Origin of the sequence: Arsukibacterium tuosuense, from assembly GCF_900215315.1 — a bacterium.
GTDB lineage: Bacteria > Pseudomonadota > Gammaproteobacteria > Enterobacterales > Alteromonadaceae > Alishewanella > Alishewanella tuosuense.
In genome coordinates this window covers 1-57,671 of sequence record NZ_OBEB01000010.1, presented here as the reverse complement: position 1 = coordinate 57,671, position 57,671 = coordinate 1, and the positions used below count along the sequence as shown (strand labels likewise).

The following is a 57,671-nucleotide window of genomic DNA, read 5'->3' as shown; positions in this document are numbered from 1 at the left end:
CTGGTTAACCGGGTACCACCGGGCGTTGATGAAGCGGCCTATGTTAAAGCCGGCTTTTTAGCGGCGCTGGCTAACGGCGAAGCCAGCAGCAGCCTGATCAGCGCAGAATATGCTACCGAGTTATTAGGCACTATGATGGGTGGCTACAATATTCAGCCGTTAATCAGCCTGCTGGATAACGAAAAGTTAGCGCCAATTGCCGCTAAAGCACTGTCGCACACCCTGCTGATATTCGATGCGTTTCATGATGTCACGGAAAAAGCCGACGCCGGCAATGCACATGCTAAGCAAATCGTACAAAGCTGGGCCGACGCTGAATGGTTTGAAAGCAAGCCAGCGCTGGCTGAGAAAATTACTGTTACGGTATTTAAAGTTTCTGGCGAAACCAACACGGATGACTTATCACCGGCACCAGATGCCTGGTCTCGGCCCGATATCCCGCTGCACGCGTTAGCTATGCTGAAAAATGCCCGTGAAGGCATTAACCCGGATCAGCCGGGCACCGTTGGTCCGATTAAGCAGTTAGACGAGCTGAATAAAAAAGGCTTCCCGCTGGCCTATGTTGGCGATGTGGTCGGTACCGGTTCATCACGTAAATCTGCCACTAACTCTGTACTGTGGTTTATGGGCGATGACATTCCTTACGTGCCGAACAAGCGCGGCGGTGGCTTCGTGTTAGGTGGTAAAATTGCGCCTATTTTCTTTAACACCATGGAAGATTCAGGTGCGCTGCCAATTGAAGTAGACGTATCCAAGCTGGAAATGGGCGATGTTATCGACATTCTGCCATTTGAAGGCAAAATTGTCCGTCACGGTAGCGATGAAGTACTGGCTGAATTCAGCCTGGCAACTGACGTGTTAATTGACGAAGTGCGCGCCGGTGGCCGGATTCCGCTGATTATCGGCCGTGGTTTAACTGATCGCGCCCGCGAATTCCTGGGCCATGGCCCGTCGGATAAGTTCCGCCGGCCACAAGCTAAAGTTGATTCTGGCAAAGGCTTCACCCTGGCGCAAAAAATGGTTGGTAAAGCCTGTGGTGTGCAGGGCGTTCGCCCGGGCACTTACTGCGAGCCGAAAATGACCACTGTGGGCTCGCAAGATACCACCGGTCCGATGACCCGCGATGAGTTAAAAGACTTGGCCTGTTTAGGCTTCTCAGCTGACTTAACCATGCAGTCGTTCTGTCACACCGCCGCTTATCCGAAGCCGGTTGACGTAGATACCCACCACACCCTGCCGGACTTTATTATGAACCGTGGCGGTGTAGCACTGCGTCCTGGCGATGGTATTATCCACAGCTGGTTAAACCGGATGTTACTGCCTGATACCGTCGGTACCGGTGGCGACTCACACACCCGTTTCCCGATTGGTATTTCTTTCCCGGCCGGTTCTGGTCTGGTTGCTTTTGCTGCCGCTACCGGTGTTATGCCATTGGATATGCCAGAGTCAGTATTAGTGCGCTTTAAAGGCGAAATGCAGCCAGGTATTACCCTGCGCGACTTAGTGCATGCCATTCCATACGTTGCCATTCAGAAAGGTTTGTTAACGGTTGATAAGAAAGGCAAGAAGAACATTTTCTCCGGCCGTATTCTGGAAATCGAAGGCTTACCAAACTTAACGGTAGAGCAGGCATTTGAACTGTCTGATGCTTCTGCCGAGCGCTCAGCCGCCGGCTGTACGATCAAGCTGTCTGACTCATCTATTGCCGAGTATCTGGAATCAAACATCGTTATGCTCAAATGGATGATTTCAGAAGGTTACGGCGATGTGCGCACTATTGAGCGTCGTATTCAGGCGATGCAAGCCTGGCTGAAAGATCCACAGCTAATGGCTGCTGATGCCGATGCTGAGTACAGTGAAATTATCGAAATTGATCTGGCTGACATTAAAGAGCCGGTGCTGTGTGCACCAAACGATCCGGATGATGCACGCTTACTGTCTGAAGTAGCTGGCGACAAGATTGATGAAGTGTTTATCGGTTCTTGTATGACCAACATTGGCCACTTCCGGGCGGCCGGTAAGCTGCTGGATAAGTATAAAGGCCAGTTGCCAACCCGGTTATGGATTGCCCCGCCAACCAAGATGGACCAGGCGCAGTTAACCGAAGAAGGTTACTACAGCATTTTTGGTAAAGTCGGTGCCCGCACTGAAATGCCAGGCTGTTCACTGTGTATGGGTAACCAGGCACGGGTAGCGGAAAACTCTACGGTAGTGTCTACCTCTACCCGGAATTTCCCGAACCGCTTGGGTCAGGGTGCTAACGTCTACTTAGCCTCAGCTGAGCTGGCGGCAGTGGCTTCTATTATTGGTAAGCTGCCAACAGTAGCGGAGTATCTGGAATACGCTAAGCAAATCGACGCGACCGCGGCTGATACTTATCGTTATCTGAACTTCCATCAGATGCCACAGTACACCAAAAAAGCGGATAACGTGATTATCCAGCAAGCGGTGTAATTGCCGCTGTTGTGCAAAAGGCCTGCAATCGCAGGCCTTTTTTCTGCTCGCTAATATACGGCGAGCAGCTACAATTTTATGACCATCAAACAGATAAACGTTCGGTTGTCGCAACTTTGCGCAACCTTAGCGGGCCTGAATACTCTGCCAGGGCGACACAGAGTGTCTGAGCGCCGCAAGCCTTAGGGCGACAAATTCGTCAGGAACGAATTTGAACAGCTTTGCTGGCTTGCTAAGGGTAGGATATCCGCAGTAGTTGCTGTGGCGAGCCTGGCAGAGTATGCAGGCGTGCTCGCGCAAAGTTCCATCTACTGCTTAAACATGGAACAGAAGTATGGAATACGACTTTATTTACGATCGCAATACACTGCAGTTCAGCATCAGGCTGGCGGCAGAACATGAGGTATTAGGCCGCTTTTTACTGGACGAATTTGGCCAGCAGGCCGAAACCTATTTGCCGCTGCTGCAGCAACTAAGCGCGCTTAAGCCGCACCAGAGTATGCAATATCAAGGCAAGGAGTTTTTGCTGGAGGTAGAAAATAGCGAAGTGACGCTAAGCCACAACACCCTTTTTAACCAAAATAATGAGCAGCCAACCGAACAGCAGCAAGCCCTGATTGAGGAAGGGTTAGAACTTGAGCAGCAGGGTATGAGCTGTCAGTGCGGGCTGGAAGATTTACTAAAACTGCTGCGGGAATGGCAGCAGTTTCTGGCGGATTAATCTGCTTTTACATTTAAAGGTAACAATAAGGTAAAACGGGTGCCTTCGCCCGGTGTGCTGCTGACTTTAACACTGCCACCCAACTTCTGGGTAATAAGGTTAAATACAATATGCAAGCCCAGGCCGGTGCCGCCCTGATGGCGGTTGGTGGTAAAAAACGGGTCAAATATCCGCTCAATGTGCTCATTACTGATACCCGCACCATTGTCTGCAAATACAATTTCAACCTTTGCCTCTAGTTGTCTGCAGCGAATGGTGATCTCGCCACTGTTGCGGTCTTTAAAGCCATGAACCACGGCGTTTTGGGTGAAATTGGTTATGATCTGGCCAATAGTGCCCGGGTAGCTATCCATTTCAATATTATCAGGGCAGTGAACCAGCAAGCTGACTTTGCGGTTGCGCCACATTAAACTCAGGCTGTCGAGTAATTCATCAAGATACTTTGCCAGATTAAACCGACGCTGGTTGTCTGCAGTGAGATCCACCGACACCTGCTTGAAGTTGGCGACTAACTGCGCGGCCCGCTGCAAGTTATGATCAAGTAACAGACCGGCCTGGACTAATTTACTCAGATAGTTATCCATCTCCTGTCGCCGAATATTGCCGCTGGCCAGCTTCTGCTGCAACAATTGGCTCTCTTCTGTAACCACACTGTTAGCCGTTAACGCTATGCCCAGCGGGGTATTTACTTCATGTGCCACACCAGCAACCAACTGGCCAAGTGCGGCCATTTTTTCCGTACGAACCAGCTCTTTTACTGTCGACTCAAGCTGGACCAGGGTTTGTTCGGTTTTATTCTTTGACTCTTGCAATGCCCGGGTGCGCTCATTCAACGCCTCAGTGCGTTGCTCGACTAACCAGGCCATTTCTTCCTGTTGTTTACGCAGATTTTTTAACCGAAATAAATGGACTCCGAGCATTAAGGTTAGCAGCAAGCCGATAAGTAACACCCGTGCCAGCCACGTTTCCCACCACAACGGCAATACTTTAACATTCAGGGTAGTTTCGTCACTCCAGCCTGACTGGGCTATACCTGCACGCAACCGAAACTGGTAGTCGCCAGGGGGTAGTCTCTCAAAACTGGCGCTGCGCCCCGCGGCATTATGGGTGATCCAGTCAGCTGTCACCGGATCAAGCCGGTATTGAAACCGGACCTGGGCGGTTTCAATAAACTCCCTGGTGGAATAATTAACGCCGAAACCCCGGCTGCCGCTGGCGGGAATAGTCAGTTCAGCTGTTGGTAACGGGGTGTCTTCGCCGTTGACCTCTATAGCCAGAATAGCTGGTGTGGCTATAGGCCCTGCAGAATAGGCCAGCACTTGTTCCGGCTGAAACAGGGTAAAACCATCCATGCCGCCAAAAACAATAGTGCCATTAGCCATTACGTTGCTGGAGCCGTTAATATAGTCACGCCGCAGCGTGCCATGCTGATAGCCAAAGTTACGAAAGCGGTTGGTTTCAGGGTTGAATACCGAGATGCCAAAAGCACTGCTTAACCAGATATTACTGGCCTGATCAAGTTCTGCGGCTTTAAGCTGGCCACTGGCTAAGCCTTCGGCTTCAGCAAATTGCTTAAAGCGGAATTCAGCTGGTTCACTGCCTGTACCTGGCATAATAAGTTCAAGTAGACCGGTGCCGTTAGTTGCCAGCCAATGACGATTATCAGCGGTCATCACATAGGCCATCGGCGCAGAGGGCAGGGTATATTCTAACGTTGTCGCGTTGCTGGCCAGTTTGTGCTCAAATATTAAGCTGCCATCAGAGGCGTCAAACCATGCCAAACCACTGTACGACCCCACCAGAATATAATGTTGCCCCACTGGTTGAATAAAGGTAATGGCGCGACTAAAAGGATGTTTAGCAAGAGTGGTTTGGCTGGTTTCGTCCACAATAACCAGGCCGAATTGGTCAATTGCCAGCCACAAGTAACGGGCAGATGCCCAAAGCCGGCGCACAGGGCCTGGCGGTACTGACGCCGGCAGCGTAACGTTTCGGTAGTTGCCGTTCTCAGAGTTAACAGCAACAATGTCCTGACCATGTCCGAACCATATTTCATCTGCTCGTTGCAACGCGCAAAAAAAGGTAAAGCCATTGCTGTTACTGTCGGTCAGCCGGAAGTTGGCGTCGGTTAAATTCAGGCTGAACAAACCGTCTGCGGTTCCCGCCCATAAGGTATTATCATCGCTGGCCAGACTAATAGTTGCGGGGTTTCTTGCGATGTCCATTAAGGCTAGATCATGGGTGATACTGACAAACAGGTTATTTGCCTGATTGAGCCGGGATACGCCACCATTCCAGGTGCCGACCCAGATGCTACCATCCGTATCTTGCAGCAAAGCAGCAACTTTACCACTGCCGAGACTGGCCGGGTTATTTCGTTGGTGGTGATACGACACTTTTTGCTGCCAGTACCCGGATTCCAACGCTAAACGGCTTAACCCATGCTGGGTGCCAATCCAGATATCAGCATTACTATCCATTGTAATGCTACGAATTTCTTTACTGGCTAAGTTTTTGTCATAGCTTGTAATTTCAATCTCAGTCCAATTGTCGGATCCAGCTTCAAGCATCAGCAGACCTTCACGTTCCAGGCCAACCCACACTCTGTCAGCTTTATCATGATATAAGGCCATGACTGAGGCGTCGGAATATGGAAAATTGCTGGCTGCGGCGATGTGCTGACTACTGGGGTCAAAACGCAGCAAACCGCGTGGCGTACCCAGCCATAAATTGCCGGCGGCATCGGCCGATAAGGCGGTAATATTCAGATTAGAACCACCATACCATTGAATTTTCTGCGTTGAATTCTGCCACAATGCAAGGCCCTGATTGGTGCCAATCCATAGCCGCTGCTTTTGATCCAGATGCAGCGCCAGTACCAGCGGTTCTGTACCGTTAGCGGCCTGTTTCAGGTTGACATTTTCAAAGGTACCCAGTACCGGATTAAAATAATTCAGGCCGTTCAGGGTGCCTACCCAAAGCATGCCCTGCTTATCTACCAGCAAAGATGTCACAAAATTATCACTGAGTGACTGACTGAGTTGTTCTTCCGGAAGAAATACCTGGATAGAAAAACCATCGTAGCGGTTCAGGCCACTCTGGGTGCCGATCCAGATATTGCCAACATGGTCCTGCGCAAGAGAAGTAACAGTGGTCTGCGACAAACCTTGTTCAATATCAATTCTGGCAAAACGTGAAGCAGCCGGAAACTCTGCAATTTGTGATGAAAAAAGTGGCAGGGATAGCACAGCCAGCACAACAAACATCAATAAACAACATAGTCGGATGACCAGGTACATAATTAAACCTTGGGTGCTAAGGCAACGAATAACGTTCTTATCTAATGCTAAGCATAGCCGTAAATGTTATGGCTGCAATATTACAGTATCAGCATGTTGCTCTGCACAGCCAACGGGAAATACTGCACCATTGTGGGGCGCGGCAAGGTTACAAAGTAGATGAATATTATATAAATCACTGTAATTAATGGTGATTTTAAAAGTGGCACAAGGTTTTCTTGTATTTGATGCAATCGCAGAAGATTAGTACATAAGGAAACCAACATGAAGCTTGTTTGTGCCATCATCAAGCCGTTTAAACTGGACGATGTTCGCGAAGCTATTGCAGACATTGGGGTAGAAGGTTTAACGGTAACAGAAGTAAAAGGCTTTGGCCGTCAGAAAGGGCATACCGAATTATATCGCGGTGCCGAATATCAGGTCGACTTCCTGCCCAAAGTAAAACTGGAAATTGCTGTGCTGGACGATCAGGTTGATCGCTTGCTGGAAGCCATTCAGCAAGCTGCTCATACCGGCCGCATTGGCGACGGTAAAATTTTTGTTTACGAGCTGGAACGTGCGGTACGGATCCGTACCGGCGAAGCCGACGCTGAAGCGATATAAGGAGCCCTGTCATGCAAGAACAAATTTTTCACTTACAATATGCCATGGACACCTTCTACTTCCTGATTTGCGGAGTGCTGGTAATGTGGATGGCTGCTGGCTTTTCGATGCTGGAAGCCGGTCTGGTGCGTTCGAAAAACACCACGGAAATTCTGACCAAAAACGTCGCGCTGTACTCCATTGCCTGCATTATGTATCTGGTATGTGGTTACGCCATTATGTATGACGGCACCTGGTTCTTAAGCGGACTGACAACAGTGGATGTTGATGCCACCCTGACCAGCTTTGCTGAGCGGGAAGATGGCTTTACCGGCGGTGCGGTATACTCTGGCGCGTCTGACTTCTTCTTTCAGGTCGTGTTTGTTGCTACCGCCATGTCAATTGTCTCTGGTGCAGTGGCCGAGCGTATGAAGCTGTGGGCCTTCCTGGCCTTTGCCGTAGTATTAACTGGCTTTATTTATCCGATGGAGGGTAGCTGGACCTGGGGCGGCAATGCGGTATTTGGCTTATATACTCTGGGTGATTTAGGTTTCTCTGACTTTGCCGGCTCAGGCATTGTTCATATGGCCGGAGCGTCTGCTGCATTAGCGGGAGTTATTCTACTGGGCGCCCGTAAAGGCAAATACAGCAAGGACGGCAAAATTAATGCTATCCCAGGTGCCAATATGCCGCTGGCCACTTTAGGTACTCTGGTGCTGTGGATGGGTTGGTTTGGCTTTAATGGTGGCTCCGTGTTAAAGCTGGGTGATATCAGTAATGCCAATGCCGTAGCGGTAGTGTTTCTGAATACTAATGCCGCTGCTGCCGCTGGTGCTGTCGCTGCGTTAATCCTGTCAGTGGTACTGTTCCGCAAAGCGGATTTAACCATGGCGCTAAACGGTGCTTTAGCGGGCCTGGTTGCGATTACTGCTGAGCCGTCTACACCATCGCCATTGTTGGCAACATTATTTGGCGCTATTGGTGGTGTGCTGGTTGTGGTGTCAATTATCACTCTCGATAAACTTAAAATCGATGATCCGGTTGGTGCTATTTCTGTGCATGGCGTGGTGGGATTACTTGGTCTGTTGCTGGTACCGGTAACCAATAGCAACAGTACTTTCAGCGGACAGTTGATTGGTGCTGCCACTATCTTTGTCTGGGTATTTGTGACCAGCTTTATCGTCTGGTATGTGCTGAAACTGGTCATGGGGATCCGGGTTAGCGAGCAAGCAGAGTATGAAGGCGTTGATGCCTCGGAGTGTGGTATTGAAGCCTATCCTGAGTTTGTCTCGTCGGTAAAGTAAGCAGCCTGGGGAGGGCCGGTGGGACTTCCCGGGAGCGGGTTGGTGATGCAATACCGGTAATGTCAGGTAGCGCATCAGCCAGCTGAACCTAAACCACCAAACTACGTCTATCCTTGTCCTTTGTCTTAGAATCTGACGCCCTGCGGTAATTGCCGCGGGGTTTTTTTATATCCTTCGTATTTCACGCTGCAGCTTTGTTGACTTCCCTCGCTCGGCTCAATCGCATAGCAGCACTATGCTCATGAGCACTCACTTACTTGTCGCCTCACTGCAACGTTAATTACTTTGGATATTTGATTTATTAGTGATGAGTTATAAGGAGGGGAAATTTTCTTTAGGCCAGAAAAGCGAAAGGCCGCAAACTTCGCGGCCACTTTCGGTTCTGTTTCAGCTAATCCGTACTGTTACTCGTCCTGAGTAAATCATCCCTGGCTCCATCCCGGAGTGTCCAGCGGCATCTTGCCGGGTCCTGCTGTCCCTAACTATTACTACCTTGTAATAGTACACTCATCCTGAGTGGTCCTGCTGTCATCCTTGTCATTCTGCGCTTGTGAAGCTAACAAAACGGCCATCCTGGCGGCTTCCTGCAATATCATCCTGATATTATAGGCTCATCCCGGAGCGTGTCCTTTAACCTTCCTTGTGCTATCCTAGCTTTGATTTACTTCCTGTAAATCGTACTGACTTCCTGTCAGTTCTCATCCGTTGATGTGTTCATTATGCAACGAATGACGCTCGCAGGGATGCTGGTTTCAGAAATAAACCTGCTGTAATAATATTGTAAAATGTTAATATTTAATAATAAATCATATAAAACATGAGCTTAATAGAATGTGTTACTTTGAGCTTTGCAGAAAATAGCGTTTAAACTTACCTATTTGTGAGATATATCTCACACAGCAATCAGGTTTTTGTCTTCGATTGCAGCCAAAGAGCAAAAAATAGCAATAGAATTTGTATCAGTAATCGGAATTCAGGGAAGGTAATGGCAAGAGAACAACTGGGCATATGCGCTGAGGCTAACTTACATGCCAGCTATCTGCTATTTAACGCGCTGGAAGGGCAGGAGGCCGTAATGCGACAGAAGCTGGCGCGAGTGCCAATATTGCTGGCCCGGCTGGCAGAACACTTCTCTGAGGCGCAACTGACGGGTGTGGTTGCTATAGGTGCCAATTACTGGGATAGCCTTTACCCCGGAGCCCGGCCACAGGGGTTGCAAGCTTTTCCATTTGCTGACAATGACAACCTGGCGTTAGCTGAAGTCTGGGCAGACTTATTTGTCGTTGTGCGTTCTGACAGACTGGATGTCAACTTCATTGCTTGTCAGCAAATATGCCAGCTATTGAAACCCGATGTTGATTTACTGGAGCAATTGCAGGGCTTTCGCTATCTTGACGGCCGTGATCTAACTGGCTTTATCGACGCACCGCAAAATCCAAAAGGCAGCCGTAAGCGCCAACTGACGTTAGTTGACCCGATTACACAGCCCGTCTTTGCCGCCGGCAGCTATCTGTATTTACAACGTTGGCACTATGATTTGGTGCACTGGCAGCAGCTGGAGATCAGTCAGCAGGAAGAAATAATGGGAGTGAGTAAAATCGAGGGCACGTTGTTGCAGCCGCCGAGGTTGCACCCCAACAGCCATGCCTTAACCAGTCGGCTGGGAAAGGCAGAAAATTTACCGCCGCTGGTGACGCAAAACATGCCTTTTGCTGAGCAAAATAGTCAGGGCCTCATTAATTTAAGCTATGCCAGCGAGCCTGATAGTTTTAACCGGCAGTTTGGTTTTCAGTTAGGTTGCCAACCTAGCAGGCAGGGTGAGCCGGGCCACTCGGCAAATCAATACGATTTATTTTTCGATTATTGCCACGCCGATCTTTGTGCCGCGTTCTTTGCGCCGTCACTGAGCTTTCTGGAGATGGCGTGCCGACCAACCGGTAAATAGCGAACCTGTTATACTTTTTCAAACAGCTCAGTCACTTTACCCAGAGTAAAGTTGATATTTTTTACACTTATCGGCGCTATAAAGATAGTGTCGTCGCCGGCAATGGTGCCAAGTACACCCTCAGCTTTACCCACCGAGTCAAGCAACCGGGCAATCAGCTGAGCCGCGCCCGGGCTGGTGCGGATGATAATCATCACATCGTTGTGTTCTATATCTAACACCAGCTGTCGCAGTGGGCTTTTGGTAGTGGGTACACCCAATTCAGGGGGTAGCGTATACACCATTTCCTGGCGGGCATTGCGGGTGCGGACAGCGCCATATTTACTGAGCATGCGGGATACTTTTGACTGGCTGACATTGTCAAAGCCATCATTCTTAAGAGCGTCGACAATTTCACTTTGCGAGCCGAAACTTTCGGTTTTCAGTATTGCTTTAAACGCCTGAATTAAGGCTTCCTGCTTTGATTGTTTGGTCATGGTGGTTTTTCTTGTTGTTGAACGCCTGCTAATAGTAACAAATTCGGCCAATCAGTACAGTTTGTCAGGTAAACAAGACGAAAATTCGCTAAAATGCCAGGGTGTACCTTAGACTTTAGGCTTAAGCCGTTTGTAATTGTCGCGCCAGTTCAGTATTGTTGGCGCGTTTAATCTTACCCTGACATATGGAGAAAATCATGAAAGTTGCCGTATTAGGTGCTGCCGGCGGTATTGGCCAGGCATTGTCGCTATTATTGAAATTAGATTTACCTGCGGGTACCGATCTTGCCTTATACGATCTGGCGCCTGTTACTCCGGGTGTAGCAGTTGATTTAAGCCATATCCCAACAGCAGTAACGGTAACAGGTTTTGGCAAAGAAGATTTAAACAAAGCTTTAGCCGGCGCTGACATCGTGATGATCCCTGCTGGTATGCCGCGCAAGCCAGGTATGGATCGTTCTGACCTGTTTAACATTAATGCCGGTGTGGTAAAAAACCTGGCAGAAGCTATTGTCCAGCAGTGCCCGAAAGCGCTGGTGGGTATTATTACTAACCCGGTAAACACCACCGTCGCTATTGCCGCCGATGTCTTTAAAAAGGCCGGTACTTATGACGCCCGTCGTTTGTTTGGTGTTACCACATTGGACGTTATTCGCGCAGAGACTTTTGTTGGTGAGTTAAAAGGTAAGAACCCGCAGGATGTTACAGTTCCTGTAATTGGCGGCCACAGTGGTACCACTATATTACCTTTACTGTCGCAGGTTGATGGTGTCAGCTTTAGTGACGAGGAAGTGGCATCACTGACTCACCGTATTCAGAATGCAGGTACTGAAGTCGTTGAGGCAAAAGCGGGCGGCGGGTCAGCAACATTATCAATGGGTCAGGCTGCTGCCCGGTTCTGTATCTCTTTAGTCAAAGGTTTACAGGGCGAGTCAGTAACTGAATATGCTTATGTTGAAGGTAATGGCGAACATGCCCGTTTCTTTGCCCAGCCATTGGTGTTGGGTAAAAATGGCGTAGAGAAGCTACTGCCAATTGGCACGCTGAGCAGTTATGAACAAAAAGCGATGAGCGATATGTTAGGCACTTTACAAGCAGATATTACGCTTGGCGAAGAGTTTGTTAAAAATAACTAAGTGTTATTCATATAGCAAAAAGGCGCATTAAGCGCCTTTTTTTTGCCTTGAAAATACTGAATAAGCTAGTGACTGCGTGATACGGCCATATCGGCCAGCGCTATCAGAGCCTGCTTATAGTCTGATTCTGGAATATGATCAAGCGCCCGGCGGGCCTTTTCGGCTTCCTGCTCTGCAATGGCACGGGTGTAGCCAAAAGCGTCAGTTTGCTCCATTGCTGCCAGGATATCGTTAAGGTGGGCCATACCGTTGCCATCGATAATGGCGCTGCGAATCATGGCTTGCTGTGCGCTGTTACCATGCTTCAGAGCATGAATCAGTGGCAGGGTAGGTTTGCCCTCAGCCAGATCATCCCCGATATTTTTGCCCAGTTCAGCAGCGTCAGCTTGATAATCCAGAACATCGTCGATTAATTGAAAGGCTGTGCCTAAATGCATGCCGTATAGCTTCATACTGTTCACCACAGCTTCAGGTTGCTCAGCAATAATAGCGGCTAACTGAGTAGCAGCTTCAAACAGTTTAGCGGTTTTGCAGTAAATAACCTGCATGTAGTTTTGTTCGCTGGTGTCAGGATCGTTGACGTTCATCAGCTGCAGTACTTCGCCTTCAGCAATCACGTTAGTGGCATCAGCAAGTATTTGCATTATGCGCATATCATCCAGCGCTACCATCATCTGGAATGAACGGCTGTACAGGAAGTCACCAACCAATACACTGGCCTGATTACCAAACACCGCATTAGCGGTTTGTTTGCCGCGGCGCAGGGTTGACTCATCAACGACATCGTCGTGTAACAAGGTAGAGGTATGAATAAACTCTATTATTGCAGCCACACTCAGGTGCTTATTGCCCTGATAACCCAGTGCTCTGGCAGCCAATACCGCAAGTAGTGGCCGCAAGCGCTTACCACCACTGTTGACAATATATATACCGAGCTGATTGATCAGCGCGACGTCTGATGTCAGTTGGGAAAAGATATGCTGGTTTACTGCAGCCATATCAGCGTCGCTGAGCTGGCGTATATCGTCAAGCGTCATGAAAAAACAACTGCTAAACCCATAGAATGGCGGCAATTCTACACTATAGAAGCGGCTGGTATAAAGAGAATCTCGATCCTTTTAACCACTACATGATCTTTTTTATAATTGTGCTTGCGGCTATCTGGGAAATTGCGTACAATTCGCGCCCTGTGATTTGAATTAAACACGCCCCTGATGCCTCTAACATTGCAGAGCGTAGGCGTGGCTTGTACGGAGTTAACTATGTACGCGGTTTTCCAAAGTGGTGGCAAACAACACCGTGTGACGGAAGGTCAAACGCTTCGTCTAGAAAAACTAGACTTAGAAACCGGCGCAACGATTGAATTTACCCCGCTGATGATCGCCAATGGCGAAGAAATCAGCATCGGTGCCCCTTTAGTTGAAGGTGGCAAGGTAGTAGCGGAAGTGGTCAATCATGGCCGTGGCGATAAGCTTAAAATCGTTAAATTCCGTCGTCGTAAACATTCACGTAAACAGATGGGTCACCGTCAATGGTTTACTGAAGTTAAAATTACCAGCATCAGCGCGTAACAGGAGTATCGACACATGGCAAGTAAGAAAGGTGTAGGTAGCACTCGTAACGGTCGCGATTCAGAGTCTAAACGCTTAGGTGTTAAGCGTTTTGGTGGTGAGTCGGTATTAGCTGGTAGCATCATTGTGCGTCAACGTGGCACTCGTTTCCACGCCGGCAGCAATGTAGGCATCGGTAAAGACCACACTTTATTTGCTTTAACCGAAGGTAAAGTGAAGTTTGAAGTGAAAGGCGAGCACAACCGTAAATTCGTTAGCATCGTTAGCGAATAAGCAACATATATTGAAAAAACCCCGCCTGGTGCGGGGTTTTTTTATAAATTTTCTCCCCTCACAATGACATGGGTTATACTTAGCGGCTACGGCATGCGCCTATGTTTTTACAGTGGATCAGGACACAACACATGAAGTTTGTAGATGAAGCGATAATCCGGGTTGAAGCCGGCGATGGCGGCAACGGCATTATCAGTTTTTTACGCGAAAAATTTATCTCTAAAGGCGGCCCTAACGGCGGTGATGGCGGAGATGGCGGTGACGTGTACCTGGTTGCTGATGAGAACCTCAATACCCTGGTCGATTTTCAGTTTGAAAAATATCATAGCGCGCAACGTGGCCAGAATGGTGGCAGCGTTAACTGTACTGGTAAACGCGGCAGTGATCTTGAACTTCGGGTACCGGTAGGCACCCGCGCAGTCGATGTTGATACCGATGAAGTGATTGGTGATTTAACCACTAATGGTCAGAAACTGATGGTTGCTAAAGGCGGTTGGCATGGTCTGGGTAATGCCCGGTTCGCCAGTAGTACTAACCGTGCCCCCCGCAAGAAAACCAATGGTACCCCTGGTGAAATTCGTAATTTACGGCTTGAGTTATTGCTATTGGCTGATGTTGGCTTACTGGGCTTACCCAATGCCGGTAAGTCGACGTTGATTCGCTCAGTTTCAGCTGCCAAGCCTAAAGTAGCTGATTACCCGTTCACAACATTGGTACCCAACCTTGGCGTTGTCCGGGTTGAAGCGCACCGGTCTTTTGTGATTGCCGATATCCCCGGCCTGATTGAAGGCGCGGCGGAAGGTGCCGGCCTGGGCATTCAGTTTTTGAAGCACTTAGAGCGCTGCAGGCTGTTGTTGCATGTCATTGATGTACTGCCTGCTGACGGTTCTGATCCGGTTGAAAATGCCAGGACCATTATTCAGGAGTTGCATAAATACAGCAGTAAACTTGCTGCCAAACCACGTTGGCTGGTGTTTAATAAGCTGGACTTAGTGCTTGACGATGAGCTTGACCAAACTATTGATCAAGTGACTAAAGCGCTGGAGTGGCAAGGACCGGTGTTTAAAATCTCGGCTGCCGGTCGCACAAATACTGAACGGTTAGCTGCTGATATTTTGAGTTATATTGAAGAGCTACCAACTGAACAGGTTGATGCCGAAGTGGCAGATCCGGTTCATTTCAAATGGGATGATTATCATGACGACGCTGCCAGTGAACTGGTGGACGATCTGGATGATGACGATGACTTTGATGACGACGATTACGATGTCGAAGTGATTTATCAGCGCTAAGGTGTAGCATGAAAGTTGCGATGATAGCCGCCATGGCGAAAGGCCGGGTAATCGGTAAAAATAACCAGATGCCCTGGCATTTACCGGCCGATTTACAGCATTTCAAAGCCGTTACCCTGGGTAAGCCGGTTTTGATGGGACGGAAAACTTTCCAGTCTATCGGCCGGCCATTGCCAGGGCGGCGGAATATAGTTATCAGTCGGACTACGCCAGACAACAAACAAGGTGTTGAATGGTTTAGCACTGTAGAGCAGGCATTGGCAGCAGTAGCAGACAGCGCGGAAGTGATGATCATCGGTGGCGGAGAGATATACCGGCAGTGCTTGCCACTGGCTGATACCTTATATTTGACCGAAATTGAGCTGGCAACAGACGGTGATGCTCACTTCCCGGATTATCAGGCAGCTGGCAGCTGGCAACTGGTGACAGAGCAGCAATTTGAGGCTGATACAGTAAATCCTTACCCTTACCGCTTTATTACATTACAGCGTAATTAGAAGTCGTCTGGCATTTGCACAGGTTGTAACATGTTGCTAAGATGCTCGCTAACGATCCAGCTGAGGAGTAGTAAATGAGATTAGTACCCACCTTATTATGCACAGCCGCATTAAGCGCTGCTGTGATTGTGTCGCCGGTAGCTGTCGCCGATCAGCAGTTAGCGGCTTCTATGTGCGATTATGTGGCGGCTAACGATAGAAACCGTTTACGCAAAGTACTCAGTGACTACCGTCTGCGTCTGCGTAATATCTATGATGGCGTAGTTTGTAATGGCGAGCCGTTAATCCGGCATGCTTTCAGAAGCAATGCACCTGACGTAGGTGAGTTTATTGTCAGACAATTGCCTGGTTCGCAAGTAGCTGATTCAGGTGACATTGCCTGGGCAGAAAGCAATGGTTTTGCAGATTCACCATTATTAGCTGCGTTAAAAGACCGCGCTGGCCAATAATTTTTTCCAAAAAAAATCCGCTGATTCAGCGGATTTTTTTATTTCAGAAAATGACCCTTTAGCTTATACCCGGAATTGCTCAACCGATTGGCGCAGTTCCTCTGCCAATCTTGCAACTTCATGGCTGGAATCCGACGTCTGCTCTGCACCAGAAGCGGTTTCTTCGGCAATGGCAACGATAGACTCAAGCAACTGACTTATTTCATTCGATACCTGATTCTGCTCCTTGGCAGCACCAGAGATTTGCTCACTCATATCATGAGCCAGGTGCACTGCGTGGGTAATAGAATCCAGGGCAGAGGTTGCTACTTCAGTTTGTGTTACACAGTTTTCGGCTTGTTTCTTACCTTTATTCATTGCTTCAACTGCAGCTTGTGCACCGCTTTGCAGCACCTGAATCATTGCCTGAATTTCCTGTGTGGAGGCTTGAGTTTTACTGGCCAGAGACCGAACTTCGTCAGCTACAACAGCGAAGCCACGTCCTTGCTCACCCGCACGGGCGGCTTCAATTGCAGCATTAAGGGCCAGCAAATTGGTTTGTTCAGCAATGCCGCGGATTACATCGAGAATGCTACCTATAGAGGCGCTGTCTTTATGAAGTTTGTTAATTACTACAGATGCCTGGTCAACCTCTTTGGACAGTTGAATAATGGTGCTCTTATTGTCCAGTGAGATGCCTTTAACCCGTTCCGCTTCTTTATCGGCATTCTTAATTTCCGCAAGTGCGTCATTTGAGCTTTGTAACACGCCTTGTGATGTACTGCTCATTTCAGTTGTCGCTGTGGCTGCCTGAGTTACCTGAGATTTTTGTTCCCGGATTGCCTGAGTGGTCTGCACGGTAATGGCTGAAGTTTGCTCTGAGGCGGCGGCCAGCTGAGTAGAGCGGGAAATAATACCCTGAATAAGTTGCTGCAGGTTACTTACTACTTTATTAACGTTGCGTGCCAGTTCGCCAAACTCATCTTTTGCTGAGGCATCCAGCGTTTTGGTTAAATCGCCCGACGCAACTACACCCAGCATACTGTTAACTTCGGCAAGTGGCTTAACAATACGTCTGACCGTAACGGTTGCGATAACAATCGACAGCAGAATAGAAATTACTACCACGATAAAGATCCAGGTGATTGCGTTATCTACACCAGAGGTTGCATTTTGTTCAATTTCTTCGGCTGCAGTTCTGGTAAGTCTGAGTAAATTATCTAACCTTTGCATACCCGTTTGAGTAAGTTGATTGGCGGTTGTTAATTGCGCTTCTGCGTCTGCTGCACCAGCCAGCAATTGTACTTTTAAGGCCGGAATGCCATCACTACCCTCTAAAAACCCCGATATTTGTTGCACTTGCTCTGCGATATCGGCAGTCATCGTGACAGCGCTACCTGCTTCTTCCTGAATTATCGCAACTTGCTCCCTAAGCTCCTGTAACCGGAATGCAATTTCGTTGCTGACTGTAGCGACAGTGGTATCTGTTTCTGTGCGGTTTAAGTCAATGACATTATTAATCAGGGTATTGATACCTGTTTCAATCTGTGTGGCCGCCTGATAGGCGCGGGGGAAGCGGCGCTGCACATCGCGAACATCAGTAAAGTCGAGAATAAGCGATGCCATATCATCAGCGCTAAACTCCAGGTCATTAGTTTTGCTGGCAATAGTAGTACGCAGCTGGATATTAGCGTCCAGGCGACGTTGCAGGTTTGTGCTTGCCTCAATAAATGCTCGATAGGTTTCGCTTACTTGTTCAGAGCCTGCTTTTAAATCCGGATGTTGCTCAATAGCCTGACGTAATGCGTCTGCCGCTCTATCGTAAATTGACTTTTCTTCAGCGAAACGTTGATTCACTGAAGCCGTCCGCTCCAGACTATCGGCATAAAACCCCTGCAAGCTGGCGCGACTCATTGTCACAAACTCGGTTTTCATCGTAGCACTGTTTTCCAGGGCCGGGATGGAGACTTCATTCACTTCAGTGGTGGCGTTACTTATATTATTCAGACTGATATAAGCGGTAACACCAATAAACAGCAGTAACAGGGAAATGATGGCAAAACCACCCATTACCCGTAACGCTACGGTTAACTTCATAATAACTCCCACTTTAAGTGTTTTCTTTAAGCACCTTAGCTTAAGATTTCCTGCTTAACAAGACTGGAATGAGCAGTTTCGTTGCGCATGTTTCAAACCAATCATTTTATGCCGGTGACACAATAGCGTTGCTGGCGTTCGACGCAATAAGCGGTCAGGGTGTTACCCCAGACACACCCCGTATCCAGTGCATGAATATTCTGAACCGGGCTAAAACCATTTAGTGCTGCCCAATGCCCAAAAAAAAGCTCGGGGTGTGGTTTAGTCCGCCAGAATTCATACCAGGGCACCAGGTTACTTTGCTGCGCTGGGTTGCCTTTCTCTTGCAAGCTTAAGGCGCCATCTGGCGTACAAAAACGCATTCTGGTGCAGGCGTTAATAGTATAGCGCCACCGTTGTTGATCGGTATCAGCCTGCTGCCACATATCCGGCGTATCGCCGTACATAATAGCAAAAATTTGTTCCGGCTGATGTATTAATTGCTGGCTGACAGCCGAAGCCGCTGTTGCAGCTTCATCAAGCGTCCACTCCGGAGACAGGCCAGCGTGAACCATTAACTGTTGCTTATCAGTACTCTGATAAATCAGAGGCAGTTGTAATAACCAGTCGACAAGTTCCGGCAGGTTCGGTGCCTGTTGTAATTGCTGTAGGTTATCAGCAGGTTTTACGTTACCGAAGCCGAAATGGCTGGCAAGAAAATGTAAATCGTGATTTCCCAGTACGCATTTGGTACTGTTGCCGAGGGACTTAATAAAATTCAGCGTCGAAAGAGAGTCGGGACCGCGGGCGATTAAATCGCCACAAAACCAGAGCTGATCAGTTGAAGTGTTGAAGTCAATATGAACCAGCAGGCGCTGCAAGGCGTCATAGCATCCTTGTACATCGCCGATAACATAAGTTGCCATCAGTTAAGAATATTAGGCATAGCTAACCGGAATACCGGTATAGCGGCATTAAACGTCTGCTTATTACTGCTAACCATTTCATAGTGGCCCTGCATGGTGCCTACCGGCGTTTCCAGCACAGCACCGCTGGTATAACTGTAGCTGGAGCCCGGAGTAAGTTCAGGCTGCTCGCCAACTACGCCATCTCCGTACACTTCAGCTTGTTTGCCATTGGCATCGGTAATCAGCCAATATCGTTTCAGTAACTTGACCTGCTGCTCGCTGTGATTTTCGATAGTAATGGTATAAGCAAACACGTAACGGTTTTCTGCCGGATCCGATTGCGCGCCTAAATAAAAATTGTCTACGTTTACCTGAATATCGAACGGTTCACTCATCATGAATTTCCTGCTCTGCCAACCACTGCGCAACCTTAATAAAGCCACTGACGGGTAACTGCTCCGGTCTGATAGTCGGGTCGATACCCAAAGCGATTATCTGTTCTGCAGTAGCGAAATTACTAAAGCCATTGCGAAGTGTTTTACGGCGCTGATTAAAGGCCTCCAAACATACCCTGTTTAACACTGCCGGATCAACTTTTGCGCGCTCGGCAATCGGATAAGGCAGCAGTCTTACCACCGCTGAGTCAACTTTGGGCGCCGGTGTAAATGCACCCGGACCCACTTCAACTACCGGGATCGCCTGACAATAGTACTGCGTCATTACGCTCAGGCGGCCAAAAGTTTTGCTGCCGTGACTGGCTGTCATGCGCTGAACCACTTCTTTTTGCAACATAAAATGCATGTTGTTGATATGGTCAGCAAACTCAAACAAATGGAACAACAGAGGAGTGGAGATATTGTAAGGCAGATTACCGAATATTTTTAATTTCTGGCCAGGTTGCAGCAGGGCGGCGAAATCGAACTTCATCGCATCCGCCTGATACACTGTCAGTTTGTCAGCCAGGGTAGGGTGCTGGCGTAAACGTTCTGCTAAATCGCGATCCAGTTCAACGACGACCAATTTGCCGGCTGCCTCAGCAACGGGTTCAGTAAGTGCACCCAGGCCAGGACCAATTTCTACTAAAACGTCACTTGCTTTCGGGGCGATGGCTTGTACTATCCGGCCAATAACATGCTGGTCATGTAAAAAGTTCTGACCAAATCGCTTACGGGCGCGATGGCCCTGGTGAACATTATCTGTCATAAATTAATTCGCTTGTTGTGCCAGAGTAATGGCCTGATTTACAGCGTGAAATAAACTACCGGGGTCGGCTTTACCGCTGCCGGCGAGGTCCAGGGCGGTACCATGGTCAACTGAAGTGCGGATTAATGGCAGGCCAAGGCTGATATTGACTGAACGACCAAAGCCTTTGTATTTAAGCACTGGCAAGCCCTGATCGTGATACATAGCCAGCACGGCATCAGCATCATCCAGATACTTAGGCTGAAACAGTGTATCGGCAGGTAGCGGACCAACTAAATCAATGTCTTGTGCCCGCAGTTCATCAAGAGTTGGACTGATAATGTCCAGCTCTTCACGGCCCAGATGGCCATCCTCGCCAGCGTGTGGGTTCAAGCCGCAGACATAAATTCGCGGATTTTCAATCGCGAACTTGTGGCGTAAGTCATGGTGCAGGATAGTGATAACCTTCAGCAACCGGTCACGGGTAATGGCTTTTGCGACATAGGCCAAGGGGATGTGGGTAGTAGCAAGTGCAACCCTTAAGCCTTCAGTTGCCAACATCATTACCACATATGGGGTATTCGATTGGTGGGCAAAGAATTCGGTATGGCCGCTAAAAGGAATACCCGCTTTATTTATGATCCCTTTGTGTACCGGCCCTGTCACAATAGCGGCAAATTGACCACTGATCGCGTTTTCGCCGGCAAACTGCAAGGTATCAACCACATACTGACCATTCGCAACATTAAGTACGCCAGACTGCACAGTTTCTGCCAGGGGGAAATCGGCCACTGTCAGTGTTCCGGCCTGCTGAGCTTTGGCCGGCACCTTGTCGTTGTATGGCAATAGCGTTAACTCAATGCCCAGTGCAGTAGCACGATCAGTTAATAACGTTGAATTGCAGCATACCACAAGCTCTACCGGCCAGTCCTGACGGGCAAGTGCCACCACCAAATCAGGTCCGATACCCGCGGGCTCACCGGGCGTTATGGCAATACGCAGGGTCATTTAACTCTCCGGTAAGACGTCGATGAAGGCTTCATCACGAATTTCTTTCAGGAAATTGGCCGACTCTTCATTAAAACGTCTGTTGTATATCATCCGGTATACCTGATCGCGCTTTTTATCAGCAGTTGCATCAACGACTCTTTTATCAAGCACCTGAGCAATATGCCAACCATGTTCTGTACGGAATGGTTCGCTGATTTCATCAGGTTCTAAGCGTAGCAATGTGTCCCGGAATGCCGGTACAAAAACCTGAGGCTCATTCCAGCCTAGCTCGCCACCGTTCATCTTTGAACCCGGGTCTTCAGAATGGGCTTTAGCCAGCTCGGCAAAGTCAGCCTCACCGGCACGAAGTTTTGTAACAAACTCCTGCAGGGTGTTGCGGGCACGCTCCTCGCTAAGAATAATAGATGGCTTTATAAGAATATGACGAGAATTCACCTCTTGTAACTCGGCTACGTTTTCACCGCGGATATCAAAAATAGTCAAGATATGGAAACCAGCGCCAGAGCGCATAGGCCCGATTAAATCACCTTTTTTCTTTTCGCGAATGCTCTCAGAAAATAAGGTTGGCATCTCATTGATATTCATAAAACCCAGTTCACCACCTTCCAGCGCTTTACCACCTGAAGATGACGCGATAGCAATCCGCTTAAAGTCACTGCCGTTCTGTAACAACTCCATGACTTTATCCGCACGATCTTTAGCCGCACTGATATCGTCAGGGGTTGCCTGGCTGGGAATGGCAATAAGGATATGGCCCAAATTATATTCTTCACTGACGGCACCTTGTTCCTCCATCAGTTTAAGCAGACTGTCTACTTCTTGCGGGCTGATATAAATGCGCCGCTGCACGCTGCCGCGAACCACTTCATTGGTAATAATTTCCTCTCTGAGTTTTTCACGGAAACGTTCATAATTGCCCTCTTCTGTTTCGACCTGACGCCGAAACGCCTCAAGGCTGAGATTTTCATCCTGAGCAATAGTGCGAATAGTATCGTCAAGCTGAGCATCACTGATCTGCAGCCCCATTCGTTCTGCCAATTGCAATTGCAGACTGGTTAAAATCAGACGTTCCAGAGCCTGTGTGCGCAGCGCCTGATTTGAGGGTAGGGTTTGTCCCTGAGACTCGGCATTGCGTTTTACCCGGTTAACCACATCATCAATATCGCTTTGTAGTACGACGCTATTATCAACAATAGCGGCAATCCGATCGATCTCCTTTTCGGCTGCGAGATTTGAAAAACTTAAACAGCCAATAAAAGCCAGACAGATAACTTGCTGTAACTTCATAAATTCCTACACTAATTAGTTAGTAAATATGGCCTACGGTAGCCAAAAATGCCATTTGACAACATATCCGATACGCCAAACCCTGCTTTATCGCCGAAACCTTTCAATACAAACTGCAGACTGAGCCCACTGTCCAGCTCACCAAATTGTAAAGCATTGTCAATATTGGTATCGAGGTTTGCCACAATATAGCGCCTCGCAACCAGTCGGACCGCCCAGCAGCAAGATTCATATTGCACGCCAAAATTGGCGTCTATCATACGATGATTTGTGACATCACGATAGTAACTGGCGACAAGCTGCCAGTTTTTTGCCAGCGGTACAGTACCCAGTACCCCCAGCTGCTGAATTTCTAAACCTGAGACAGCACGACTATACCGATGGTTCAATTGCAGCAAGGTATTGTCACTGCCCCGATAATCCAGACTGGCATTACTTTTTATGATTTGCTCACCATCAATATCATATTGGGCTGCAGCGCTGAAGTACCATTTACGGTACCAATGCCAGATCATTTCAGAGGCCAGCACAGAGTCGGTAGCAGTTTGCTCTTCGGTCAGGTTATCAGAGCTTTCTACCGGATCTTCCAGAAAAAAGATTTGGCCCAGACTAAAACGAAACAGTTCGTTGTCTACATTGTCATAAAAGCGGGTAGTCCAGCCGACAGTTAACTGATTTGCCTCGTTAATTCTGTCGATACCTGAAAAACGATTCTGCCGGAACAAACCATAGTAGTCGTCCTGTAGCCGGGTGGTATCATACAGGCCGATATTATTCTGTTGTCTGTATGGGATGTACAAATACTGAATCTGAGGTTCAAACGTTTGCAGGGCGGGCTCACCGAACCAGTCATACTCACGTTCCATATTTAACCTGCTATACAGCCTTAACTTTGGCAACGTCCGTTGCACAGAGGTATCAATATCAGCACTCTGCAGGTTGCCGTCTTGCTGATAGTAGGTGTAAAGCATGCTGGCTTCAGCGGTAAACTCCAGTGCTGGAGTGATAAAAGGTAAACGCAGTGTGGGCTCCAGATGCAACCTGTTGGCTGAACTAATCAGCGCTGTATCATTTTTGAAATGAGCATAGCTGGCTTGCCAAACCAACTCTAACGGCCTGAAAACCGGCAATGGTTTGGCAGAACTCAGTTGTATCTCTGGCAAGGTTTTATAAGCATCGGAAAAGTTACCCAGTATTTCAAAACCCTGTAACCTGATCGTGCTATCAATATTATCACCATAATAAGCGAGGGTAGCTTCCCGGTATAACTGGGTATCACTCTGATTGGTATAATCTGAACCCAGCTCTGTCAGGTAGGCATCGTCACTAATGTCGGTAAAATCAATGTAGCCACGCCAGTTAGCAGTGAAATCGGAGCGATGGCTTAAATGACTAAGGTAGCGGCTGCCAAAATCTTCTGGTTTATCATTATCTGCATTGAGGTACTCGAGTTGCATAATGCCTTGATGAGTAGTGGTCAGGTACCGGAATTCTGATTTAAGCTGTGTGCCACGTTTACTCATATAACGCGGCGTCAGAGTCAGATCATAGTTTTCTGCTAAATTAATGTAGTAGGGTAACTCAACATCAAGCCCTAATAATTGAGAACTGCCAATTTTGGGCAATAGCAAGCCCGTTTTTCGCTGCTCATTTACAGGAAAAGTCAGGTAAGGCAGATATAATACCGGGATGTCTTTTACTTTAAAAACAGCGTTACTGGCTGCACCCCAACCTTCACCTTCGTTAATTTTAATATCGCTGGCATGTAAAGACCAACTATCGTCCTGCATTGGACAGGTGGTAAATAAAGCCTGGTCCAGCCTGATTTGTTCGGGACTGGCCTGCAGGCGTTCAGCATAGCCACGGCCTGCCTGTGCAAGAAACTGGTAGTGGGCATCACTGATGACGGCTTTATTAACTGCCGTATCGGCAATAAATGAACTGGCAGATACCTTCAGGCTACTGTCAAAATACTCTATTCCACCATCAGCAAATATACGTTGCTCATTACGGCTGAAGCGAGCACTTGGTGCGGTTAACAGGGTGTCACGATGAATAATTTCAACATTGCCATTAAAAAACGCTGTCTGATTGCCACGCAGGTCGGCGTCATCGGAGTTAATCCGCACGGCGTTGTCATCCGCATCCAGTTTACCCAATATAGCGGGCTGGGTCAGTGGCTGATAACACATCGGTATTACAGGTTCATTAGCTTGCAGCTGACTACAGAATAACCCTGTGACAGCTATTCCGGTAAACCATACTTTCATCCAGTATTCTCTGCCCCAGATTTTTGATGTTTTTTGATAAGATTAGCCCGCTATGATAAATCAATTTTAGAATTCCTGCTAATCCGATATAGTGCGGCTTTACCGCGGTTATAAACTTGTTTCCGTAGCTTAGAACAACATAAGTCGCGTAGTTCATTTAATGAGGAAAATACTTTGTGGGGTAAAATTCTCGGTGCGTTGTTTGGTCTGGCGTTACTCAGGCTGCCCGGGCTGTTTATCGGTCTGATACTGGGGCATTGGTTTGACGTTAAAATGGGCGCTAACCTGGCGCGGTTTCGCGGGTTGTTTAACGAGTCTGAAGAGCAGCAGGGCCTGTTTATGTACACCACGTTTGCCACGATGGGGCATATAGCCAAGGCGACAGGCGTGGTTACTCCGGCGCACATTCGGCAAGCGCGCCACTTTATGCAACAACTTGGCCTCAATGAAGCACAACAACAAGAAGCGCAAGCGGCTTTTCGTGATGGTAAAGCAAGTAACTTTCCGCTAGTGGCTCAGCTGCAAGCCTTTCATCAGCATTTTGGCCGGCAGAAGGATGTTACACACTACTTTGTTGAAATTCAGCTGGGTATTGCTAATGTTGACGGTGAAATGAGCCATGAGCAGTATCAATTGTTGCAACAGGTCGCACTGCAACTATCGGTATCTCGTTTACAACTGGAACAAATGCTTGCTGCATATCGGGCGCAGCAGCGGTTTAACCGGCATGACAGCAAGCGGCCTTCAGCCAACGCCATGCAGGATGCATATAAGGTGCTCGGTGTCAGCGATAACTGCACCGAAAAGGAGTTAAAACGGGCATACCGCAAACTAATGGCTCAGCACCATCCCGATAAATTGATGGCGAAAGGGGTGCCGGCAGCCATGCTGGATGTAGCAAAAAGACGCACGCAGGAAATTCAGGCAGCCTATGAGTTGTTGAAAAATCGTCATTAGGCTAGCAGATTTACAAACCTATACTGTGCAACCAGCCAGTGATCTCTTTCAGTACCCAGGCGTGAATATCTTCCTGATAAAATGTACCTGTTAACTGGCGCTGCCGGTATTGCGATTTCAGGTTCCGATTTACCAATTGTTGTCTTAGTCTCAGGTTGGCATTGGCAAAACGGTTGTCACGCTGATGGCTGATATCCAGGGTGGGTGTTGATTGCTCAGCGATATGGCTTGCCAACTCACGGTTTAACTGAACGTCAGCGAGATAAGCACCCAACATTATAAAGGCTGCAGGTGGAACCAGTTGTTCAGATGCATATAGCCGGTTTAGTAAAGCGGCATTACTGCCTTTGGCGATAACAATGATATTGCCACTTTGCAGTTCTGACTGGCGAATGGCCGCGACCATGTACTCAGCTAGCTGTTGCTGATAGTCGGTCGCATTTTGCTCAAGGTTAAAATCTGCTGGGGGCGGCGCCATGATAGCCAGTGTATGCCACCCAAATTCATTAAGTTGCTGGCGCAGAGGATTCATATAATCAGGACTGGCAGGATGTTCGGCCCAGTCAGGAACCAGAATGGCCGTGCCTTTGGTAAAACTGGTAAGGGCTTCGCGCTGTAATACCAGAAAATTATTGTTGCCGGCGCTAAGCTCAGTGAGCTCGCTGGCCAGTATCTGACGTTGTAAATCCTGTTGCCACAACTGCTCTCTGGTAGGCAACTGCTGAGCTATGGCAGCGGTTGCCGGCAGTAACAACGTGAGTACAATCCAGGTTATCCTCAAAAGCCACGAATAGTTCAATTTCCACCTGCGTAACTAAGCTCCTGTTATAGGGTGTTATCGGCTAAACCTGCCATAACATTAGCAGTATCGTCAGCATGGATATATTCCGGGAAGGTGTACATCACTTTGGAGTCATGACTGAACTTGACGTAAGTTTCACCTTTTTCAAGCACCAGCACCGCCAATGAAGGCTGCATAATAAAACAGAAAGTAGTGGGTTTAAATTCAGCCAGTGCTTTGGCCATCTCCCGCAGCTGATCATTAATTGCTAGGCGCTGAGTTTCACTTTCATCGGTGCAAACATGCGCGGACTGAACCAATGTTGCTGGCTGATCTGCATGTAAAGGGAAGGTAATACATGCTAATACTGTGGTAATAACCCAGTAACGGCGTATAGCGTGTATAGACATAATGTTTATCCTCGACTGGCTGTTTACCGGGTAAAACTAGCAGGAACAAACTGTCGCGGCAATAAAAAAACCGCCAAAATTGGCGGTTTTTTGTTAAGCGTAAGAAAATTAACGTAATACTGGTTCTTTAACTTTCGCTGTTACTTTTGCTTCAATACGCTGGTTAGCAGCATGAGCTTCAGGGGTATTACCTTCAACCCGTAACCGCGTAACACCGTAACCTACAGAAGTAATACGTGAAGACTCAACGCCTTCGCCGGTCAGAATGTCAGCAACCGATTGTGCACGACGTTTCGACAACAGCATATTGTATGACGGATTACCGATGTTAGAAGCATGACCTTCAATAACCACTTCTGATTCAGGGAAGCGCTTCATAAAGGCCGCTAACTGGATAACTTCTGAACGCTGGTCAGCAGATACTGACGCTGAGTCAAAGCCAAACTTAACTTCGATATCAACATCACCAACCCGCTGCATTTCCTCAGTAAAGACCGTGCAACCCTGTGGGTCGACCTGATGAGTTGCTGCAGTGTTAGGGCAGCGATCATTTGCATCTGTTACGCCGTCGTTATCGCTGTCTGCTGGCTTCGCAGGTTGTGCCGGTTGTGCCGGTTGTGCCGGAGCTGGAGCTGGGGCAGGAGCAGGTGTTGGTGCAGCTTTGGCTGCAGCAGACCCAAACAGATAAGTCATACCCAATTTAATTCCGGCGTCAGCATAGCTTTCGTCAATACCTTGGTAACGATTAGCTTCTGCAAATAAACCAAAATTCTGATTAAAGAAATGTTTGTAACCAACTCCAATGTTAAAAGCTGTTGAACTTTGAACAGCATCCATGCGCTTCAAACCACCGACCACGTAGGTTGAGGGCATGCTTGCCAAATGGTACATAACATCAATGCCTAAACGATTGCCATCGGAATCAGAGCCATCAAGTTTAGAACTCAGGTCAAGCTTCGCGAATTCAGCACGAAGAGCCCAGCTTTCATTCAGATAATAGCCTATCTCAATGCCGTAACCCCAGTCCTTCTCCATGAAGTTCCAGTTAGCTGATTCTGTTTTATCAGTATCTGGCATGTAATATTCACCAAAAACAGAACCAAATACTCTATTCTCCAAATCTGCGGCAGGAGTTGATTGTGCAAGGGCTTGTGTGCTGATAAACGGCAGGGCAGCCAGTACAGCAAGGGCAGTAATTTTAAGTTTCATCCATTTCTCCTTAGATTAATCCAGCATTTCGATAGTCAGATTGTTATCTCTGTTAACTACGAATCTGCTATCTATATTACAAGTCATTTGTATTTAAATTTGTTCTTTATTTAAAATAGTACAGCAATTTGTTATTTAGCAACCCGACATGCTGAGTATCATAAGCCAGTTATCTGAATATGGGGTTAATAATTGTAAAAAGAAGTCAAAAAGCACAATTTACTGAGAAAATACTTATTTTTCCGCTGGTGGGATGTTTTAACGATAATGTTTGTGCGTGTAATTGTAATCGGTCTGCGGCTGCAAATGTGGCCGCGTCGGCATAAAATTTATCACCGAGAATGGCGTGGCCAATCATTTGCATATGTACCCGCAGCTGATGTGAGCGACCGGTAACCGGTGTTAACAGCAGCCGGCTGAGATCTGCACCGCGTTCCAGCACCTTATAATGGGTAACAGACGCTTTTCCCCGCTGGAAGCATACCATTTGTCTGGGGCGGTTTGGCCAGTCACAAATTAATGGTAAACACACGGTACCCTGGTCAGCGGCTACCAGGCCCGTTACTCTGGCAATGTATTGTTTGTCAGTTTGGCGCAACTGAAACTGCCGGTTGAGATCACGCTGAGCGTCAGCATGTAACGCTAATACCATCACTCCCGAGGTCGCCATATCCAGCCGGTGAACAATTCGTGCTGTTGGCAGCACTAATTTAACCCGGTATTCCAGACAGTCCCAATGTTCAGCAGCTTTACCCGGCACTGACAACAAACCACTGGGCTTGTTCACCACCAGAATATCGTTATCCTGATAAATGATATCCAGATAAGGCGTTTGTGGTGGCAGGTACTGAAATAAACTCATACTAATCGTGACTTACTATAATAAGCCGGATTGCATCAAGTTTCAGACGCGCTTTCCCAATATAACCTGTCAGTTGTTGTTGTCTGTCACTGAGCATCTCAATTTCTTCCTGACGAACAAGTGGGTTAATTTGCTTTAAAGCAGTTAACCGTTGCTGTTCAGTTTGCAGGGCATGTTGCATTTTTGCCAGTGCGCTCTGACGCAATGTTGTCAGTTGTGCCATAGCGTTCGCTTCGCTATCACTTAATAAGGGGTGGACCAGACTTTGTAAGGCGTTAACCAGTTTGCTGGCTGTTTGCCTGCCAACCGGCTTTAATTGCCGGTTAAAATTATCAAACGGTACCTTCGCAGCTAAGTCTTTACCGGTTTTGTCCAGCAGTAACCGGATGGGTGTCCCGGGCAAATAACGGCCTATTTGCAGATTAGCAGGGGCGCTTGCTTCCACAATATAAATAAGTTCAACAAAATAGCTGCCAACTGGCAGCGCTTTGTTCGGCAGTAATGTCACAGCAGTGTTGCCCAGATTGTCATTTAGCAACAGGTCCAGGGTGCCGGTTACCATCGGATGATCCCAGTTTAAAAACTGAATGTCTTCCTGCGCCAGTGCAGTTTCCCGGTCAAATGTAACGGTCACGCCGTCGTCTTCAAGTCCGGGGTATGCACAACGTAAATGCTCGGCAGGCGTCAGGACAATGCTGGTGTCAGAACGGTCTTCCTGGTTCACGCCCAATAAATCCCAGGCCTGAAACATCAGCATTGGCAATTGAACATCGACATCTGTTTTTGCAATATCTGCCGCCAGTTGCCGTGCTTGTTGTCCGCCAGCTGAATTCAGCTCCAGCAGCTTATCGCGACCTTGTTCCAGTTGATCCCGCAAATGCTGATGTCGTTGCCGGCTCTGGGTTATCAGTTGTTCCACTTTTGCAGTGTCAGGTTGCATCGCTGCCAGCAGACTCAGCAGGGCCGCGCTATCCTGCTCATATATAATCCGGCCCGTCTGACAGGTTTTCGCAAAAGCATTCAGACCGTGTTGATACCAGTCCAGCAGCACTTGCTGAGCGCTGTCTTTAAAATAAGGTATATGCAGTTGAATATCACTTTGCTGGCCTATCCGATCCAACCGGCCAATCCGCTGCTCAAGTAAGTCAGGGTTCAGAGGTAAATCAAACAGCACCAGATGGTGAGCAAACTGGAAGTTACGTCCTTCACTGCCAATTTCGGAGCATACCAGGACCTGGGCGCTATAATCCTCCTGGGCAAAGTAGGCGGCAGCTTTGTCGCGTTCAACAATAGACATCCCTTCATGAAACACCGCTGCCCGTATACCTTCTTTCTGACGTAAGGCTTCTTCTACTGCCAGCGCCGTCTCGGCTGCGGCGCAAATTACCAGAAACTTTGCCGGTTTATGCTGTTTCAGTAATGTTGTCAGGTAGTCGATCCGTGGGTCAAATTGCCACCACTGACTACTACTGCCTTCAAATGCCTGAAAAACCTGCTCAGGGAACAGATTTGCCTTCGCCAGTTCTGTAGCCGGACTCTGCAGGTTAAGGCTATGAAATACTTTAAGCGCATTGTGGTATTGCTCTGGCAGCTCCAGTGCAACAGGCAGGGCCTGGCGAGCCGGAAAACCTTTGATGTTGGCCCGACTGTTCCGGAACAAAATCCGGCCGGTTCCGTGCCGGTCCAGTAATTTTGCAAGAATATGCTGCCGAGCTTGGGCAGTCGCTGCCGATTGGTCTGGCTGGCGTAATAAAATCAGCTCAGCACTTATATCCTCCTCACTGATAAGTTGCTGTAATGTGCTGGCCAGCTCATCGCTTAGCTGGCAGTCTTCCATGAGCCGGGCAGCGGTAGTGGCAATTTGTTGATATTGCTGCTGCTCGTTAGTAAAGGTCTGGTAGTCGTAAAAACGATTTGGGTCTAGCAAGCGCAAACGGGCAAAGTGGCTTTGCTGGCCTAGCTGATCCGGGGTGGCAGTGAGCAAAATAACACCGGCGGTGTCTTCTGCCAGGCTTTCAATGCAGCGGTATTCTTTACTGGCATGCTCTGGCGACCAGGCTAAGTGGTGAGCTTCGTCAACCACCAGCAAATCCCAGTCACTGCTTTGCGCCTGGTCCAGCCACTTTTTGTTGTTGCTGATAAACTCAAGACTGCAAAGCACCAACTGGGCAGTATCAAACGGGTTACTGACATCCAGCTGCGACTGTTGGCATCGCTCTTCATCAAATACTGAGAAATGCAGGTTAAACCGGCGCAGCATTTCAACCAGCCATTGATGCTGCAGGGATTCCGGCACGATAATCAATACTCTGTTGGCCAAACCGGATAACAGCTGCTGATGAATGATCAGGCCTGCTTCAATGGTCTTACCCAGGCCCACTTCATCGGCCAGCAGGACCCGCGGCGCATGCCGGCTGGCAACTTCTTCTGCGATATGCAGCTGGTGTGGAATAAGACTCATCCGGCCGCCCTGCAGACCCCGCAAAGGACTCTGTTGTATACGGCATTGCTGCTGCCGGGCCAGATAACGCAGGGTAAAATTATCAAAACGATCAATCTGACCGGCAAATAAACGGTCTTGCGGCTTATTAAAGCTGATAAAGTGATCGAGAAAGGTTTCTTTAAGCTCGGTCTGCTCGCCACTGTCGACGCGGGTACCACTGTAAATAAGGGTGTTATGTGACTCTTTTACTTCGCTGACAACTAAACTAAAACCCTCTGCACTTTTTATTTCATCCCCGATATTAAATATAACCCGGGTAAGTGGCGCTTCGGCCTGAGCATACTGCCGGGTTTCACCGGAGGCTGGGAACAACACCGTTAACATCCGACCCTCGATACCGACCAGAGTACCTAAACCCAGGTCAGATTCCGTATCGCTGATCCAGCGTTGTCCCAAAGCAAAATTCATATCATCGTTACCATCATAAAATCGGGGCGCCATGGTACTAGTAAATTAATAAAACTGCATCTGCCATCGCGGCTTTATTTTTGCCTTTGCATACTGTCATGCCTTTGTCACGATAGTGTCGCACAGTAATTTAACAGCAAATTACATATTTAATTCAAGAATTCAGCGCCAAGCGGCGCAGTTGCACTATGCTTAATTAAGCTACATTAAGCTGGCATCGACACCACGGATAACAGGTTAACTTTAGTCTCGTTTGAAGGAGCTGCGTATGGCGCGAAAAAAAAGCAAAGAAAAGAAAATCTATGTGTTAGACACCAATATTCTGCTGCATGAACCCTTCGCCTTTCTGAATTTTGAAGAACACGACGTCGTCATCCCGATGACGGTGCTTGAAGAACTGGACCACATCAAAGACCGCAATAAAGACGTAAGCAGAGATGCCAGAGTCGCTATCCGGGCGTTGGAAGACGTGCTGCGGGATGCATCACCTGAGCAAATGCTGCAAGGGGTTGCGTTGCCCCGCCAAAATGAACATTTGGGGGGCGGACATTTATTTATCATTAATGATCATCATATTAAAGATGAAATTCCTGGTTTGCCGGGTGGGGAAAATGACCATTTAATTATCAACACGGCGCTTTATCTGCAACGGGAAAAAGGACCGGTTAAGGTCATTCTGGTTACCAAAGACATTAATATGCGCCTGAAAGCAAAAGGTGCCGGGCTGAAACAGGTTGAAGACTATCGCACCGATCAGTTAATTGACGATGTGCGTTTTCTTTATAAGGGCTATTTTAAGTTCAGTAGTGAGTTCTGGAGCCAGGTCGGTGAGTGTCGCAGTGAAAACGAAGGCCGTGATACCGTGCACTACGTTAGCCGTAAAATACTGCCCAACGCTTATATTAATGAATATCTGATTGATGAGGCAGAAACATTCGCCGGGCGGGTGCTGGCTATCACCGAGCAGGAAATTAAGATCCTTGATTTTGGTTACGAGCGCCTGATGCATCGCCATGCCTGGGGCATTCATCCCAAAAATATTTATCAGGCGATGGCTATGCAGGCTTTACTGGATCCGCAAATGGATCTGGTGATCCTGACCGGGCCGGCTGGCTGTGGTAAAACCCTGATCGCGCTGGCCGCTGCGCTGGAGCTGGTTATTGAAAGAGGCCAGTATGATAAAGTCATTGTAACCCGCAATACTCCCGAAATTGCTGAATCAATAGGCTTTTTGCCAGGCACCGAAGAAGAAAAAATGGCCCCCTGGCTGGCTGCCATTACCGACTCATTAGAGGTGTTACACAAAACAGATGAACATCCTCACGCCAGTGTTAACTACATCATGGAGAAAGCGAATATTCAGTTTAAGTCAGTTAATTTTATGCGTGGCCGTAGTATCCAGAATGCCATAGTAATTCTGGATGAATGTCAGAACTTAAGTGCTGCACAGTTAAAAACGATTATTACCCGCTGTGGGGAAGGTACCAAACTGATTTGCTCAGGTAACTTGTCGCAAATTGACAGTAACTATCTGACAGCCGTGACGTCTGGTTTAACCTATATTGTTGAGCGCTTTAAAAACTTTGAAGGCAGCACCACTATTAACCTGAATGGTGTGGTACGCAGCCGGCTGGCGTCTTTTGCTGAGGCAAACCTGTAATTTTATAGTGGTGGCGGCCAAAAAAGCCGCCGTCACTGTTTGCTTATCAGCAGAAATGGTCTAGGATTTGCAAAACTTAAAAGTAACGCAATGCAAAGGAGTTGCATGTCCAGTCCCGCTTATACGGTATATAACAGAACCGTCAAATTTTCCTTACTGATAATATTATTACTCAGTTTTTTTGCCGCCTTTATCCAGTTTTTACTGCAATTCAGCACCAGTGTGAAGAGTAATCAGCAACAACTGGAAATGTTTTCTCAGCAAATGGATGCTCAGCTTACCCCGGTATTGCAATTTGCTGAGGCAGTTAAAAACCGGGCTCAGCTTGCTGTTCAACTGACGGCGCCAGCAGAAGATAAAATACCGGTATTGTCGCTAACTACTGGTGACCTGATATTGCACCAGCTTGCTGGCGATAGTGAGCCACTTAATCAGGAGCTGCAGATGCTGATGCAACTGCAGCCTTATTTCGATATTGCCCCGGCCAGTATCACATCGCTTAAAGACTTGTACTACGTATCAGAGCAAGGCTATGCCTACAATGGCCAGCATAAATGGTCTGACTATGTTGTCGAACAACTGATGGAATGGTTACAACGCAATCAACGCTCAGAAAATGGCTATGATCGCAATCCGGTTTTTTATAAAGATTTTATCCTTGAGCAGGCAGCGATGAGTGTGCCTTTTTACGTCAACGAACGCAAAACAGGTAGATTTGTATTAGCACTGGAGCTGGCTCCCTTGCTGGAAAGCCTGGAGAAAAACAACCCTGATCGATATTTCTTATTGCTGGATCAAGCCGGTAATGTCGTTGCCAGTTCTGAATTCATTAATGGTGATAACCTTGAGCAATACCAATTGCAAATTCAGCGGTTGGCTGGCTTGCCCTGGTCAATAGCCCTGATTGATAAACGTCGCTCCTTGTTCAGTGCTGGCCTGGGCAGTTTTATATTGCATTGGTTAAGTTACGCAGCTGTTTTACTGTTACTGGCCTGGTTGCTGGCCAAACGCTACAAACGGAAAATCATGGGCCCGTTACAGCGATTATCAATTCACATAGACAGACTGGCGAATGAGCAGGCCGGCGTGCGGCGTATTCCGGATGGCTGGCAGGATTTATTTGAAAGAGTTAGCCAACTCAGAGCAAGCGATAGTCAAAAAACCGATTAAGGATAAATACCTCCTGTATTTTTGCCACTTCGCCCAGAGATAGCGGCTGAAGGCCTGACGGGTCTGCTAGCAGATAATCGGTTTCTTGCAGCGTGACTGTTAGCTCGCCAGGTTCAGCAGGTATTGCCAGCGCTAACATCGTGCGTTCTGGCAAGTACAAGATAGCCTGTTTCATGGTTGGTAGAGTGCTACGTAGCAGGGTGGCTAATAATACTGTTTTACTGGCGCTGTCTCCCTGATGCTGCCGCAGCAACTGAAGTGGTGGTGTGAAACTATGGCCGTACTGTGCTTGTTCAGCCGGGTGGCCTGGGATCAACTGGACCCAGTTCAGTAAAAGTGCTGCCAACTGTCGTTGATTGGTTGGGTTTAGCTGGCTGACAATGGTTTGGGCTGCAGGGCTAATATCAGCCAGACTCTGTTCAATAATTTTACGGTGATCAACGGTAATCAATTGCCGGTTATCGGGCATAGTAAGCTGCTGATAACCGGCGTCACTCAGGTATTGTTGCTGAAATTGCCGGCTGAATTGGCGTAGTTGCTGCTGTAATTGCAGCCGCTCAGTATTAGCGCTTTGCGCCCGCAATGAACCGCTGGGGTAAAAGTACTTCACCTGAAAATTTTGCGGGTCTTGTCCTGTTACGGGTCCTGCTTCGGGGATAATCTGGTAAGGGCCGGCCTGTCGCGCTTTTTGCTGTAATTCCCGCCATAGTTGTTGTTGCATCACATCAGGCACATAAACCCGCACCAAATTCCCATTACGCTGAATACTTATTGGTTCCAGAGCGAACTGCAAACCGATGTCTTGTTCATCAGCGCGGAACTGATAGCTGAATAAACGCTGATTGTTTGCAACCTGCTGCTGCATTCGAAGTGGATTCGCCTGCAGCAGCGGTGCCAGCAACAACAATAACAAAAAAACGGTTCTCAATCACTTCTGCTCCCGGCGCCTGAATAGCAACAAGCATAACGTCAACAACGCCACCACGCCAGTTGTGCCGGCCGACACTTCGACACTGCTGCTGGACTGGATCTGATCGCGTTGGTAATCTTCCAGCGTCAAAGCATCCAGCGCGCTTAAATCATAACCTGACGCTTCAGCTAATAAGTAGCCTGTGTTGGCATCGAAGATCCGGATAGTCAGCAGATAAAAGTTGGCTGGATACCGGTGTTGTAAGTCGGTCTCTATGCCCAGCCAGTCGTTGCTGCTTTCGCCAAAGAGTTCAAACACTGAACTGGTGTAGTAAATCCGCTCACTGCCAAAATCAGGGGTCAGGCTTAATTCTGCAAACACCTGATGGTATGAGTATTCTGTATCGGCATCAAATTCAACATACAACTGATGAAAGTAGCCATTGTAGTTGTCATCCCGCGCCAGACTGATATCAATACTGTGAAACCAGACTTCGGACTGATAGCTCTGGGTTACTGCGGCACTTTGCACTTTATTGGTTTGCATCAGGTTTTGTTGCTGGCTTCTGCGCTCAGTACTAATGCTGTCTGCCCAGCTCAGCAGGGGTAAAACTACCAGTAAAGCTATGGCGGTTTGCAATAAGGTTTTCATAAGCAGATCTCCTGGATATTTGTTACTATTACAGGCTAAAGCGCTGAATTTCAGCTGAACTTGTTGGTAAAGGAATAGTAAAGGTATGAAGTTGTCTCGGCGGATTGAGGTTCAGGCTGCGGGCCAGGCTATTGCCATTTTAGCCGCTGCAATACCGGAACTGCCTAAAGGCCGGCTGAAAGACGCGATGAATAAAGGCGCTGTGCAGCTGCTGACCAAGCCGGTAAAACGATTGCGTCGGGCGCAATATGCGCTGCAGGCGGGGCAGGTGTTGCAACTACATTATGACACCGACATTCTGAGCCGTAGCTGTCCTGCAGCCAGTTTGATTGCCGACTATCGTGCCTACAGTATCTGGTTTAAACCAGCAGGTATGTTGTCACAAGGTAATGAATGGGGCGACCATCTGAGTATGCTGCGTTTTGCCGAGCAACACTTTGCTAACCGGCCGGTTTTTCTGCTACACCGGCTGGATCGCGAGGCCAGTGGCCTGGTGCTGATTGCTCATACCAAAGCGGCGGCGGCAGCCTTCAGTAAATTGATTGCCGCACATCAGTTGACGAAAACCTATCTGGTACAGGTTAAAGGCAAGTTAGCGGCAGATTTTATTGCCGCTGGTGAGATAGCTGTCCCTCTGGATGGCAAAGCGTGTCTGACCCGCTTTAAACAACTGGCATATGACGCTCTGACCGATACCAGTTGGTTAGAAATTGACTTAATCAGTGGTCGGAAGCATCAAATCCGGCGCCATTTCTCGGAAGTCGGCCATCCGGTCATGGGCGATCCACGATACGGCGAAGACAACAAGAACCAGAGCGGCCTGGCGTTACAGGCCTGTGCTGTTGCCTTTAAATGTCCGCTCCTGCACCATCAACGGGCAATTGCCCTGAACAACGAGCTAGTCCTCGCCGGTTTCAGCCTGGTCACCGGCCAGCCGCGCACTTAAATTTGTGGGCAGCAGTTCCTGATTCAATGTCAGCTTAAGTGCACCGAGTTGTAGCGCATTAAGCATATCCGACCGGATATTGCTGCTATGCCATTCACAAGGCCGTGGTTGCTCAGTCGTAAGTTGTAATTGCCAGCAACGCGCCGGGTCGTCCTGCAAACTGGCAAGTTTCCAGCATAGCCAGAATGCCTCACGCAAGGTCGTCAGATCCCGGGCCTGCCAGTGCGATCCCAGCAACTGAGTCACATCCAGTTGTAAACTGATTAGCCGGCCCTCACTTGCCAGTGGTGCTACGGCAAGTTGTATCTCATGCTCAAGTTGCCGGCTAAAGTGTGCCGCATCTTCAGCACTGGCCCGGTAACCCAGCCACAATACATCACTGTTAATACAACACCCTGCCAGTTGCACGTCAGTCAGGTTTTGTAATATCGCCTGCACCGGTTGGCGTAGTGTTTCTTCCCCCTGGTTAAGCTTCAGTTGCTGGCTATCCTGTAACGCTATAGCAAGCAAATGCAGTGGCTGTTTACTGCGGCTATCTTGCTGCAATCGTTCACAAAACCGGCTCCAACTGTGCGACAGCAAAAATGCCAATCGTAGCGATTGTGTCTGGCTATAACGTTTTTTCTGTCTCCAGGCCAGGTATCCAGCAAGGATAGCAAACATTCCCAGGACCAGCACAGTGACTCGCCAGCGCCAGAGTTCTCGTTGTTGAGCTTGCTGCTGTTTGATTAACTCTGCATGGCTTTGCTGTTGGGCGCTACTCTGGCTTAACTGGTCGTTCAGTTCGCTCAGTTTATCTGTGGTAGTTATGGTTAATTCGGCAAATTGCAACTTACTGGCTTGCTGCTGAAACTGATAAGCTTGTTGCCAATCTTGTTGCTGTTCTGCTAACTGAGCACGAAGATTGTAATAGCGGGCCTGCAGATAGTTTGCGGCGTTATCCATAGTCGGGCTGAGTTCGGTTATGATCTGCTGACCTTGCAAAAATTGCTGTTGTAAAATTAATAACTCGGCTAATGCCAGCGCGCTTTCCTGAACATAAGTTTGCGCACCAATTTGCCGGAATTGCTGCAGCGCCTCGTTATAGTAACGTGCTGCCTGCTGATTATCGCCCCGCAACATGCTGACCCGCGCCAGGCTTTGTTTAACGATAGCGGTGCGCATGACATTATTTATTTGTTCACTGATTGCCAGCGCTTCCAGTAAGTATTGCTCAGCCTGCGCGATACCTTCCGGATTCTCCAGATGGCTTTCAGCCATGTAAACCAGGGCATAGCTGTAGCTTGAAAGGTTCTTCTGGTTTTGATAAAGCCCGGCGGCCTGCTGCATATGCTCCAGCGCCAGTGCATGCTCGCCGATTTTTCTGAATGCCATACCTAAGCGGAAATGAATGGATGCCCGGGCGTCAGCGTCATTAAGTTTGTCGGCCAGCAGCAGCGCTTGTTGCAGCTGATGATGCGCCTGATCAAAGCGATTGTTTTGCAAAGCCAGCCTGCCCAGCATTATCCGGGCTGCCAGCTCTTTCTGCGGATCGTTAAGGCTTAGCGATAATGTCAGGCTTTGGCGGGCAAACTGTCCGGCCTTTGCTAAATCACCCAGTTGGTTGTGAGCCTGGGCAAAGTTAGTTAGCACTTCACTGTACAGTTGTTGTTCTGCGATGCTGTTACTGGCGTGCAATAAGGTGTCTGCTTGTTGTAAATAGCTGATAGCATTCTGGGTATCCCTGAATAAAATGCCGTACACCTTGGCCTGTAACAGCGCAACATGAGCTTGTTGCTGGTTACCGGTTGCCAGCTCGCCGGCTTGCTCCAGCGCTGCTAATGCCGCATCTTTATTATTGGCGGTTAAATACGCCTGAGCCAGTACCAGCCAGTCTGCGTAACTGCGTTGTCCATTGTGGGAAAGCTGTTCGGTGATAACCTGCTCGTAATTGTCAGAGGCAATGCGTAAGCGTTCAGCCAATTCTTCTGGTTGTGCCTTCTGGCTGACTAACAGGCTGCTGAGTAACAGGCCGCAGAGCAATATTTTGCTGCGAATTGACATAGTTTAGTAACGGCTCATTTTTTTCTGCCAGTGTAGCCGGAAAGCCGGAGCCGCGCTATAGCTGGCGCAGCGGTTTACCGGCTAAAAATGCCGTTATATTTTCGGCTAGCTGTGCCGTCATTCTGGCTCTGGCGGCAGGGCTGGCCCAGCCAATGTGCGGGGTAAGCAGCAGGTTAGGCAGCGGTTGCTGTAATAAAATATGGCTGGCAGCGGGCGGCTCGCTACTGAGCACATCCAGCCCGGCTGCCAGCCGGCCCGTTTTCAGTTCAGCCAGCAAGGCCGGCTCATCTATCAGATCGCCCCGGGCCGTATTAATTATAATGGCCCCGTCTGGCAGCAGTGCCAGCCGTTCGCTATTAAGCAGCTGGTACGTTGCCGCCGTCAACGGACAGTGTAAAGACAGCACATCAGCCTGGCGCAGGGCCTGCTCAAAGCTGACTCTGTCAGGCCGGCAATGCGGCTGGCCAGCATGCTCACTAATGATGACTTGCATGCCAAACGCCCTGGCAAGCCTGGCGGTTGCCTGACCCAGGGCGCCATAACCTACCACCACAAAATACTTTCCTGCCAGCTCGGTTAAACGGTGGCTATGCAGACAAAAATGTGGGCTGCGGCTCCATTCACCAGTGGCCAGCGTCTGATGATAATTACTGATCTGATTGGCCAGCCCAAGCAGTAACGCCATTGCATGCTGCGGCACAGCTGTATCGGCATAGCCCCTGACATTACAAACACGAATACCGCTGGCCGCTGCAGCAGGCAGGTCAATATTATTTACCCCGGTGGCGGCTACGCAAATAAGCTTCAGCTGGGGTAGGGCGTTAACTGTTTCTGCGCGCAGCGGTACTTTGTTGACGATAGCAATATCGGCTGACGCCAGGCGGGGTATTATCTGCTCAGCTGGGGTGTTGTCGAAGCATTGTAACTGACAGCCAGGTAAATGCAGCGGACTTAAATCCGTATCGCCCATCGAGCCGGCGTCCAGAAAAACGATTCGGGTCATGCAATCCTCATTTCATTTGGTTATGATATGCACCTGCAATGTGGAGGTGTTATGTTCCCAGCCAAATTTCAAGCTGTTATTTTTGCATTTATTATGTCGGGGTTTATGGCATTTCTGATGTCAGGTATTCTGACGTTCATTAACCTGGGCTGGTTCAGTGGCTTCGTCGTCGCCTGGTTAAATGCCTATTTGTATGCCCATGCCTGCGCGTTTCCATTGGTGTTTGTCTTTGCTCCGTTGAGCCGGCGCCTTACAGCGCGGCTAATAAAAGCTCCCGGGTTCAGCGGTAACTGATATCTTTATACATCGGTGCTAACAGTGCCAGTAACGCGTTTTGATCGGCAAGGCTGATTTGCTGGCGTTGCATAACCTTTATTAATCCTTCAACCAGGGCATCATAATCAGCCAGGGTGATATTGAAACCGGTATGGCTTTCCTGCATGGTACTGCCGCTATACTGGCAGGGACCTCCGGTCAAATCGCACAGCTGTTCAGCCAGCATGGCCCGGAAACGGCCAATATCACTGTCGGCAAAATGATGGACAATCCGTTCGTCATGTTCAATTTGATAAAGTAAGCCATCGACAATAGCATTAATGCCCTGTTCGGCCCCCAGGCGCTGGTATAGCGAAGTCTGAGCCGGATTGCTGCAGCCGAGCAGCATGAGCAGACAAGCAATAACTAACCCGCTGTGTTTTACCACGTTGCCTCCAGCGCCAGATAGTAACCGGTTTGCGACCGCTGACCAGCGATATTGCCAAGGTCAACGTAAGCGCCGGTTAAACTGACATTTTTATTTATAAACCAGGCGACAAACACATCGCGCCAGTGTTGTTCAGCAGCAAAGGCCAGGTTATCCGGTTTTTGTTTGAATTCAATACCAAGCGCCAGGTTGTAATTCAATAGCACAGCGGCAGAGCCTTCAAACAGGAGCTGATAGTTGTTATCACTGCTACTGCCAAAGCCCAGCAAGCCGGTCTGGTTTGCCTTGGTGGCCCGTACCGTGCCGTTAAGCAGCAGGTTACGGCCTGCTACCTGATTAAACAGGACCTTGCTGGCAGCCAGATAGAAATCAGTGCCATTAGCACTTTTCGCGCCTACTGCTTGTGGTAACGCAAAGTCTGCGTTACGTTTGTGCTGGACACCAACACTTATTTGCGGCATCGCGGTGTAAAGCAGTTCACCGGCCAGATGATACTTCACAGAAAAAATATCCTGCGATAAGCTGCCGCCAATCGACTCGAGCGCGAAACGCTGGCGGGCATAGGACAGCTCCCATTTATTATCGAGACTCAGCGCGACACCACCACTGTTCAGGCTAAAATCGTTAACGCCTACCCGGCCGGCGAATGTGGTCAGGGCCCACTCATCGCTGCTGGCATAACCGTTAATTACTGCCCAGGGCACAATTCCGCCACCGGCATTACCTTCAATTGTGGTTACGCCGCCGGTGGCAATAATTTTACTGCCGGCAGAGGCGATTGCCGGCAACCATAAAAGGCTGATAAGCAGCATCCGTAATGTCATTCAGAAAGCTCCGCTGTCTGTTTTGCTGTGGCGGCAAAGTTAGTGAGCCACTGGCTGAATTCAGCTGTTGCCAGGGGTTTACTGAAAAAATAACCCTGCACAGTGTCACAGCCCGACTCTTTCAAATAGCTTAAACCAGCCAGGTTCTCCAGGCCTTCTGCCGTCACTTTAAAGCCAAGGCCATGCGCCAGTTTGACGGTTGCATTAACAATAAGTGCATCATTACTGTTGGTTTCAATGTCTTTGACAAAGGCCCGGTCAATTTTAATTTCATTAACCGGCAGTTGTTTTAAATACGCCAGCGAAGACTGACCGGTTCCAAAATCGTCTATTGCCAGATTAATTGCCATCGCTTTTAAGGTATTCAAATTAGCAATCACTTTGCTGGTGTCCTGCATAACTGCACTCTCGGTAACTTCCAGCGCCAGGGCGGTAGCGGGAACCTGATACTGCTGCAGTAAAGTGCTGATTTGTTGCGGCAAATTCTGGTCAAGTAAATCGGCCGCCGATAAATTAACGGCTATCCGTAACGTCGGGTAGTCTGCTTGCCAGGCGGCAAGTTGCTTCACTACTGTTTTCAGCATCCACTGGGTGATCAGGCTGATGTTGCCCGAGTGCTCGGCTGTGGCAATAAACTCTACCGGCGAAATAAATCCCAGTTGCGGGTGTTGCCAGCGGATCAGGGCTTCTGCGCTGTGGCATTGTTCTGATGCCAGCTCAACTTTGGGTTGGTACACCACGTACAACTGACCGCTGTTCAGAGCCTCAGGTAAATCACGGATTATTGTCAGCTCACGCTGATGGGTTTCATCCTGGCCGCTCTGATAAAAGGCAATCCCGCCGCCGGCCTGGCTGGCATTTTCCTGCGCTAAATCTACCCGGCGCAACGCGTCACTGGCTGAAACCTGGCCGGGTTCAAATGGATAAATACCAATGGCAATTTTTAAATTTATCAATGAGTTCTGAATGTTATAAGCGGGTTGCAGGCTGTTGTAGAGGTCAACCAACTGTTGTTCGGTCAGGTTTTCGTTAAACAACATCAGAAATTCATCACCGTTTAAGCGGGCGCAAAATGCTGCGGCCGGCTGATGATGTCCCAAGCGCTGGGCTAACAGTTGCAACAAGGTGTCGCCATTGGCCAGGCCAAGGGTATCGTTGATGTGTTTAAACTGAATAATATTAAGCTGTAATAAGGTACCGCGTTGCGTTTTTAAAATAGCGGGTAGCCGTTGCTCTACTGCATGGCGGTTTAACAGGCCCGTCAGGGTGTCATGTTCGGCCTGCTGGCGCAGTTGCTGCTCGCGCGCTGCAATACTATGTTGCATATTGACCAGCGTGCTGGTCAGTACTCCAATTTCATCCTGACTGATAGTCGGGGGCACGGCCGCATTACCCTGGCCTATATCTCTGGCAAAATGACTGAGCTGACTTAACGGCCTGCTGATACTGCGGGCAAACAAGAAGGCGGCAATCAGCGCCAACACCAGACCAAAAGCAAAAATTTCGACCAGTTGCCGGCGCAGTTGCTGGTAACTGCTGAGCCAGCGATCATCCGGCATATGCAGTAACGCCCAAAGCCGCTGTTCGCTATCAAGCACTTTACCACGGGTAATAAAGCTGAAATCAGCAGCAAAATGGGTTGCATCGGGATAGCGCATAATATCGTCAAGTTTACTAATTAACTGGCTTTGTGTTTCAGCTGGCAGGGTAGTGGTCAGCTGCTGGTTAGCGCGGTTATCCAGTTGGGTAAAGCTGATATCAAGCCCGGTAATCCCTTTAATCTGTTCAGCCAGCGGCACATCGACTAAAAACCCCATGCCCACCCAGGCAATAATCACCGGTGCCCTGACCGGCACCAATACCAGCTGATAGGCCTTGCCATCAATCAGCAAAATATCAGTCGCAGCATCGGACCCCAGCGTAGCGGGCAACAGCTGGCGGATGTCGCTGGTATCTATCGACTCACTGCTGGCCAGCAATTCACCCTGTGGGTTTAATAATAAGGCCAGCTGCGCATTGATCCGGCTACCATGGTTTTGCAGCACGGATTCAATCGTAGCTTGTTCTGCAGTGGCAATAGCCTGGCGAAAGCCAAAGTCGGCTGCCAGCAGGCTGACGCTGTTAGTTAGCTGGGCAGCCCGGCTATCCAGTGCCTGCTGAAACACCTTGCTGGCAACGTCCAGAGACAGTTCAGCTTGTTGCAACGAATTGGCCCGCATTGATTTTAACGTCGCGTAGCCGGTAAGCAGCATCAGCAGGCTGAGTAACACAACCAGTAAGCTAATCCATTTACTACGCAGCGAATTAAACATTCAGTGGTTACCTGCTGCCGAAACCACGTTGCGGCGCCTGTGGTTTTTGCTGCGATAGATCCACCGCAAGGGTATACGCCGCCGTTTGCACTGGCATCACCACATCTAAAGCCGTCGGTTGGCGGTCAGCCAGCTGCCAGGGGTGCCAGATATAAAGCTGATACCCGCCGGGCGCGATATCAGGCCAGTTCAGCTGGCCAGCCCCGTCACTTACCGCAACCAGGTTACTTTCGCTGACATAAATGTAGGCCTGCATGTAATCATGGATATTGCAGCCAAGGGCAACAATACCCGGGGTATCGAAGGTGATCGGCGCTTCAGGTTTGTCAGCGTACAATTGAATTTCAAACTGTTTAGCCGGTGAGAAAGAGTAGACATGATGGCGGGTTTTATCGAGATTGGGAAACTCCACTACGCTGCCAGCGGGGATGGCGCTGACAAAAGGTACAAAGGTCAATGCTTGCTGAGCGACCTGAATGCGTTGTTGCTTAAGCTCGGGATTACTTAACGACCGTAACTCCACCACAGCATCAGCCAGCGGTTGCTGCTGCTGGTTGGTGAGATTGATAGTTAAACTGGCAGCGCTAAGCTGGCTGGCGTACGAAATTAAAGCTACAACGAGTCCGCTGGCGATTAAAGCTAACTTCATAATACCTGCAACTTTTCCGGGGATGTAAATAACCATAGCAAGGTCTGGGCTTAGCGACAAATAGATTCTGCGCTGGCGGCGGATATAGTTTGAGCTGGTGATAAAACTTCAACAACCTCTTACATATTTACTAACAATTTGTTGTTAGCTGGCGCTGCGCAACAATGCTAATTTAGCTGTATGACCATAAATATAATAGCGAGCGAAGTATGCAGTTAATTGTGACCGCGATCAGTAAGGATTACGGCCCGGTTGCCGCGGTGCGCCAGGTAAGCTTTCAGATAAATTCAGGGAATATTTTTGCCTTGCTCGGGCCTAATGGCGCAGGTAAATCCTCCATTATCAGGATGCTGGTGGGCATGACCCGGCCTGACAGCGGCAGCATTCTGGTAAGCCATCAGGACCAGCATTACGACCATGTACCAAGGCGATTGCTGGGGTATTTGCCGGAAGACCGTGGCTTGTATCCGGACAAGAGTATCGAGAAAAACCTGCTGTATCTGGCGCAGTTGCATGGTCTTAGCAAACAACAAGCGTTAAAGGAAATGGCGCACTGGCTGGACGTATTTGAGCTGACCGACCGTCGCCTGGAAGATTTAAAGCAGTTATCGAAGGGAAACCAGCAAAAAGTCCAGCTGATAGCTGCTGTGCTGCATCAGCCGGCGCTGGTTATTCTGGATGAGCCTTTCTCCGGCCTCGACCCCATAAATCAGGAAAAAGTGGTCACCTTTCTTAAAGCGTTAAAAGCCCGCGGCATGACAGTTATTCTAAGTGCCCATCAAATGGCAATGGTTGAGAAGTTAGCTGATCATATGCTGCTGATGGCGCAGGGTAAAGCGATCCTCAGTGGTACGCTGGCTGATATCCAGCAGCAGGCCGGGCCGCAACGCCAGATCCATATCAGTTGCGCCGGGCCGGTAACTGCTGAGCAATTACAACAGTGGCTGCCAGAGCTTGATATCGAACTTCTAACCGCCAACCGCTTTGTGCTGCGCCTGAGTGCCGGGCAAAGTGTTTCTGCCACGTTAAAACGACTGGTTAATGAGCTGGAGCTGACTCAGGTAGAAATGCAAAGCGCTGATTTGCATCAGTTATATTTAACGGCAATGGCAGAGCACCAGCGGAGGGAGCAGGCATGATTTCACGACAAAGCATGATCGTGGCGAAATGGGAATTTTTACGGTTCTTTAAATGGAAGCAACAGCTTATCTCGTATTTATTAATGATGGCTGTGATGGCAGCCGTCGCCCTGTGGAGCTACTTTACCGATGAAAGCCGCAAGGTATACCGGATAGCGGTGCCGGCACAGTTCAGTATCAGTAATACGGAGCAGTTTCAGTTTCAACGGCCGACCATCGCGCTGGATGAGCAACTGGCGCAGTTAAAAGATAGCGAAAGCTGGCACGGGGTGGTCACGGTCAGCCCGGCAACGGCTGCTGAGCCTGGCGTAGTGCTGCATACTCTGGCCGCAAAAAAGTGGCAACAGCAACTGGAGACCGAACTTAATAACTATTTTCGCCAGCAATACGCGACCGAGCTACAGTTAACACCGGCCCAGCTTACCCGCCTGCAACAGCCACTGGCGCTTGAATATGTTTATCTGGACGAAGACTTTAAGGGCAAAGACACCCCGGAGAAAATGATTGCGCTGGGGGTGCTGATTTTACTGTTTATTGGCCTTAGTACGGCGTTTGGGCAGGTGCTGCTCAGTATTACCGGCGAAAAGCAGCAGCGGGTTACGGAGCAACTTTATGCCATCGTTACGCCACAACAGTGGATGGACGGCAAGGTGCTGGGCCACAGTTTAAGTGCGATGAAAGCGATGGTGACTTCAGCGCTGGTGATGCTGCTGGTGTTTATTGTCGTCAGTGTGGTGGTGCGGGATAACGGAGTAAACCTCAGCTGGGTAAACTGGGGCGTGCTGGCCTGGCTGGTGCCGTTCGCATTACTGGGCGTATTGCTCAGCGCCTGTTTTATGGGAGCTATCGCTGCGTCAATTGACGACCCTAATACCAGTGGCAAGGGCGCGGTAATGATGATTACCTGGCTGCCAATGCTGTTTACCTATCTGGTGATTGACAGCCCAACCGGTACCGCCATGACCATTTTAAGCTGGCTGCCATTAACCTCATTTGCTGCTATGCCGGTTAAAATGGCCATGGTTGAGTTACCCTGGTGGCAGCCTGCGTTGTCGTTATTGTTATTAGTGGCAGCCTTATGGTGGATGCGCCGCCTCGCCGGCCGGATATTTCTGCGAGGTATGCAAATGTATGGCAAGGAACCGGGCTGGGGCCAGATTGTTGGCTGGGCGCTTAGTAACAAATCAGAGTAACCGGTACTGACACTGGCAACGCCAAGCAGCAGGTATTGAACCAAATAGCCTGGCCTGTGCCTAAAGGCGCAGCTGAGCAGAAAGCTGCCCGGCTGCTATTTGTTGGTACTGCGGGCGACAGCCCGGGCGATATGCTTTATTATGGTGCCGGTTTTTTTGGAGTGGTTATGTTTAATTCTTCGTTTCGTCAGCAGGCTGCAGCCTGGCAGCAACAGTTTTCCCAGCGCCAGCGTGGCAACATTTTGCAGCGCTTGCTGGCCTGGATAGTGTTAGGCTTTATGCTGGTGGTCGCAGCAGCCATATTGTTATTTATGTTGCTGCTTAGCTGGCTGGTTATCCCGATAGTGGTTTACCGTTACCGCAAAAAAATGCGCCGTTTTGCTGAAGCGGCACGCCAGCATGCCGGGCAGGCAGAGCAGCAACAAAACGGACAGCAGGGCGGGTACCGGCAGCAAGACCGTGATAGCCGGGTAATTGAAGGCGAGGTTATCCACAAGGACGAAAAATAATTGCGGTAAATCCTGCGGCGCTTTTGCCTAGTTCGCTGGCTGCACCGCTAACTTACTCTGAATGTAATCGCCGTGCCGGATAAACAATAAATCGGCAATTTTACGTAACATTGCCTCTTCATTGGGCTCCAACTCACCATCGGCAAAGGCAACTTTCCATAGTTGATCAAGCAATGCCAACCGCTCTGCATAGGGCAGATCTTTGAGTTTACTGGTAAAACCATGCAAACAGGTAGCATCGCCCGCCTGGGCCAGGGCTGCAGCGAAAACCGGTTCGGCTGTCGCCGCTGTTAAACCAAATTCGGTTTGCAGGTATTGCATTACCACATCATGTTCCTGTTGTTCAGAACTAAAGTCGGCATGTGACAACTGCAACATTAAAACCACGGCCAGATACTGTTGCTCAGTCAGCCCGGCATCACGCCATTGCTGATGAGTATTGCCACTGCCTTGCCAGTCAGAATTTGATTTTTCCAGTAAGTTTTTAAACAAATTAAACATAGATACTCCGGTTGGGCGGCCAGCGCCGCTTGAATTGGTTAAGACGCAGCCCCATTCAAACAGTTCCGTTATTCTGCCATAGTGGCTTAAGCATAAGCGAAGGATACCCCTCATTGCCAACCCTTATTGTGATACTGCTTGGCGGCCTGATTATCGGCGCTGTCCTGGGGCAGCAACCGTGGCGCCGTTACCGGCGCCGCCAGATAGCGGCCCAACCTTTCCCGGCGCGGTGGCGCAGCATTTTGCGACAACGAATGCCATATTTCCGGGCATTGCCTGTCGATTTGCAATTGCAACTGAAGAAGCATATTCAGGTGTTTATCGCCGAGAAAACCTTTGTTGGCTGTGACGGTGTTACGGTAACTGATGAAATGCGGGTCACTATTGCGGCCCAGGCCTGCTTGTTACTGCTAAACCGCCCTGATTATTACTACCCGAAGCTGCAGCAGATTTTAATTTATCCGGCTGCGTTTATTGTGCATGGCGCCGCCCCTGATGCGGCAGGGGTGGTAAATGAACACCGCCGGGTGCTCAGCGGTGAGTCCTGGGGCCAGGGTAAAGTGGTGCTAAGCTGGCAGGATGCCGTGCAGGGCGCGGCAAAGCCGCACGACGGCCGCAATGTGGTTATTCACGAATTCGCCCACCAGCTGGATCAGGAAAAAGGCCTGGCCACCGGTGCACCCCTGCTTAGCCGCAGCACTGACTATCAGCAATGGTCGGCAGTTATGCAACAAGCATTTGGCCAGCTGCAGCAGCAAACGGCCAGTGGGGTGCACGGTTTACTCGATGGCTATGGCGCAACCAACCCGGCCGAATTCTTTGCCGTTATTTCCGAAGTGTTCTTTGAGCAGCCTGCACAGTTACAGGCGCAATATCCGGATCTTTATCAGCAATTAAGCCTGTTTTACCGCTTAAACCCGCTTAGCTGGCAATAAAAAAGTGATCTGATGCCAGCTTTGCGCCATACTCTGTATCTTAACAAGAACAGTTCTTATTTAGCGAAGGATGCCTTATGCGAAATTGGATAGTCGCTTGCTGCCGCCGTATCCGGCTACCGTTTGTTACCCTCATCGTGCTTTCAACTGCGGCCTCATTGCCGGCGCAGGCTCAGGATAAAGAGCCGGTGCCAGTGCGGGTGGCTATGCCTGCAGCGCAAAGCGTTGGCCAGCAGCTTAGCCTGACAGGCACCCTTACTGCCCGTCAGCATGCCCGGTTGTCGGCCAGAACCGATGGCCTGGTATCCCGGGTGCTGGTCGATGCCGGCGACAAAGTCACCGCCGGTCAGGTGTTACTGGAGCTGGACCCGGCGCTGGCCAGCCAGCAACTGAAACAGTTACAGGCGGCCAGCCAGGTAACGGCGGCAGAGTTGGCAGAAAGCCAGCGACTGGTAACCGAGGCTGAGCAGTTAACCACTGAGCAATTATTCCCGCAAACTGAGCTGCAACTGCGCCAGGCTAATATGGCTCAGGCAGCAGCGCAACATCAGCAGGCTGAGGCTGCGCTGGCCCGGCAACAGGAAATACTGGCCCGGCACAAGCTGATTGCCCCCTTTGCCGGCGTTATTGCCGCTAAACTGACCGATGCTGGTGAATGGGTTAACCTGGCGACACCGGTGCTGGAGCTGGTGGCAATAAGCCCGCTGTATTTAGATATTCAGATGCCACAGGAGCATTTTCAGACCCTGAACCAATTACAGCAAATTAAGGTGCGCAGCGACATGCAGCCTGATACTGAACTCAGCGCTAAAATCATCGCTACTGTGCCGGTTATTGATGCAGCTGCCCGCAGTTTCCTGGTGCGACTGCAACTGCAGGATCATCAGCAACTGCAATTGCTGCCCGGTACATCAGCCAGGGCCACCTTTAATATGGCTACCCGGGGCGAGCGCAATGTGGTGGTACCGGCCGATGCCATTTTACGCCACCCGGATGGCACCTTCAGTGTATTTACCGTAAAGGATGACACCGCCTACCGCCGGTTAGTTAAGCTGGGCCGGCGCAGCGGCGAAGGTGTGGAAGTGCGCGATGGCCTGGCCGAGGACGAAGCGGTAGTTATCCGGGGCAATGAAACCCTGCGGGACGGCCAGCCGGTAAAAGTTACCCGGGATCAGGACTAAGGAGCAGCTATGCTGGCAGCAGGTATCCGTCGCGGCACCATTTTAGCCGTAGTGGTATTAATTATTGCGGTACTGGGCATTGCCGCCGCCATGCGCATTCCGGTGCAAATGATCCCGGATTTGGAAGTGCGCACCATCAGTGTGGTAACCGGCTGGCCGGGGGCCACCCCTCAGGATATTGAAAAAGAAATTCTGATAGAACAGGAGCGCTATCTGCGCAATCTGCCGAATCTGAAAAGGATGATATCGGTGGCAGAAACCGGCTCGGCAAACATCGAGCTGGAATTTCCATTTGGGGTTGATATCAACGAAGCACTGATCCGGGTCAGTAATGCACTGAGTCAGGTGAATGCCTATCCGGAAAATGTCGATCAACCCCGGCTGTTCAGCAGCTCCTTTTCCAGCAATGCTTTTATGTATTTCCGCTTGATGCCACTGCCCGGTAACCCGCTGGGGCTGGATATGGATATGGTGCGGGATTACGCTGAAGATTACGTGCGGCCGCGAATGGAGCGGGTGCAGGGCGTGTCAGAAATCGGGGTCAGTGGCGGTGCCGCCCGCCAGGTACAGATATTGGTCGACCCGGCGCGGCTGGCACAGCGCGGCATCAGCATGACCGATGTCCGGCAGGCGATTCGTAATCGCAATACTGATGCCTCTGCCGGCGATATTGATAGTGGCAAGCGACGTTATTTATTGCGGATGGTGGGGCGCTTTAACGATCTTAGCGAGCTGGAAAACCTGATAATACTGCAGCGTGGCGACAGCCAGGTGGTATTGAAAGATGTTGCCGAAATCAAACTGGATCATTTCGAAGTGCGCGATATGTCCTTTTCTGACGGTGAACGAACCCTCAGTTTGTCGGTACGCCGGGAGAGCGGGTCTAATGTTATTGACATCAAAAACGCTATGCTACCGGAAGTGGAGCGGATAAATCAGGACATGCTGGCAGCGAACGGCCTGCAGTTAAAACTGGTCAGCGATGATGTGCGTTATGTACAAAGCTCGATAAGCAATGTCTGGACTAATCTTGGCCTGGGCGCCATTCTGGCAACGATGGTCATGTATCTGTTTCTGCGCTCGACCCGCGCCACTCTGGTGGCCGTTATTGGCGTGCCTATCTGTACCATTGCCGCCTTTTTAGGCTTGCTGCTGTTTAACCGTACCATTAACGTCATATCCCTGGCGGGTATTGCCTTTGCCATCGGTATGACGGTCGACAACACCATAGTGGTATTGGAAAGCATTGAGCAGGCCAGGCGCAACGGCTTAAAACGGTTAGAAGCGGCGATTAGTGGCGTGCAGGAAGTGTGGCCGGCGGTACTTGCCTCGACCATGACCACAGTGCTGGTGTTTGCGCCAATATTATTTGTCGAACAGGAAGCCGGCCAGCTGTATTCCGATATTGCCATTGCCATCGCCTCGGCCATTATTGCCTCGATGCTGGTGGCCGTTTTTGTGGTACCAGCCGCCATTGCCCGGCTGGGTTTTGGCTCCGGGGTTGCACTTACTGAGCATGAAGATAAACCCGGCAGGTTGCTGCGCGGAGTTACCCGGCTGGTCAGCAGCGGCAAAAGCCGTTTGCTGACCTTGGTTATCACCCTGGCGTTAACCGTGGGTGCCGGCTGGATACTACTGCCACCCGCCGAATACCTGCCGGAAGGGGAAGAGCCGAAAGCGTTTTCCCAGATGATAGCGCCGCCCGGCTATAACTTGTCTGAAATGAGCGTTATTGCCGACGAGATTAAAGCCGTACTGAATGACGCGGTAGATGCCGATCCTGAGCTGTTTGCCCGCGGTGAAACAACGCTGCCGTCATTGCAGTATTATTCACTGAGTGTCTCAGTCGGGCGAATTTGGGTCCTGAGTGAACCGACCCGCGGTGAAGATATCGAGCCCATGATGAACGCCCTTACCAGCATGTTCCGGCAATACCCCGGTATGCGGGCGTTCTCGGCCCGGGGCTCAATTATTTCCAGTAACGATGGGGGTACCCGGGCGGTGGCGCTGGACATTTCCGGCCCTGAACTGGCCGATTTGTATCGCACAGCAGAAGCAGCATATCTGGCCGCAGAGCAGTTATTCGACAATCCGCAGTTAAATTCTGACCCATCATCGTTGTCGCTGGACCAGCCGTTAATTGAAATCCGGCCGCGCTGGTCCCGGCTGGCTGAATTGGGCTTTGACGCCAACGACTTTGGCTTTGCCGTGGCTGCACTGAGCGATGGAGCCTTTGTTGATGAGTTTTTTATGCTGGACGACAAGGTCGACATTTTTCTGTTCAGTGGTGCCGGTGCTAATCAGACACTGCAGCAACTGGCCCAGGCGCCGGTGCAAACACCCCAGGGGGCGGTGCTGCCGTTAAACGCTCTGGCTGATTTAGTCGAAGTAGCCGACAGCGCCAGTTTACGCCGGGTTGATGGCCGGCGAACCGTAACCTTATACATTATTCCGCCCCGGGAGGTTGCCCTAGAAACCGCAGTGGCCCGGGTGCAGGATGAGCTGGTGCCACAGTTACAACGGGCTGGCGATGTCGCCTCAGGCGTTAACCTGAGTATCACCGGCGCGGCGGATCAGTTAGATGCGACCAAAGCGGCCCTGGGGGGCAACTTTGCCATTGCCGTTATTCTGATTTATTTATTGCTGGTAGCCATTTTTACCCACTGGGGCTATCCGCTGTTTATTCTGGCGACGGTGCCGCTGGGCCTCGCCGGTGGTCTGGTAGGGTTGGCGCTGATAAATGGCCTGGGCGATCTGCTTAATCTGCTTGGCTTACCGGGTATTTCCCAGCCGTTCGATATGATTACCATGCTGGGCTTTTTAATTCTGCTGGGTACAGTAGTTAACAACCCGATTTTAATTGTCGATCAAAGCCGGAAAAACCTGCAGCAAGCCGATTGCAATGTTATTGAAGCGGTAACGGCGGCAGTTGCAACCCGTTTGCGGCCGATATTAATGTCGACCACCACCACCATTTTCGGCCTGGCGCCGCTGGTATTTATTCCGGGCGCTGGCACCGAGCTGTACCGTGGGGTAGGTATTATTGTGCTGACCGGCTTGCTGTGTTCCACCATTATTGCCCTGACCTTTTTACCGGCATTACTGGTAACGGTAATGCAGTGGCAACAGCGCCGGGCGGGGAATGCAAAGACAGCTGGCGTGGCTGAAGACGGCTGAAGTAACAACCGCTAAGACATAAAAAAGTATTTAATCAGGTAAGCGATCAGCATTAGCGCAATCAGCGGGTAAATCCAGCGGGCGTATTTGCTTAAGTCCTGTTCTTCGGTTTTTTTGCCAAACTTTTCCAGTAAGGTAACCAGCACAAACAGGCTGATAAATAATATAACCAGAATGGTCAGTAAATTACCCATGCTAAGGTGTTCCTTTTTTGTTTTGGCCCGGCTTGGCCTCGTATTAGCCGCAGCAGCTTACCATTGGCAGTAAGTGTTGGCCAACAGCGACTGCAACAGGCTAGAGTAGTCGCCTGAATTTAATCTGAGTAACAAGATGGCCCAACCTGAACTCGACAGCGGTTACTACCTGCAGCACTTTCATGAACTGCTGCAGTTTGTCAGCCTGCATTATCAGCCGGTGTTAACCCGCGACAGCCGCGCTTTTATAGACGATTTTACTGCGCTTAGCGAAAATGGCCAACAGTTGCTGGTGCGGATGCTTAACCGTAAAGGCCAGGTATTTAGCGATGCTGAACTAAACTACAGCGAGATTGGCACCGCCGGGCCGGTACTGGACCAGCTGGCCGCAGCGGGCTTTGTCGCAGAGCTAACCCAGCCTGATTTAGCAGATTTCTGGCTGCGATTAACCAAAGACACCCTGTGGCAGCTGCTGCAGCTGGCCAAAAACCAACTGCCAGCAGAACAATGGGCGCAGTATTCGGCAGATTCGGCAATTAAAAAAAGCCAGACCAAACCGCTGTTACTGGGCGCCGCATTAAAGCTGCCCGTAGACTGGCTGCTGCTTATTGATAAACTGCCGCAGCGCTATGTCGCACTGCAACGTCAGGACGCGCTGAATTATTTATATTTCCTCTATTTTGGCCGGATTGAAGCCAATTTATCATTATTTACCTTACGGGATTTAGGCATCAGGCAAAGTGGCCAGTTTAAGCAGCAGTTTCAGCCACGCTTTACCGAAGCCCCTCAGGCGCTATTGGCGTATCAGCTGGCTAAAGCTAAACCGGCGATTCTTGAGCTTAGCAAGCAGCTGAAAAAGCAGCCGGAAAGCGCCGAGCTGGCGCTAACGGAGTGGTTAGCGCTGGTAACGCAGTGGCCTGCAGCTGCTGATAGTGGCGGCGAAGATCAGGCGCTGCAACTAAAGCGCAGCGAGCGTTGTTATCAGCTGGGGAAACTGGCCGAGCACTATAAGCTGACCGATTTAGCGGTCAGTTTTTATCAGCAAAGTAATGGTTTTCCGGCCAGCGAGCGTCTGGTACGGCTTTATTATGCGCAAGGGGATCAACGGCAGTGCCAGCAGTATTTAAAGCAACTGCTGGCCGACCCCAGCTGCGATGAAGAATGGCTGTTTGCTGAAGACTTTTACCAGCGCAAGTTCAATGCCTCAGGTGGCATCCAGCGCTCACAACTAACCCGGTTATTGCACGACGCGCCCGTAGTCGGGGTAGACGAGTTATATCTGGGCCAGGCCGAACAGGGTTTAATGGCCCATTACCAGGCGCAGGGCTACAGGGTGTTTCACGGCGAAAACAACCTGTGGCTGGCGTTATTTGGCCTCTGGTTCTGGCATGAGCTGTTTGAGCATCAGCACAGCGCCCTGCATAACCCGTTTGAACGCCGGCCCCGCAACTTAACCAGCGGTGGTTTTTATCATCAATTCAGTACTGAAATAGAGCAGAAACTGCAGCAGCTTACTGCGGCCAATTTAGCCAGCACCTTACTGGCCGCTATTACCGCCCACTATGGTAAAGCCAATAACCTGTTTTACTGGCATACCGACTTAGCTGAGCAGCTGTTTCCGCTAATCCAGTTTGCACCGCGGGACAAAGATGGCAGCAGTGCACTGGCCCCCATATTGCGCGCCATGGCGCAGGATTTTAAGCGCCACTCTAGCGGCTACCCCGACTTAGTGCTGATTAAAGACCAGCAGCTGCAGTTTATTGAAGTAAAAGCCCCCGGCGATAAAATTCAGCGCCACCAGTTAGCCAGGCTATTAGCCCTTAGCAATGCCGGCTTTAACGCCCGGATAGAAAAATTGCAGTGGATAGTCGACCCAAACCGGGTTTATGTGGTGCTGGATGTCGAAACCACCGGCGGTAAAGCAGGTAGCGACCGGGTAATCGAAATTGGCGCGGTAAAAGTGCAGGCCGGCGAGGTGCTCGATACTTTTAGTACCCTGATCAACCCACAGCGCTATATCCCGTCATTTATTACCCGGCTAACCGGTATTAACAGCGCCATGGTAAGCGATGCCCCCAGTTTTGCTGAGATTGCGCCTGCGCTTAGCGAGTTTCTGCAAGGCGCAGTATTTGTTGCCCACAATAGTAAGTTCGATTATGGCTTTATCCGCAGCGAATTCACCCGGCTGGAAATACCGTTCGCCATGCCGCAGCTATGCACGGTAGTAAATATGCGCCGCTACTATCCGGGGCTGGAATCCTATAGCTTAGGCAAGCTCTGCCAGCACTTCGACATTAAACTCACCAACCACCACCGCGCCCTGGATGATGCAACGGCGACAGTGGAGTTGTTAAAGCTGATTAATGAAAGGCGCTAAGATAAATTGCTACTTATTTCTGCTTGCAATGACCATAAATGATAACTAATATTCACTCTTAATTAACAAATATTTTCAGGGATGAAGTATGTCATTAGAAATTTGCATTACCACCAACCCGGTAACCCGTGAGTTTATTCCTTGCCCGGCAGGGCATACCTTAGATGAGCAGTCAGTGCCTGCTGTGCCTTTGCTGGCTGCTGGTACACCTTATATCACCAAATCTGATAACGCCGCAGTTAATGACTCAGGCGCTTTACATTTTCTGGAAATGTTAAAGCAAATGCCTGCTAGCGACCGCAGAAACATCGCCCGCTTAAATAAGGATTTTGGCACCGAAGTGGTTGATGCCCTGGCTGAGTTTTATCAGTTGCAGTTAAAACCTGCGCTATTGTCGGTAAATAGTTTTACTCAAAATACCGCAATACCCTATGTGAAAAAGGAGATACCAGGATTTGCTGGCGCAGCGGCAACGGCCGTTGAATCACGTTTAAAAGACTTTGCAGCCTACGTAAGGGATTATCAGCACGCGCTGGAACAATACCGTGCAGCCTATATTAATAAAGTAAAAGCTGCAGAAAAGCGCGCGCTGGCGAAGAAAGTTGCGGTAGCTCAGGCAGAGGTGAATAGACATTTTCAGGGCGAGATTAAGCGTATTATGGCCACCAATGATGCTAAAACAGGCAATCGGGGCACGGTGTGGAGTAATCCGGAACGCGCAATGGGCTTAGCGCGAGGTAGTAAAACCGATGCAGCAATAAAATTGCAAAGCTACCATAACGTAAAACGCGTTCAGCAATTTCAGCGTGTTGCTAATATTGCGGGTAAAGCACTTGTTGTTCTGGATGCCGGGTTGCGAGTAAATAAAGTTCAGGATACGTATAATCAAGGTGGCGACTGGCAAAAAGAGTTTGCCAGAGAAATGACGGGGTTGGGACTTGGTGTGATTGCAGGATCTATTGTTGGTGGTCAGCTAACCACAACCTTAACATTAATACTTATCGCCACGCCGTATGGCTGGGTGATAGCTATTGGTGCTGGATTGATAGCAGGTTTAATATCAGCAAAATTTGTTGACGAAATTGGTAAAGACATTAGTGATGTTTTATGGCATTCCAGCACGGCGATAGGGCTTAACTAATGCCCAGTGAGTTATTTAATAATTTACTGCTAGTTATCATTGTTCTGATATTTAATTTTCTAGCTGCAACCATGTGGTTTGCACGTGTTTCGGTAAAACACATTGATAGAAAGCTAGAATTATCAGGTGTTGGTAAGCCGGAATGGGATGGTATTGGTATCAGAATCAGTATTTATGCGCTTGCGATACTCTCAGAATGGTTTGCCAAAACGCCTTTGATAGCTGGCGCTGAGGTAAGAGCAATTGCCCGCAGGAAAGATTATTACTTGGCACTGTGGTTTGAATTGTCTTTCTTACTCTTTCTTGTTGCAGTATTTGTTATTTATCCATTTATACGTGATTAGTTTTGGATTGATTGTGAATCAGATCAACATTGCGCTTGTCTACGATGCTTTGATATTTGTTTCCATGGCATCAATTATTAGTACTTTGATTTCCATGTGGTGCTTTATCAGGGTTACAGTGAAATATTTTGATAAAGAATTAGCGCGTATGGGCAGAGACTGTAATTATTTAGGGTCACCCATTAGCCTCTCGGAGTCAACAGCGTAACCAAACCCGCGCGCACGGTTAAGTGCGCGTCTCTTTTATTCCTTGTAAACCAATAACCT

Annotated in this window: 50 protein-coding genes (1 of these 50 running past the window's edge); 25 read left to right on the top strand and 25 right to left on the bottom strand. The window is 49.4% G+C overall.

Annotation, left to right across the window (positions count from 1 at the left end):
• Nucleotides 1-2,454: the 3' portion of a bifunctional aconitate hydratase 2/2-methylisocitrate dehydratase gene (acnB, locus tag CRO03_RS17410; RefSeq protein WP_097112947.1), read on the top strand. The gene continues 144 nt to the left of window position 1, outside the view; the window shows 2,454 of its 2,598 coding nt (coding positions 145-2,598); its start codon lies beyond the left edge, outside the window; it ends in the stop codon at nucleotides 2,452-2,454.
• 334 nt (nucleotides 2,455-2,788) lie between these two features.
• Entirely contained in the window at nucleotides 2,789-3,175 is a 387-nt protein-coding gene (locus CRO03_RS17405) for a YacL family protein (protein ID WP_097112946.1), read from the top strand.
• On the opposite strand, the gene CRO03_RS17400 is transcribed toward CRO03_RS17405, so the two are convergent.
• Complete coding sequence (locus tag CRO03_RS17400) at nucleotides 3,172-6,474, bottom strand: sensor histidine kinase (protein WP_097112945.1); 3,303 nt, start codon at nucleotides 6,472-6,474, stop codon at nucleotides 3,172-3,174. The two genes, CRO03_RS17405 and CRO03_RS17400, sit on opposite strands and share 4 nt — an antisense overlap.
• 264 nt (nucleotides 6,475-6,738) lie before the next feature.
• On the opposite strand from CRO03_RS17400, the gene glnK reads away from it, so the two are divergent.
• From glnK to CRO03_RS17385, 3 genes are all read left to right on the top strand, one after another.
• On the top strand, nucleotides 6,739-7,077 hold the full coding sequence (gene glnK / locus CRO03_RS17395) for a P-II family nitrogen regulator (protein ID WP_019675062.1): 339 nt from the start codon (nucleotides 6,739-6,741) through the stop codon (nucleotides 7,075-7,077).
• An 11-nt stretch (nucleotides 7,078-7,088) separates the two neighbouring features.
• Nucleotides 7,089-8,360 (top strand): ammonium transporter, encoded by a 1,272-nt coding sequence (locus CRO03_RS17390; protein WP_097112944.1) that lies wholly within the window; start codon nucleotides 7,089-7,091, stop codon nucleotides 8,358-8,360.
• Nucleotides 8,361-9,345: 985 nt separating this feature from the next.
• Nucleotides 9,346-10,305: a Dyp-type peroxidase gene (locus CRO03_RS17385; protein WP_097112943.1), complete on the top strand. Its 960-nt coding sequence runs from the start codon at nucleotides 9,346-9,348 to the stop codon at nucleotides 10,303-10,305.
• Between the two features lie 8 nt (nucleotides 10,306-10,313).
• On the opposite strand, the gene argR is transcribed toward CRO03_RS17385, so the two are convergent.
• Nucleotides 10,314-10,781 carry a transcriptional regulator ArgR gene (argR, locus tag CRO03_RS17380; RefSeq protein WP_097112942.1) on the bottom strand — a complete coding sequence of 156 codons (468 nt, stop codon included), beginning with the start codon at nucleotides 10,779-10,781 and terminating at the stop codon, nucleotides 10,314-10,316.
• Between the two features lie 197 nt (nucleotides 10,782-10,978).
• Here argR and mdh point away from each other — a divergent pair, with 197 nt between their 5' ends.
• On the top strand, nucleotides 10,979-11,917 hold the full coding sequence (gene mdh, locus CRO03_RS17375; protein ID WP_097112941.1) for a malate dehydrogenase: 939 nt from the start codon (nucleotides 10,979-10,981) through the stop codon (nucleotides 11,915-11,917).
• A gap of 65 nt (nucleotides 11,918-11,982) precedes the next feature.
• On the opposite strand, the gene ispB is transcribed toward mdh, so the two are convergent.
• On the bottom strand, nucleotides 11,983-12,954 hold the full coding sequence (ispB, locus tag CRO03_RS17370) for an octaprenyl diphosphate synthase (RefSeq protein WP_097112940.1): 972 nt from the start codon (nucleotides 12,952-12,954) through the stop codon (nucleotides 11,983-11,985).
• 225 nt (nucleotides 12,955-13,179) lie between these two features.
• Here ispB and rplU point away from each other — a divergent pair, with 225 nt between their 5' ends.
• The 5 genes from rplU (at nucleotide 13,180) to CRO03_RS17345 (ending at nucleotide 15,999) form a co-directional block, all read left to right on the top strand.
• The gene (gene rplU / locus CRO03_RS17365) at nucleotides 13,180-13,488 is read left to right on the top strand and encodes a 50S ribosomal protein L21 (RefSeq protein WP_019675068.1); all 309 of its coding nucleotides are present in this window, start codon (nucleotides 13,180-13,182) and stop codon (nucleotides 13,486-13,488) included.
• Nucleotides 13,489-13,503: 15 nt separating this feature from the next.
• On the top strand, nucleotides 13,504-13,761 hold the full coding sequence (gene rpmA, locus CRO03_RS17360; protein WP_097112939.1) for a 50S ribosomal protein L27: 258 nt from the start codon (nucleotides 13,504-13,506) through the stop codon (nucleotides 13,759-13,761).
• A 131-nt stretch (nucleotides 13,762-13,892) separates the two neighbouring features.
• Nucleotides 13,893-15,053: an Obg family GTPase CgtA gene (gene cgtA, locus CRO03_RS17355; RefSeq protein ID WP_097112938.1), complete on the top strand. Its 1,161-nt coding sequence runs from the start codon at nucleotides 13,893-13,895 to the stop codon at nucleotides 15,051-15,053.
• Nucleotides 15,054-15,061: 8 nt separating this feature from the next.
• Nucleotides 15,062-15,550 carry a type 3 dihydrofolate reductase gene (folA, locus tag CRO03_RS17350; protein WP_097112937.1) on the top strand — a complete coding sequence of 163 codons (489 nt, stop codon included), beginning with the start codon at nucleotides 15,062-15,064 and terminating at the stop codon, nucleotides 15,548-15,550.
• A 74-nt stretch (nucleotides 15,551-15,624) separates the two neighbouring features.
• Complete coding sequence (locus tag CRO03_RS17345; RefSeq protein ID WP_097112936.1) at nucleotides 15,625-15,999, top strand: DUF3718 domain-containing protein; 375 nt, start codon at nucleotides 15,625-15,627, stop codon at nucleotides 15,997-15,999.
• Between the two features lie 63 nt (nucleotides 16,000-16,062).
• Here the strand turns inward: CRO03_RS17345 and CRO03_RS17340 are convergent, their stop codons facing one another.
• The 7 genes from CRO03_RS17340 to CRO03_RS17310 all read right to left on the bottom strand — a co-directional run bounded on the left by CRO03_RS17340 (nucleotide 16,063) and on the right by CRO03_RS17310 (nucleotide 24,712).
• Nucleotides 16,063-18,075: a methyl-accepting chemotaxis protein gene (locus tag CRO03_RS17340; protein WP_097112935.1), complete on the bottom strand. Its 2,013-nt coding sequence runs from the start codon at nucleotides 18,073-18,075 to the stop codon at nucleotides 16,063-16,065.
• Between the two features lie 101 nt (nucleotides 18,076-18,176).
• Nucleotides 18,177-18,980 (bottom strand): symmetrical bis(5'-nucleosyl)-tetraphosphatase, encoded by an 804-nt coding sequence (locus CRO03_RS17335; RefSeq protein WP_097112934.1) that lies wholly within the window; start codon nucleotides 18,978-18,980, stop codon nucleotides 18,177-18,179.
• Entirely contained in the window at nucleotides 18,980-19,357 is a 378-nt protein-coding gene (gene apaG / locus CRO03_RS17330; protein WP_170949053.1) for a Co2+/Mg2+ efflux protein ApaG, read from the bottom strand. Before apaG ends, CRO03_RS17335 begins: the two co-directional genes overlap by 1 nt.
• Nucleotides 19,350-20,165 (bottom strand): 16S rRNA (adenine(1518)-N(6)/adenine(1519)-N(6))-dimethyltransferase RsmA, encoded by an 816-nt coding sequence (rsmA, locus tag CRO03_RS17325; RefSeq protein WP_097112932.1) that lies wholly within the window; start codon nucleotides 20,163-20,165, stop codon nucleotides 19,350-19,352. Before rsmA ends, apaG begins: the two co-directional genes overlap by 8 nt.
• 3 nt (nucleotides 20,166-20,168) lie before the next feature.
• Entirely contained in the window at nucleotides 20,169-21,152 is a 984-nt protein-coding gene (pdxA, locus tag CRO03_RS17320) for a 4-hydroxythreonine-4-phosphate dehydrogenase PdxA (protein WP_097112931.1), read from the bottom strand.
• Nucleotides 21,153-22,442: a peptidylprolyl isomerase SurA gene (surA, locus tag CRO03_RS17315; RefSeq protein ID WP_097112930.1), complete on the bottom strand. Its 1,290-nt coding sequence runs from the start codon at nucleotides 22,440-22,442 to the stop codon at nucleotides 21,153-21,155.
• A gap of 11 nt (nucleotides 22,443-22,453) precedes the next feature.
• The gene (locus CRO03_RS17310) at nucleotides 22,454-24,712 is read right to left on the bottom strand and encodes an LPS-assembly protein LptD (protein ID WP_097112929.1); all 2,259 of its coding nucleotides are present in this window, start codon (nucleotides 24,710-24,712) and stop codon (nucleotides 22,454-22,456) included.
• 174 nt (nucleotides 24,713-24,886) lie between these two features.
• Here CRO03_RS17310 and djlA point away from each other — a divergent pair, with 174 nt between their 5' ends.
• Complete coding sequence (gene djlA / locus CRO03_RS17305) at nucleotides 24,887-25,669, top strand: co-chaperone DjlA (protein ID WP_097112928.1); 783 nt, start codon at nucleotides 24,887-24,889, stop codon at nucleotides 25,667-25,669.
• Between the two features lie 10 nt (nucleotides 25,670-25,679).
• Here djlA and CRO03_RS17300 read toward each other — a convergent pair whose 3' ends face one another.
• From CRO03_RS17300 to rapA, 5 genes are all read right to left on the bottom strand, one after another.
• Nucleotides 25,680-26,423, bottom strand: a complete 744-nt coding sequence (locus CRO03_RS17300; protein ID WP_245861724.1) for a DUF3530 family protein — start codon at nucleotides 26,421-26,423, stop codon at nucleotides 25,680-25,682.
• Between the two features lie 71 nt (nucleotides 26,424-26,494).
• Nucleotides 26,495-26,860: a hypothetical protein gene (locus tag CRO03_RS17295; protein ID WP_245861722.1), complete on the bottom strand. Its 366-nt coding sequence runs from the start codon at nucleotides 26,858-26,860 to the stop codon at nucleotides 26,495-26,497.
• 108 nt (nucleotides 26,861-26,968) lie between these two features.
• Nucleotides 26,969-28,069 carry an OmpA family protein gene (locus CRO03_RS17290; protein WP_097112926.1) on the bottom strand — a complete coding sequence of 367 codons (1,101 nt, stop codon included), beginning with the start codon at nucleotides 28,067-28,069 and terminating at the stop codon, nucleotides 26,969-26,971.
• 205 nt (nucleotides 28,070-28,274) lie between these two features.
• Nucleotides 28,275-28,931 carry a pseudouridine synthase gene (locus CRO03_RS17285; protein WP_097112925.1) on the bottom strand — a complete coding sequence of 219 codons (657 nt, stop codon included), beginning with the start codon at nucleotides 28,929-28,931 and terminating at the stop codon, nucleotides 28,275-28,277.
• Nucleotide 28,932: 1 nt separating this feature from the next.
• A complete protein-coding gene (gene rapA / locus CRO03_RS17280) occupies nucleotides 28,933-31,842 on the bottom strand; it encodes an RNA polymerase-associated protein RapA (protein ID WP_097113006.1) in 2,910 nt (969 codons plus the stop codon).
• A gap of 268 nt (nucleotides 31,843-32,110) precedes the next feature.
• On the opposite strand from rapA, the gene CRO03_RS17275 reads away from it, so the two are divergent.
• On the top strand, nucleotides 32,111-33,502 hold the full coding sequence (locus CRO03_RS17275) for a PhoH family protein (protein WP_097112924.1): 1,392 nt from the start codon (nucleotides 32,111-32,113) through the stop codon (nucleotides 33,500-33,502).
• Between the two features lie 105 nt (nucleotides 33,503-33,607).
• Nucleotides 33,608-34,672, top strand: coding sequence for a hypothetical protein (locus tag CRO03_RS17270; protein WP_097112923.1), 1,065 nt, complete (start codon nucleotides 33,608-33,610; stop codon nucleotides 34,670-34,672).
• Here the strand turns inward: CRO03_RS17270 and CRO03_RS17265 are convergent.
• Nucleotides 34,641-35,600 carry a hypothetical protein gene (locus tag CRO03_RS17265; RefSeq protein WP_097112922.1) on the bottom strand — a complete coding sequence of 320 codons (960 nt, stop codon included), beginning with the start codon at nucleotides 35,598-35,600 and terminating at the stop codon, nucleotides 34,641-34,643. The two genes, CRO03_RS17270 and CRO03_RS17265, sit on opposite strands and share 32 nt — an antisense overlap.
• A complete protein-coding gene (locus CRO03_RS17260; protein WP_097112921.1) occupies nucleotides 35,601-36,233 on the bottom strand; it encodes a choice-of-anchor H family protein in 633 nt (210 codons plus the stop codon).
• Nucleotides 36,234-36,318: 85 nt separating this feature from the next.
• On the opposite strand from CRO03_RS17260, the gene CRO03_RS17255 reads away from it, so the two are divergent.
• A complete protein-coding gene (locus CRO03_RS17255) occupies nucleotides 36,319-37,179 on the top strand; it encodes an RluA family pseudouridine synthase (RefSeq protein ID WP_097112920.1) in 861 nt (286 codons plus the stop codon).
• On the opposite strand, the gene CRO03_RS17250 is transcribed toward CRO03_RS17255, so the two are convergent.
• Entirely contained in the window at nucleotides 37,132-39,222 is a 2,091-nt protein-coding gene (locus tag CRO03_RS17250) for a tetratricopeptide repeat protein (protein ID WP_097112919.1), read from the bottom strand. The genes CRO03_RS17255 and CRO03_RS17250 overlap by 48 nt on opposite strands.
• Nucleotides 39,223-39,277: 55 nt before the next feature.
• Entirely contained in the window at nucleotides 39,278-40,225 is a 948-nt protein-coding gene (locus tag CRO03_RS17245; RefSeq protein WP_097112918.1) for a D-2-hydroxyacid dehydrogenase, read from the bottom strand.
• A 51-nt stretch (nucleotides 40,226-40,276) separates the two neighbouring features.
• Between CRO03_RS17245 and CRO03_RS17240 the strand changes: the two genes are divergently transcribed.
• Nucleotides 40,277-40,519 (top strand): DUF2798 domain-containing protein, encoded by a 243-nt coding sequence (locus tag CRO03_RS17240; RefSeq protein WP_097112917.1) that lies wholly within the window; start codon nucleotides 40,277-40,279, stop codon nucleotides 40,517-40,519.
• Here the strand turns inward: CRO03_RS17240 and CRO03_RS17235 are convergent.
• Genes CRO03_RS17235 through CRO03_RS17220 form a run of 4 tightly spaced genes read right to left on the bottom strand, consistent with a single transcriptional unit; the run spans nucleotide 40,506 to nucleotide 44,713 of the window.
• Nucleotides 40,506-40,928, bottom strand: coding sequence for a group I truncated hemoglobin (locus CRO03_RS17235; protein WP_097112916.1), 423 nt, complete (start codon nucleotides 40,926-40,928; stop codon nucleotides 40,506-40,508). The two genes, CRO03_RS17240 and CRO03_RS17235, sit on opposite strands and share 14 nt — an antisense overlap.
• Nucleotides 40,922-41,752 carry a DUF3034 family protein gene (locus CRO03_RS17230; protein ID WP_097112915.1) on the bottom strand — a complete coding sequence of 277 codons (831 nt, stop codon included), beginning with the start codon at nucleotides 41,750-41,752 and terminating at the stop codon, nucleotides 40,922-40,924. The genes CRO03_RS17235 and CRO03_RS17230 overlap by 7 nt, the downstream gene beginning before the upstream one ends.
• Nucleotides 41,749-44,064 (bottom strand): putative bifunctional diguanylate cyclase/phosphodiesterase, encoded by a 2,316-nt coding sequence (locus CRO03_RS17225; protein ID WP_097112914.1) that lies wholly within the window; start codon nucleotides 44,062-44,064, stop codon nucleotides 41,749-41,751. Before CRO03_RS17225 ends, CRO03_RS17230 begins: the two co-directional genes overlap by 4 nt.
• Nucleotides 44,065-44,071: 7 nt before the next feature.
• On the bottom strand, nucleotides 44,072-44,713 hold the full coding sequence (locus tag CRO03_RS17220) for a methylamine utilization protein (RefSeq protein ID WP_097112913.1): 642 nt from the start codon (nucleotides 44,711-44,713) through the stop codon (nucleotides 44,072-44,074).
• A 221-nt stretch (nucleotides 44,714-44,934) separates the two neighbouring features.
• On the opposite strand from CRO03_RS17220, the gene CRO03_RS17215 reads away from it, so the two are divergent.
• From CRO03_RS17215 to CRO03_RS17205, 3 genes are read left to right on the top strand one after another with little or no spacing between them, the layout of a single operon-like run.
• Nucleotides 44,935-45,852: an ABC transporter ATP-binding protein gene (locus CRO03_RS17215; protein ID WP_245861720.1), complete on the top strand. Its 918-nt coding sequence runs from the start codon at nucleotides 44,935-44,937 to the stop codon at nucleotides 45,850-45,852.
• Nucleotides 45,849-47,045, top strand: a complete 1,197-nt coding sequence (locus CRO03_RS17210) for an ABC transporter permease (RefSeq protein ID WP_097112911.1) — start codon at nucleotides 45,849-45,851, stop codon at nucleotides 47,043-47,045. Before CRO03_RS17215 ends, CRO03_RS17210 begins: the two co-directional genes overlap by 4 nt.
• A gap of 35 nt (nucleotides 47,046-47,080) precedes the next feature.
• Nucleotides 47,081-47,554 (top strand): hypothetical protein, encoded by a 474-nt coding sequence (locus tag CRO03_RS17205; protein WP_245861719.1) that lies wholly within the window; start codon nucleotides 47,081-47,083, stop codon nucleotides 47,552-47,554.
• 27 nt (nucleotides 47,555-47,581) lie between these two features.
• Here CRO03_RS17205 and CRO03_RS17200 read toward each other — a convergent pair whose 3' ends face one another.
• Nucleotides 47,582-48,055, bottom strand: coding sequence for a tellurite resistance TerB family protein (locus CRO03_RS17200; RefSeq protein WP_097113004.1), 474 nt, complete (start codon nucleotides 48,053-48,055; stop codon nucleotides 47,582-47,584).
• 113 nt (nucleotides 48,056-48,168) lie between these two features.
• Here CRO03_RS17200 and CRO03_RS17195 point away from each other — a divergent pair, with 113 nt between their 5' ends.
• From CRO03_RS17195 to CRO03_RS17185, 3 genes are all read left to right on the top strand, one after another.
• Nucleotides 48,169-48,990, top strand: a complete 822-nt coding sequence (locus tag CRO03_RS17195) for a M90 family metallopeptidase (protein ID WP_097112910.1) — start codon at nucleotides 48,169-48,171, stop codon at nucleotides 48,988-48,990.
• Between the two features lie 77 nt (nucleotides 48,991-49,067).
• On the top strand, nucleotides 49,068-50,171 hold the full coding sequence (locus tag CRO03_RS17190; RefSeq protein WP_097112909.1) for an efflux RND transporter periplasmic adaptor subunit: 1,104 nt from the start codon (nucleotides 49,068-49,070) through the stop codon (nucleotides 50,169-50,171).
• A gap of 9 nt (nucleotides 50,172-50,180) precedes the next feature.
• Nucleotides 50,181-53,348, top strand: coding sequence for an efflux RND transporter permease subunit (locus CRO03_RS17185; protein WP_097112908.1), 3,168 nt, complete (start codon nucleotides 50,181-50,183; stop codon nucleotides 53,346-53,348).
• An 11-nt stretch (nucleotides 53,349-53,359) separates the two neighbouring features.
• On the opposite strand, the gene CRO03_RS17180 is transcribed toward CRO03_RS17185, so the two are convergent.
• Nucleotides 53,360-53,542 (bottom strand): hypothetical protein, encoded by a 183-nt coding sequence (locus tag CRO03_RS17180; RefSeq protein WP_097112907.1) that lies wholly within the window; start codon nucleotides 53,540-53,542, stop codon nucleotides 53,360-53,362.
• Nucleotides 53,543-53,678: 136 nt separating this feature from the next.
• Here CRO03_RS17180 and CRO03_RS17175 point away from each other — a divergent pair, with 136 nt between their 5' ends.
• From CRO03_RS17175 to CRO03_RS17165, 3 genes are all read left to right on the top strand, one after another.
• Nucleotides 53,679-55,919 (top strand): exonuclease domain-containing protein, encoded by a 2,241-nt coding sequence (locus CRO03_RS17175; protein ID WP_097112906.1) that lies wholly within the window; start codon nucleotides 53,679-53,681, stop codon nucleotides 55,917-55,919.
• Between the two features lie 88 nt (nucleotides 55,920-56,007).
• Nucleotides 56,008-57,060 carry a hypothetical protein gene (locus tag CRO03_RS17170; RefSeq protein ID WP_097112905.1) on the top strand — a complete coding sequence of 351 codons (1,053 nt, stop codon included), beginning with the start codon at nucleotides 56,008-56,010 and terminating at the stop codon, nucleotides 57,058-57,060.
• Entirely contained in the window at nucleotides 57,060-57,404 is a 345-nt protein-coding gene (locus CRO03_RS17165) for a hypothetical protein (protein WP_097112904.1), read from the top strand. The genes CRO03_RS17170 and CRO03_RS17165 overlap by 1 nt, the downstream gene beginning before the upstream one ends.
• The last annotated feature ends 267 nt before the right edge of the window (nucleotides 57,405-57,671 follow it).

Excerpts from the sequence above, each read along its gene's own strand:
- CRO03_RS17405 (WP_097112946.1), top strand. The coding sequence starts at position 2,789 with ATGGAATACGACTTTATTTACGATCGCAATACACTGCAGTTCAGCATC.
- CRO03_RS17400 (WP_097112945.1), bottom strand. The coding sequence starts at position 6,474 with ATGTACCTGGTCATCCGACTATGTTGTTTATTGATGTTTGTTGTGCTG.
- glnK (WP_019675062.1), top strand. The coding sequence starts at position 6,739 with ATGAAGCTTGTTTGTGCCATCATCAAGCCGTTTAAACTGGACGATGTT.
- CRO03_RS17390 (WP_097112944.1), top strand. The coding sequence starts at position 7,089 with ATGCAAGAACAAATTTTTCACTTACAATATGCCATGGACACCTTCTAC.
- CRO03_RS17385 (WP_097112943.1), top strand. The coding sequence starts at position 9,346 with ATGGCAAGAGAACAACTGGGCATATGCGCTGAGGCTAACTTACATGCC.
- argR (WP_097112942.1), bottom strand. The coding sequence starts at position 10,781 with ATGACCAAACAATCAAAGCAGGAAGCCTTAATTCAGGCGTTTAAAGCA.
- mdh (WP_097112941.1), top strand. The coding sequence starts at position 10,979 with ATGAAAGTTGCCGTATTAGGTGCTGCCGGCGGTATTGGCCAGGCATTG.
- ispB (WP_097112940.1), bottom strand. The coding sequence starts at position 12,954 with ATGACGCTTGACGATATACGCCAGCTCAGCGACGCTGATATGGCTGCA.
- rplU (WP_019675068.1), top strand. The coding sequence starts at position 13,180 with ATGTACGCGGTTTTCCAAAGTGGTGGCAAACAACACCGTGTGACGGAA.
- rpmA (WP_097112939.1), top strand. The coding sequence starts at position 13,504 with ATGGCAAGTAAGAAAGGTGTAGGTAGCACTCGTAACGGTCGCGATTCA.
- cgtA (WP_097112938.1), top strand. The coding sequence starts at position 13,893 with ATGAAGTTTGTAGATGAAGCGATAATCCGGGTTGAAGCCGGCGATGGC.
- folA (WP_097112937.1), top strand. The coding sequence starts at position 15,062 with ATGAAAGTTGCGATGATAGCCGCCATGGCGAAAGGCCGGGTAATCGGT.
- CRO03_RS17345 (WP_097112936.1), top strand. The coding sequence starts at position 15,625 with ATGAGATTAGTACCCACCTTATTATGCACAGCCGCATTAAGCGCTGCT.
- CRO03_RS17340 (WP_097112935.1), bottom strand. The coding sequence starts at position 18,075 with ATGAAGTTAACCGTAGCGTTACGGGTAATGGGTGGTTTTGCCATCATT.
- CRO03_RS17335 (WP_097112934.1), bottom strand. The coding sequence starts at position 18,980 with ATGGCAACTTATGTTATCGGCGATGTACAAGGATGCTATGACGCCTTG.
- apaG (WP_170949053.1), bottom strand. The coding sequence starts at position 19,357 with ATGAGTGAACCGTTCGATATTCAGGTAAACGTAGACAATTTTTATTTA.
- rsmA (WP_097112932.1), bottom strand. The coding sequence starts at position 20,165 with ATGACAGATAATGTTCACCAGGGCCATCGCGCCCGTAAGCGATTTGGT.
- pdxA (WP_097112931.1), bottom strand. The coding sequence starts at position 21,152 with ATGACCCTGCGTATTGCCATAACGCCCGGTGAGCCCGCGGGTATCGGA.
- surA (WP_097112930.1), bottom strand. The coding sequence starts at position 22,442 with ATGAAGTTACAGCAAGTTATCTGTCTGGCTTTTATTGGCTGTTTAAGT.
- CRO03_RS17310 (WP_097112929.1), bottom strand. The coding sequence starts at position 24,712 with ATGAAAGTATGGTTTACCGGAATAGCTGTCACAGGGTTATTCTGTAGT.
- CRO03_RS17295 (WP_245861722.1), bottom strand. The coding sequence starts at position 26,860 with ATGTCTATACACGCTATACGCCGTTACTGGGTTATTACCACAGTATTA.
- CRO03_RS17290 (WP_097112926.1), bottom strand. The coding sequence starts at position 28,069 with ATGAAACTTAAAATTACTGCCCTTGCTGTACTGGCTGCCCTGCCGTTT.
- CRO03_RS17285 (WP_097112925.1), bottom strand. The coding sequence starts at position 28,931 with ATGAGTTTATTTCAGTACCTGCCACCACAAACGCCTTATCTGGATATC.
- rapA (WP_097113006.1), bottom strand. The coding sequence starts at position 31,842 with ATGAATTTTGCTTTGGGACAACGCTGGATCAGCGATACGGAATCTGAC.
- CRO03_RS17275 (WP_097112924.1), top strand. The coding sequence starts at position 32,111 with ATGGCGCGAAAAAAAAGCAAAGAAAAGAAAATCTATGTGTTAGACACC.
- CRO03_RS17270 (WP_097112923.1), top strand. The coding sequence starts at position 33,608 with ATGTCCAGTCCCGCTTATACGGTATATAACAGAACCGTCAAATTTTCC.
- CRO03_RS17260 (WP_097112921.1), bottom strand. The coding sequence starts at position 36,233 with ATGAAAACCTTATTGCAAACCGCCATAGCTTTACTGGTAGTTTTACCC.
- CRO03_RS17255 (WP_097112920.1), top strand. The coding sequence starts at position 36,319 with ATGAAGTTGTCTCGGCGGATTGAGGTTCAGGCTGCGGGCCAGGCTATT.
- CRO03_RS17250 (WP_097112919.1), bottom strand. The coding sequence starts at position 39,222 with ATGTCAATTCGCAGCAAAATATTGCTCTGCGGCCTGTTACTCAGCAGC.
- CRO03_RS17245 (WP_097112918.1), bottom strand. The coding sequence starts at position 40,225 with ATGACCCGAATCGTTTTTCTGGACGCCGGCTCGATGGGCGATACGGAT.
- CRO03_RS17240 (WP_097112917.1), top strand. The coding sequence starts at position 40,277 with ATGTTCCCAGCCAAATTTCAAGCTGTTATTTTTGCATTTATTATGTCG.
- CRO03_RS17230 (WP_097112915.1), bottom strand. The coding sequence starts at position 41,752 with ATGACATTACGGATGCTGCTTATCAGCCTTTTATGGTTGCCGGCAATC.
- CRO03_RS17225 (WP_097112914.1), bottom strand. The coding sequence starts at position 44,064 with ATGTTTAATTCGCTGCGTAGTAAATGGATTAGCTTACTGGTTGTGTTA.
- CRO03_RS17220 (WP_097112913.1), bottom strand. The coding sequence starts at position 44,713 with ATGAAGTTAGCTTTAATCGCCAGCGGACTCGTTGTAGCTTTAATTTCG.
- CRO03_RS17210 (WP_097112911.1), top strand. The coding sequence starts at position 45,849 with ATGATTTCACGACAAAGCATGATCGTGGCGAAATGGGAATTTTTACGG.
- CRO03_RS17200 (WP_097113004.1), bottom strand. The coding sequence starts at position 48,055 with ATGTTTAATTTGTTTAAAAACTTACTGGAAAAATCAAATTCTGACTGG.
- CRO03_RS17190 (WP_097112909.1), top strand. The coding sequence starts at position 49,068 with ATGCGAAATTGGATAGTCGCTTGCTGCCGCCGTATCCGGCTACCGTTT.
- CRO03_RS17185 (WP_097112908.1), top strand. The coding sequence starts at position 50,181 with ATGCTGGCAGCAGGTATCCGTCGCGGCACCATTTTAGCCGTAGTGGTA.
- CRO03_RS17180 (WP_097112907.1), bottom strand. The coding sequence starts at position 53,542 with ATGGGTAATTTACTGACCATTCTGGTTATATTATTTATCAGCCTGTTT.
- CRO03_RS17175 (WP_097112906.1), top strand. The coding sequence starts at position 53,679 with ATGGCCCAACCTGAACTCGACAGCGGTTACTACCTGCAGCACTTTCAT.
- CRO03_RS17170 (WP_097112905.1), top strand. The coding sequence starts at position 56,008 with ATGTCATTAGAAATTTGCATTACCACCAACCCGGTAACCCGTGAGTTT.
- CRO03_RS17165 (WP_097112904.1), top strand. The coding sequence starts at position 57,060 with ATGCCCAGTGAGTTATTTAATAATTTACTGCTAGTTATCATTGTTCTG.